The sequence below is a fragment of the Paenibacillus sp. J22P277 genome, assembly GCF_059383675.1.
In genome coordinates, this window is sequence record NZ_JBXENS010000008.1 from 1 (window position 1) to 56,773 (window position 56,773).

Genomic DNA, 56,773 nt, shown 5'->3' on the forward strand with positions numbered 1-56,773 from the left:
TAGAGCAACTGACTTGTAATCAGTAGGTCGTGGGTTCGACTCCTATCGCCGGCACCATCATGGAGGATTAGTGAAGTGGCTAAACACGGCAGACTGTAAATCTGCTCTCTCTGAGTTCGGTGGTTCGAATCCATCATCCTCCACCACTTTTTACCTAGGGGCATAGTTTAAGGGTAGAACAGCGGTCTCCAAAACCGTTAGTGTGGGTTCAATTCCTGCTGCCCCTGCCAATTGAATTTAGTTGTATGGCGATCGTGGCGAAGTGGTTAACGCACCGGTTTGTGGATCCGGCATTCGTGGGTTCAATTCCCATCGGTCGCCCCATCTTTACTAAAATTCAAAAAACAAATGTTGGGGATTAGCCAAGCGGTAAGGCAACGGACTTTGACTCCGTCATTCCCTAGGTTCGAATCCTAGATCCCCAGCCATTTATGCGGAAGTGGCTCAGCGGTAGAGCATCGCCTTGCCAAGGCGAGGGTCGCGGGTTCGATTCCCGTCTTCCGCTCCATTTTTTATCTGGCGCCATAGCCAAGTGGTAAGGCAGAGCTCTGCAAAAGCTTTACCCCCAGTTCGAGTCTGGGTGGCGCCTCCACATTTTTTATTTTCTGTGCCGTTAGCTCAGTTGTATAGTGGATTTGACAACGAATCTAAAGTTCGGGAGTTCGAATCTTCAAAGGGGCGGGGCAAAGATTTGCCGGCGTGGCGGAATGGCAGACGCGCGCGACTCAAAATCGTGAGGGAAACCGTGGAGGTTCGAGTCCTCTCGCCGGCACCACCTTTTAGACATCAAGCACATGAATTTGAACGCTGATTGGACTTCGTCCTGTCAGCGTTTTTTGCGTTCTATGACTGTTGATACTTCCAGCACGTGAAAAGAATTGGTTAAGAGGACTGAACGGCTGAATAGTGAACTACTTGGATGAAGTTAAACCGCTCGCCTGGATGGAAATCAGTATTCATGATGGAAATAAGTATTCATATTAATGCTGCTACGTTAGAATATTTAATGCGTCATCATCAGAGTTGTAAGTCAATTGATTAATTCATCCTGGGATGGGGCGGTTATGATGCGGGATATTATTGTTGCCCCTCGCCTGAATAGGTTTTGTCGGAGTGTTTTACAGCGGCAAATAGAATGGGACGTGACGATTGATCGGGCCGAGATAAAGCGAATAACCGAGTGTTCGGTCTTAGGGTCTGCAGTCACCCCGCCTGAGGTCTAGGTTCAAATACCGTCGCGGGTCCGTTTTGAAGTTGATGAAAACAACCTACAATAAGGACATAAGCAAGAAACGAAACATCAGCTTGGCAATGAACGTAATGAGGAAGTAAGAGCGAACGAAAAGAAAGGCGGTGACCTAATAATGGGGAAAAATGCACTTGGCGCAATCTTGGTTGTTATCGGCGGTTTGATGGTGATGAAATTCATCGGCATTCATCTGGGCTGGATTATCGGAATTCTGATGCCGTTCATCTTAATCGGATTTGGCGTGGTAGGGATTCGTAACAACAGCAAAGTAATTGGTTCGATCCTGATCGTCGTAGGCGGATTGATGCTGCTTCCAAAACTCTTCGGCCTGATCTCGCTGCTTCTGGCGATTGCTTTGATCGTATGGGGCGTGTCGATGTTCAAAAATCGCGAAAAACGTATCTAACCGAGAAGAACGCCGGCTTCGACGTAACAAACCGAGCGTCCGTTGTTCTTAATGAAGTACTGTCCATGAACGTTGGGAACGAAGGAGGATCAAGCAATGAGCATTATGCGAAGAGTGAGGGACATGACGGTTGCGACGCTGAACGAGCGACTTGAGAAGGCCGAAGATCCCGTGAAGCTGATCGATCAGTTCTTATGGTCGACGCGTGAAGAGATCATTCAAGCCGAGAAGCTGTACCAGCAGGTCAACGGCCACGGCAACCATCTGAAGACGCAATGGCTGCAGGCGGAGCAGCTGAAGGAAAAGCGCGAACAACAAGCGATCATCGCATTGAAAGCCGGCGAGGATCATGTTGCCCGAATCGCTCTGATGGAAAAGGCATCGAGCGAAGAGCGCGCCGCACAGTACCGCGAGCTGTACGAACAGGCTGCGCAAAGCATTCAAGAGCTGGAGGAACAGCTTCGCGAGCTTCGCAGCGAATATCAGAGCGTTTACGATAAACGGGAATATTTCGCGGCACGGATGGAGTCGCTTCGACTGCAACAGCGGCTGAACGAACGTTATGCGCAAGGCGGCGTTTTCAACAACGCACCGGGCCAACAGTCATCCGGTATCTTCCGGAAACTGGACGATCGCTTGAGCGACATGGAGTTGGAAGCACGCAGTCTTCGCGATTTGCGCAAAGCAGGTCAGGAATGGGTAAGCGGAGCAGGGCAATCGCTGCAAAACGTTATCGAGCGCGAGATGGAGCAATTGAAACGTAAACTGCAGCAGGAAGGATGGAAATCGCAATGAAGAAGCTGTATCGATCGCGACGCGACAAAAAATTGTTCGGCCTCTGCGGCGGACTTGCTGAAATGCTGAATGTAGATGCGACGCTGGTTCGGATCCTGCTGATCGTCGTCACGGTCTTTACGAGCGGCGCATTGATTCTGGTTTACCTCTTGGCGGGTTTGGTCGTTCCGCAAAATCCGTATGATATCGGCGGCGGGTACGGTCCTGGTCCCGGGGGATACAACGGCGGATGGAATACAAACAATCCTAACGGCCCATATAGCGGCAGCAACTTCGGCAGCGGCCACGGTCAGAACTTCGGTCAAGGAAACGGCAACTCGTACGGCAGTTCGTATGGGGCTCCGTCGCAGCCGGGACCGAGCTGGCAAAAACCGCCGGCCCAGACGCAGGCACAGCCGGCTTCGAATATCGATGCGATGATGGAAGATCTGGAAAAACGCGCACTGAAGAAAGAGATCGAAGAGCTTCGCGCAAAATTGGCTAAACATGAGAAGGGAGATGTTTAAGAATGAGTATTTTCAAACGAATGAAGGATATGACGAAAGCGTCCATCCATGAAATGCTGGATAAGATGGAAGATCCCGTTGTGATGCTGAATCAATACCTGCGCGATATGGAGGCAGAAATCCATACGGCGGAATTGACGGTAGCGAAACAGATGGCGAACGAGCGCCGCATGCTGCAGCGTTTGGAGGAAGCGACGAGAAGCGGCGCAGACCGCGAGTTGAAAGCCGAGTCCGCGCTGCGTGCCGGACAGGAAGAGCTGGCGCGCAAGCTGCTGGAAGAGAAGATTTTCTTCGACCAAAAGACTGCGGAGTTCTCCGAACTGCACGTGAACGCGAAAACGCAAGCCGAAGAGCTGATGAATCAGCTGCACGGCATGAAGGACGAATATTACCAGCTGCGCAATAAGCGCAACGAGCTGGCTGCCCGTGCTCAAATGGCGAAGGCGAAAAAGCAAATGGCGCAAGTGACCGCGGTGCACACCATCGAAAGCGGCAACGCGTCGCGCGGCTTCGGTCGGATGGAAGAGAAGATCATGCAGTTGGAGGCGGAAGCCGACGTCATGCGCGTGCCATTCGGTGCTTATAACAGACCGGCAACGGCAGGCAACGTCGATCCTTCGAAGCAATTGAAAGTGGAAGAGCAGCTGCAGGCGCTCAAGAGCAGACTGAATCCTCCATCCATCGAATCCGCCGAATAACGCGGGCTTGAACCAATGAACAATATGCCTTGGTCGATGCGCTATTTTTGGCATCGGCCTGCGGCATGTTTTTGCACGTTCAGGTACATAGGGAGGAGGAGCAGCCTTGACCGAACAACCGTCTTCGCCAAAAAGCGAAACGCCGGAGGCGCAGACAGAACGGCCGATGGCGCTCGTGGATCGAGGCGGCCCGCCGGCCGCTTATCGCAATGGAGGGCAGCCCCCGCCGCTGATCCAGGCGGCAGAGAAGCGAAAAAACGCGGCGGAGACCGTGCTTTGGCTGTTTGTCATCCTGGGGTTAAGCGTGCTGGTGCTGCAGGGAACGGGGTACGTGAAGCTGTTCGCCCTGCAGAGCAAAGCGGCCCTGATCGGATTATCGGTCATTGCGACGGCGCTGGTGCTCGCCGCGGTATATAGTTATTTGCAAGGCGTAAAGCTTCGCGCGGCGTTAAAGCGGCTATCCGATCAACAACGGCGAAAACGTCAGCGCGTGACGCTGCCCGTGGAAGGCAGCTCGGACGCTTCCGAAGAAAAAATGTCGGAAGAAGACGAGGCTTGGACGGAGCAGGTCCGTTTTACGGCGGTGATCGAAGAACGCCAACGCTTGGCGCGCGAACTTCACGACGCGGTCAGCCAGCAGCTCTTCGCGATATCGATGACGGCAACGGCAGTGAGCCGGACGATGGAAAAGGATTGGGAGCGGGCGAAACGGCAGGTGCAACTCATCGAGGAGATGGCTTCCGTGGCGCAGTCGGAAATGCGCGCGCTTCTGCTGCATTTGCGGCCGGTGCATTTGGATGGAAAACATCTCAGCCAAGCGCTCCACGGGCTTGTGGACGAGCTGAAGCAGAAGGTACCGATCGCGATTACGCTCGAAGCCGACGTAGCCGTCAGCCTGGGAGCGGAAGCGGAAGATCACTTGTTCCGGATTGCCCAAGAAGCGATGTCCAATTCGCTGCGGCATTCCAAGGCGGATCAGTTGAACATCTATTTGCAGCAAGCCGGGGCTTACGTGCGGTTAACGCTGCAGGATAACGGCATCGGATTTCATGCGGAAGAGAAGAAGCAGACGTCCTACGGCTTGCTGACGATGGAAGAGCGGGTCAATGAATTGGGCGGCTCCATGAAGCTGATTACATCGCCGGGCAATGGGGTCGTCATCGATATCTGGGTGCCTGCGGCAGCACAGGATGGGGGAGGAATTTCACCGAATGGAAGCGATCGAACGAATGGACAGCATCGAGCAACCTATTAAGGTTCTGCTCGTCGACGATCATGAGATGGTAAGGATCGGGCTGGCGGCGGTTCTGAATACGGAGGAAGGCATTGAAGTCGTCGGGGAGGCGAGCAACGGCCAAGAAGGCATCCGTTTGGCGCAGGCCTATCGGCCGGACGTCGTGTTGATGGATCTCGTAATGGAAGGCATGGACGGCGTAGAGACGACGCGGAGGCTGCTGGAGCTGTACCCGGATTGCAAAGTCATCGTGCTTACGAGTTACCTGGACGACGGGAAGATGTATCCGGTTATCGAAGCCGGCGCGTTCAGCTATCTGCTCAAAACGTCGCGCGCGACTGAAATCGCCGAAGCGATCCGCGCCGCAGCCCGCGGCCAGTCCGTGCTTGAATCGCAAGTGGCGGTCAAAATGATGAACCGGTTCCGTCAACCGAAGAGCGAGACGGCGAAGCCGCTGCACGAGCAGCTGACCGAACGGGAAATGGATGTCCTCAAATGCGTGGGCAAAGGGTTGTCGAACCAAGAGATCGCGGAGGAACTGTTCATCGGCATCAAAACGGTCAAGTTCCATGTGACCAATATTTTCGCGAAGCTGGGCGTGGAGGATCGCACGCAGGCGGCGATTTATGCGCATAAAAACGGTTTGGCGGAGTGAGTACGGACGGATGTATCAATGCTAATCCGGTTCCTTCAGTCTTCGTTGAAGGTTGAGTCAGCATCGGCGCATCCTTGGAAAAGGGCCCGAAAGAAGGACACTCCGGGGGAGTGATCTTTTTTCGGGCTCTTTTTAACGGCGAAGAAGGGCGCATACGGCTGCTGCTATTGGTTCGTCGTCATTGATGCCGTAAGTCGGGAGGGTAGTCGCGGTCTCCAGCGCGGTTGCTTCCGGCCAAAGGACGGCCATGAACGGATTGGCGAGCGTCAGCAGTTCTGCATCCTCCGGTTTGCGGAGCAGGATCAGCTTGGGGTAATCCGCCTGCTTGAAGCCTTCGACCATAACGATATCCGCGTGGCGCATGTGCGCGAGCAGGACGGAGAGCGGTTCGGGTCCGCGGCTGATGACGGCGCTGCGGGACGCGGAGCTGATTGCCGTGATGTCGGCGCCGGCTTCTTGATGCCGCCAGGTATCCGTGCCGGGCTTATCCATGTCGAATTCATGGGCGTCGTGCTTAATGGTGCCTATGATACAATTCGATTGCTTCAAGCGATGGATCAGCTTGGCGATAAGGGTCGTTTTGCCGCTGTTTTTGTAGCCGACGATTTGAAGCACGAGCGGCATAGGGTCTGAAGCCTGATGAGAAAGACGAGAAAGCATGGCGCGCTCCTTTCACGAGATGACATGCATGGCGGTTCATCGACTTGGCTCAAGTATATCATACGGCGTATCCACGCCTTGTCCGTATTCTGTTACAATGGAAGGAAAATGCCGAAAAGGCAGAGGCTAGCGGAGGTCGCATGAACGAGAGGCAGCAGGGAGAGGCGCGGTTTCGCAGGCGCGCCGTTAAAGTAGACGAGGCGCTGCGTCTCGTGCTGGAAGCGGCCGTCCCGGGGCGGACGGAAACCGTGCCGCTGTGGGAGGCCGGCGGCCGCAGGCTGGCCGAGGCAGTCAGCGCGACGACGGACTGGCCTCCCTTTGCGCGGGCCGGACTGGACGGCTTCGCCGTCCGCAGCGCGGATACGGCGCTGGCGTCGCCGGGCGAGCCGGCGACGCTGCGCGTCGTGGACACGGTCGCCGCCGGCGCGCTCGCCTCGGCGGACGTGACTCCGGGCACTGCCGTCCGGATCATGACGGGCGGGGCCGTGCCCCCCGGGGCGGACGCCGTCGTCATGCTGGAGCAGACGGCGGACGCCCGGGTCTTCGGGCAGTCGGCGGTGCAGGTGAAGAGCGCCGCCGAGCCCGGGCAAAACATCGCGCCGCGGGGCGAGGAATTCGGCCGCGGCAGCGTCTTTGGGCGGCCAGGCGAGCTGCTGCGGCCTGGCCATGTGGCTTTGCTCGGCACATTCGGCTATGCCGATGTGCCGGTGTATGCGCGGCCGCGCGTAGCGGTGCTCGCGACCGGCGCGGAGCTGCTGCCGGTGGCTGCGCCGCTTGCCCCGGGCCGCATTCGCGACAGCAACAGCGCGATGGTGGCCGCGCTGGTCGCGCAATGCGGCGGCACCCCGATGCTATGCGGCCGCGTGTCCGACGAACCGGTCGCGGTCGCGCAGGCGATTGCAAACGCGCTTGCGCAGTGCGATATCGTCATTACGACCGGCGGCGTGTCGGTCGGCGACTATGACGTGATGGCGACACTATTGCAAAGCATAGGGAATGAGCGATCAACCGTGGAGCGGCATGAAGCTGCTCCATGGGCAGATGCAGAGCAGTCGAAAGGCGCGGAACGGCTCGTAATTGCCAAAGAGCAAGCAAGTGCAGTTGAAATGAAAATGCGGGACGCCTTAGATGGCATGGTCTCCGCGAGTTCGGAGGCATTGCCGCAGGAAGACTCAGCTGTCATGGATTCCGTGCATTCGGAGGACCCCTCGCACCCGCTGGACAACAGATTGCCGGGCAACAGCAGGCTGCTGTTCAATAAAGCGGCCATGCGTCCGGGAGCGCCGACATCGGCCGCGGTCGTTTCCGGCAAACTGCTGATCGCGCTCTCGGGCAACCCCGGGGCCTGCTTCGTCGGCTTCGAGCTTTTTGCCCGGGCTGCAATCCTCCGGCTGTCGGGGGCTTCGCAGGAAGAAGCGCGCCCTAAGCAGGTAACGGCAAAGCTGGTCGGCGGCTTCGATAAGGGAAGTCCGCACGAGCGCTTTGTCCGCGCGCGTCTTTATACCGAGAACGGGACGCTTTATGCCGATCCGCTCGCCTTCGGAAAATCGAGCATGATGGCATCCTTGCCGGAGGCGGACGGACTGATTCGCATTAAAGCAGGTTCAGCCGGTGCCGCGGAAGGCAGCATCGTGGACGTTATATTGCTGTAGTATATTGGTTACAGCACGGAATCCACATGAATCCCATTGAAGCCCAGCTGCAGGTACGGTTCGGAAGAAGCGCTGTAGCGCGTGAACGCTTGGAATGCGCCAGCTTTGACGTTGATTAATTCGTTCGTCGGCGAGCTTGTCAGCAGGTTCAGCTCGTCAATGAGCGCGGAGACGAATCCATGTCGGCCCGCTAGCACCTGCTTCAAGCTATGGAGCTTCCCTTCCATTGCAGCCGCATGCAGCAGCTCCGGATCCAGCTTCCATGCGCCATGGCCAAGCGCAAGCCCGACAGCCTTCGCGCCGGGATGGGCTAAGGTATCGTTCAGCCGCTGCCTCAGTGCCGGATCCAAGCTGCCGGCAGCGCTGATGCAAATGGCGTGAAGCGCGTTCATTTTCGCCGCTACGAGGTCTAACCTGTCCGCCAACGCGGATAAATCAGGATCCACGCGCACGGTAATATCGGCTGCTAAAGGAAGCCGGTCGAGCGCAAGCGTGACTTGACCGTCCCGAACCTGAATTTCGTTCGATGGGGATACGGCATAGGGGCCCTCGTCAATCGCGTATACGCTATTCGAAGCAGGTTGTTCGATCTGTCCGATCCCGCTTGCTCTCACGATGCTGCCGCCGCCGATATCCGTTATGGCAAACGCGTTATCCGTGCCGCTGCCGCCGGCGATGAGCTCCAGTCGCACGATCTCGCTCCGGTCGGCGTAACGAAGCGCTGCGGTCATCCCGAGATTCGCTTCGTTGATTGCATCGCGCAAGCGTCCGAGCGCGGCGCCGTTCGTGTCGCCGTGCCGAATAGCTGCCTGCAAGGCAACGGATTCGACGGATCGCGAGACGATCCTGAAAAGGTGAGTGCCCGGCGGGATAACGGAAGGCGCGTTCGGAGTCAAACCGAAGCCGAGATTGCGCTGCGGCTGCGCGACCGCGGTGACGCGAACCCGTATATCGCCGATGTCGGCACCGTCCGCGGCCCGGCCCGCCGTATCCCCGAACGCCGTGACGATCCGTTGTTCGAACAGGAAGGCGTCCCTTCGCGCCAACGAAGAGAGAGAATCTTTAAGCGAGTTCGCTTGCATCAACCAGGCGGCGGCATGGTCGGCTGCCGTTTTCAGCGCGTCCTTGGCGGCTTGCGGTAACGAAGCTTGCAGGTCCAGCAGCCCGTTCGGCCGGTTACGGTTTGCCGCCTTGGACTTACTTTTCTCCCGCTTGCGATGAACGTCCTCGTACATGTACGGATACATAGCGTATCTTTCAAGCGGGACGATGGGCTCGTCTGATTGACGAACAGTCCCGAATACGGCCGGTATCGCATAAGGCAAGACCATGATGATCGCCTCCGTCAACGGTTTGTGTTATCCTTAACATACCAGATTTTCCTGCAACTGCACTATCCCTTTCTCACGTTTCTCCGCTTGAAGCGCATAAGTCCGCAACAATTGACCAGCGGTCAGCACGGGTTCCAACTTGATCCGGACTGCTTCATCCCGATCCGCTGGACGAGCCCCGCCGATGAATAAGCCCGAGTCCGCAGCTGCGCGCAAGTCTCGGGCACGTGATTCCCCTTAGATCAACAGAAACAGCAAAGCGATGGAGGCTAAATCGAACGCAAGCGCTTCGCCGAATCCGAAACCGCCGTATCCATACCCGTACCCATAGTCGCCGTAGCCGTAGGGATCATAAGGGTAATACGCCTGGGTCTGCACGGATTCCTTCGCTTTGGTCCCGTTAGCCGTTTTTCCCTTCTTCTGCTTGACGCCATTCTGCTTCGCGCTCTTCTGATTCGTTACTTTTCCTTGCTGCATGCCCGAGGTCGCCTGTCCGCCTTGGCCGGCATGAGCGCCGATTGAATTCGGACGTTCGTTCAGCATGATGCGTCCTTCGTGGCAGCGGCTCAAGACGCCGACATGGCGCTGTCCGTCATGCGTGACAACACACACAGGCATGCCGCAGAAGCGTTTGATATGGTCCTCGTGCAGCGGATAAATTTGTTCCATCAGTCGTTGACACCTCCCCTGGTTTATCTGTGTCAGTGTATTCACCCAGAGGCGCATGCGTATGGATATTTACCCAATTCGTCCGGCAAATGAACGCGGGCAAAAGGAGTGGATGACCTATGGCGGATCAGTCCCCGGCGCTTATTCCGATCCGGAAAACGAAACGCGGCCGCGCTCCGCAAGCCGGCGTCCTTGCCGCGCTTCTTATCCTTGTCGCCGCTGTCGTATGGGCGCTGAAAGGAAAGGATGACCCTGCCGCAGACCGGTCATGGCCGCTGCGCGCGGACTTCGAAACGGTATGGAGCTGGAGCGATGCCGAATACGCCGGCGGCGCATCGGGCGCCGAATGGTCCTTCCGCTGGGACGGGAACGCAAGCCCGAAGGCCGCGAAGTCCTTTGCTGCCGGCTTAGGGTTCGAACTGGGCGATCGGTTGGCGGACGGCACGGAACCCGTTGACGTCGTCGCATCCGATCCGGCTTACAAAATGACGCTCTGGATTCATTCGCGCCCCCCTGCGGACGGAGACCAAGCGGAGAGCCCGGCTTCCTACGACATCGTGCTGCTGCTGGACGCGGCCAAGAACGAAGAACGGCAGACGTTGGCGGACGCGATCGGCAAGGTCGAACGGCATGTCGCGGAAGCGGACATGAAGCTGCGCGGCGGATTCACCGTCAAGGGGACGGCGGAGCGCGAAGGGGCGCGGGCGCGCGTCGCGAAGGCTGCGTCCGCGGGGGAAGCGGAAGCCTACGACGACGGTCATACGAGCAGTCTGACCTATTACAGCGCCGCGCTCGGGAGCAAGGTTCAGAGCGCTTCGAAGGCGGTAAACCTGCAAATCGCGGAGACTTCGTCCGCGGCCGGCAAGGGGCCGGAATTAATTATTGGCGTTCCGCTCATAACCGGGGATTATACGATGCAAGATAAGTGAGAGATTCGTGCGGGACACGCCGCATTTTATCCTTGCACGAATAGCTTCTAACCTTCCGGTATGCTACACTACATTCAAAAGCAGCATGCCAATCGTTGCCTAAAAATACATAAGAAAGAATGAGGAAAATGACCGAAGTGAGCAAACATGATACGATTGCCGCAGAGGGTGCGGTATATTATTTATTCGGAGCAACCGGCGACCTGGCTCGCCGGAAGCTGTTTCCGGCCTTGTTCAGCCTGTACAAGGAAGGCAAGCTGGCCGAGGATTTCGCCGTTGTCGGGTTAGCCCGCAGACCGCGCACGAACGAGCAGTTCCGCGTCGACCTCCAGGAATCGATCGACGAGTTCTGCCGGTACAAAGCGGACGATGCCGAGCAGTGGGCGCGTTTCGCTTCGCATTTCGTGTACATGTCCCTGGACATCAACAACGTGGACGGATTCCGCGAGCTCGGCCGGTTGACGCAGGAGTTGGACGCCAAGTTCGATATTCCCGGCAACCGTCTGTTCTATCTGGCGCTGGCGCCGGAGTTGTTCGGACCGGTGTCGTTCAACCTGCGCGACGGCGGCATGCTGGAATCCAGGGGCTGGAACCGGCTCGTCATCGAGAAGCCGTTCGGCTACGACCTGGAATCCGCGCGCAAGCTGAACGCGCAGCTCAGCCAAGTGTTCAAGGAAGAGGAGATCTACCGGATCGATCACTACCTCGGCAAGGAAATGGTGCAAAACATTCAGGTGCTGCGCTTCTCCAACGCCTTCTTCGAGCCGCTCTGGAACAACAAGCATATCGCCAACGTCCAAATCACGCTGTCCGAGACGGTCGGCGTGGAAGAGCGCGGCGGCTATTACGACAAGTCCGGGGCGCTGCGCGACATGGTTCAGAACCACATGATGCAGATGCTGGCGATGATCGCCATGGAGCCGCCGAGCCGTCTGCATCCGGAAGACCTCCGCGACGAGAAGGTCAAGGCGCTTCGTTCGCTCCGTCCGTTCGCAACCGCGGAGGAAGTCGGCGCGAACGTCATTCGCGGCCAATACAGCGATGGCGAGACCAACGGAAAGCCGCTTAGCGGCTATCGCCAAGAAGATTCCGTGAATCCGCAATCGCCGACGGAGACGTACTTCGCCGCGCGCGTGTACCTGGACAATTTCCGCTGGGCCGGCGTGCCGTTCTACATCCGTACGGGTAAGCGGCTCCCGGTCAAAACGACCGAGATCGTCATCGAGTTCAAGAACGTGCCCGACAACATCCTGTTCGCGCACCGTCACGATCTGGCGCCGAACCTGCTGGTCATTCGGGTCAACCCGATGGAAGGCATTTACATCAAAATCAATGCCAAAAAGCCGGGCGTCGACAACGTCGTGCAGCCGGTATCGATGGAATTTTGCCAAAGCTGCATGATCGGCATTAATACGCCCGAAGCCTACGAGCGATTGATCTACGATGCCGCGCGCGGCGAGTCTACCTACTTCACCCGCTGGGACGAAGTGGCGCAGGCTTGGTCGTTCGTGGACCGGATCGCCGAAGCATGGCGCGAAGACGACTCCAGCCTGCAGTTTTATCCAGCCGGTTCTTGGGGTCCGGCGCGAACCGAAGCGCTGCTTGCCGAGAACGGGTTCCACTGGTGGCCGGTGAACGGTCAAGCGGAAGACAACGTCATCTGGATCTCCGGCGGACCGAAATGAAACGGGCGACGCCGCTCGTAGCGTTCACGGCCGCGCATCGGGGAGATCATGCCCATGTTTAAGCTGCATGATATATCGATGACGATCGAGCCGTCGATGCAAGTGTACAAAAACAAAGCGCCGAAAATGCCGAACATCTCGAACGTGAGCAATCACGATAGCGGCGAGGCCGTTTACGAATCCCGTCTGGACATGGACGTGCATGGCGGTACGCATGTGGATGCGCCCCTGCATATGTTGAAGGATGGGGAAACGATCGAGACGATCGGTTTGGAACAGCTCGTCGGCATGGCCCGCGTGGTGGATCTGACGCATTGCGCGGAATCCGTTACCCGGGCGGACTTGGAGCAGCTGAGCCTGCAGCGCAACGATTGGGTGCTGCTCAAGACGAGAAACTCCTTCTCGGAGGCCTTCGATCCGGGCTTCGTCTTCCTTCGCGAAGACGGCGCCAGGTATCTGATCGAGCTCGGCATCCGAGGCGTCGGCACGGATGCCCTGGGCATCGAGCGCGGGCAAGACGGACATCCGACGCATCGCTTGCTGTTCCGCAACAATGTTGTCATCGTAGAAGGGCTGCGACTGAAGGACGTCGCGGCAGGCAGTTATTTTATGGTCATCGCGCCGCTTAAACTTACCGGAATCGACGCGGCACCAGCCCGCGCGTTTCTGATCGGCGGCATGTAAAAGGGACGAAGGGAACTATCATGAGTAAAACTATTGCGGATGAAATCAAACAAGAAGTCGAGAAACGGCGCACGTTCGCCATTATTTCTCACCCGGATGCGGGGAAAACGACATTGACGGAGAAGCTGCTCCTCTTCGGGGGCGCGATCCGCGAAGCGGGATCGGTCAAGGCGCGCAAAGCAAGCCGTCACGCGACGAGCGACTGGATGGAAATCGAGAAGCAGCGGGGGATTTCCGTTACTTCGTCCGTCATGCAGTTCGATTACAGCGGTCACCGCGTCAATATTCTGGATACGCCCGGTCACCAAGACTTCAGCGAAGACACGTACCGGACGCTGACAGCCGCCGACAGCGCGGTCATGCTGATCGACGTCGCCAAAGGCGTCGAGGCGCAGACGATCAAGCTGTTCCAAGTATGTAGCAAGCGCGGCATTCCGATCTTTACGTTCATCAACAAGCTGGACCGCGAAGGCCAAAATCCGTTCGAGCTCATGGAAGAGCTGGAGCGGGTGCTCGGCATCCGGGCCGTTCCGATGAATTGGCCGATCGGCATGGGCCGGGAGCTGTGCGGCGTCTACGACCGGATGAAGAACCAGGTGGAGTTGTTCCGGGGCAACGACCATTCCACGATCGAAGTGCAGAAGGTCGCGGATTACAACGATCCGCATATTCGCGAGATGGCCGGCGATTATTTGACCGATCAGCTGATCGCGGATCTGGAGCTGCTTGACGTCGCCGGCGACCAATTCGATTACGAGAAGGTTCGCGCGGGCGAGCTGACGCCGCTGTTCTTCGGCAGCGCGGTCAACAACTTCGGCGTGCAGACGTTCCTCGAGAACTTCCTGCAGCTGGCACCGTCGCCAACGCCGCGCCAAAGCACGACCGGACCCGTGGAACCGACGAACGAGAAATTCTCGGGCTACGTCTTCAAAATCCAAGCGAACATGAATCCGGCCCACCGTGACCGGATCGCCTTCCTGCGGATTTGTTCCGGCCGTTTCGAACGCGGTATGAGCGTTCGCCACGTGCGCAACGGCAAAGACATCAAGCTGTCCCAGCCGCAGCAGTTTCTCGCGCAGGATCGGGATATCGTGGAGAATGCCTACCCGGGCGATATTATCGGGTTGTTCGATCCCGGCATCTTCCGGATCGGCGATTCGTTGTCGCAGGGCAGCGAGATCGTCTTCGACGAACTGCCGACGTTTTCGCCGGAGCTGTTCGCGAAGGTGACCGTCAAGAATGCGTTGAAGCATAAGCAATACCAGAAGGGAATCGACCAATTGACGGAAGAGGGCACGATTCAGGTGTTCCACTCCACCGGGAACTTCGACGAGACGATTCTGGGCGTCGTCGGCCAGCTGCAATTCGAGGTATTCGAGCATCGGATGCGTTCGGAGTACGGCGTGGAGATCATGCTGCACCGGATGCAGTTCCAATTCGCGCGCTGGATCGTCGACGACAAGATCGACCCGTCCAAATACCGGATCAATTCGACGCTCGTCAAAGACAAGAAAGACAATTACGTCGCGCTGTTCGAGAACGAGTACGCGATGCGCACGGCGATGGATAAGAATCCCACCTCCAAGTTTTTGGAGATGGCGCCCTAATAACGAGAAGCCTTGCATTATAGCGAACAAGAAATCATCAAGAAGACCTCGATTCCGATATATGTCGGATTCGGGGTCTTTTTCGCAACAAGATAAGCTTTAATCGTATCTGGTCGTCACGGTTCATATCGGCGATAGCGGATGATCGCGGCGATGAATTTCCTACGGATTGCCGTTGACAATAGATGGATGCCATGAGAGAATGTACGCGTGTACATTTTGAGTTTTGGCCAGACGGGAGAGAGGACTTATCCGGAAAAAAGTCGCTGAGCTTGCCGGCGTATCGGAGGCGACGGTGTCGCGGGTGCTTAGCGGCGTCGGATCGGTGAAAGAGGAAACGGCGAGACGGGTCTTGGAGGCCGCCCGGCAGTTGAATTACGTGCCAAGCGCGCTTGCTCAGCGGTTCGCGCTGCGGAGAAGCGGGAATTTGGGCGTGATCCTGCCGATGCTGCCGAAGGTGAACCTGTTCTCGACGTATTATTTCTCCGAAGTGTTGAGCGGCATCGGCATGACCGCCAAGCAGCGCGGTTACGATCTGCTGCTGCTTTTCCGCGAACCCGACGAGCCGAGAGACTATGCCAATCTGTTCCGCACGCAGAAGGTGGATGGCTGCATCATCATCGGCGCGCAGGATGTGCCTTCCGAACGCGAGGCGCTGGCCGAATTAAAGGACGGTAACCATCCGTTCTGCCTGGTCAATCAGCGTTACGACGGCGAAGCCTACAACTCGGTGGACGCCGATCAGCGGACGGGCTGCCGAGACGCGGTGCGGCATCTGCTGGGGCAAGGCTGCAGGAAGATCGGTTTCCTTAACGGTCCTGCCGTGTATTCCAACAGCAAGGATCGCCTGCGGGGCTATCGGGAGGCCTTGGAAGAAGCGGGATTGGCGTTCATGCCGGAACGGGTGCTGCTCGGCAACTACAGCCGCACGAGCGGCTACCAGCAAGCGAAAGCGGTTGCAGCGCTCGTGCAGGCAGGGCATATCGATGCCGTCATCGCCGCGAACGACCGGATGGCGATCGGCCTGCTGCAAGGCTTGAAGGAATCGGGCGTCAAAGTCGGGGAAGACGTGGCGCTCATCGGCTGCGACGATTCCGATATCGTGCGCATGACGGATCCGCCGCTGACTTCGATCCGCGTCCCCTTCTTCGATATCGGCAGCGAAGCCGCATCCAGGCTGCTCGATGCCGTTGCGGATCAAGACGGCTCGGCCGCGTTCGATGTCAAATTGCCCGTTAAGCTCATTCCGCGCGCCTCTTCTTCGCCTGCCGGAACGACCAATGCCTGAAACTTGTTTTTCGTATTGTTATGCTCGACCTAATCTCATGAGAGGCGGAACGAAACGATGAGCAACATTCGAGTAGGGATGATCGGTTATAAATTCATGGGAAAAGCGCACAGCAACGCGTATCGCGCGCTGCCGATGTTCTTCCCGAACGTGACGCGTCCGCAGATGGCGGCGATTTGCGGCCGGGACGCCGCCGGCCTCGAGCAGGCGCGCGCGCAATTCGGCTGGGAGAACGCCGAAACGGATTGGCGCAAGCTCGTCACGCGGGACGATATCGACGTCGTCGATATCAACGCTCCGAGCGATGCGCACAAGGAAATCGCGATCGCTGCGGCGGAAGCGGGCAAGCATATCTTCTGCGAGAAGCCGTTGGCGCTGAATCTGGCGGATTCCGTCGAGATGCTGAACGCGGCGGAGAAAGCCGGCGTCAAGCATATGGTCGGCTTCAACTACCGCTTCGCGCCGGCCGTGCAGCTGGCGAAGAAGCTGATCGCGGAAGGCCGTATCGGCAAGATTTATCACTTCCGGGGCTTCTTTCTGCAGGATTGGATCGTCGATCCGCAGTTTCCGCTTGTCTGGCGGCTGCAGAAGGAGATCGCCGGTTCCGGCTCTCATGGGGACCTCGGGGCGCACGTGATCGACATGGCCCGTTTCCTCGTGGGCGAGTTTAACGAAGTCATCGGCATGAGCGAAACGTTCGTCAAGGAACGTCCGCTGCCGACGGAGATGACCGGGCTCAGCGCCAAAGGCGACAAGGATGCGCCGAAGGGTCAGGTCACGGTAGACGACGCGACGGTCTTCCTGGCCCGATTTGCGAACGGCGCGCTTGGCAGCATCGAGGCGACGCGCTTCGCGCCGGGACACCGCTGCACGAACTCGTTCGAGATCAACGGCAGCAAAGGCAGCATCAAATTCGATTTTGAACGCGTGAACGAGCTTGAGGTGTATTTCACGGACGATGCCCCTGACGTGCAGGGCTTCCGCCGCGTGCTTGCGACGGATGCGGCGCACGCCTACAGCGAGAACTGGTGGCCGGCCGGTCACACGATCGGGTACGAGCACACGTTCACGCACGAGATGGTGGAATTCATGAATGCGATTACCGAGAACCGTCAGCCGGTGCCGAATTTCGTAGACGGCGTGGAGTGCCAAGCGGTATTGGAAGCGGTGGATAAGTCCATCGCGGAGCGGCGCTGGGTCGCCATATCGGAGCTGCGTTAATCGATAACGTCAACTCCATACTTCAGAACAGAGGATGATAGCGAAAATGAAAAAAGCACTTATCGTATGGGGCGGCTGGGACGGACATCAGCCGAAGGAAGTCGGCGAAATCTTCGCCGGCATGCTGCGCGAGGAAGGATTCGACGTCACGGTATCGGATACGCTCGATTCGTTCGCCGATGCCGAATTGATGGGCAGTCTCGACCTGATCGTGCCGGTCTGGACGATGGGACAGATCGAGCGGGAACAGCTTCGCCTTCTGCTGGATACCGTGAACGCCGGCTGCGGCATCGCGGGCTGCCATGGCGGCATGGGCGATTCGTTCCGCAACGAGACGGATTTTCAGTTCATGGTCGGCGGCCAATGGGTCGCGCATCCGGGCAACGACGGCGTCCGGTACGACGTCAACATGGTCGATGCGGATGAGCCGCTCACGAGCGGCATCGGCGATTTCGAAGTCGTCTCCGAGCAGTATTACATGCATGTCGATCCGGCAGTCAAGGTACATGCGACGACGAGCTTCGGCGACGTGAAGATGCCGGTCGTCTGGACGAAATCCTGGGGACAAGGCCGCGTGTATTACAACTCGCTGGGCCATCAGGCGGACATTGTCGCCATGCCGCAAACGCTCGAGCTGATGCGCCGCGGTTTTCTGTGGGCCGCGCGCTAAACCGATTGCAATCATAAGAATGATTCCAGGGAGGTAAATGATCCATGAAGCCAGTCAAAGTCGGCATTATCGGCTGCGGCAATATCAGCCGGATTTATTTTAAGAACTTGAAGCACTATCCCGAGGTCGAGCTCGTCGCCGCGGCCGATATCGATATCGAACGCGCGAAAGAGCGCGCGGCGGAGTATGACGTCGCGAATGCATACACGGTCGAGCAGCTGCTCGCCGACCCCGAGATCGAAATCGTCGTCAACCTGACGATTCCGAAAGCGCATGCATCCGTATGCCTGCAGGCGCTGGAAGCCGGCAAGCACGTGTACGTCGAGAAGCCGATCGTGGTGACGCGCGAGGAAGGCAAGCAAGTACTGGAACTGGCGGCCGCGAAGGGCCTTCGCGTCGCGAGCGCGCCGGAAACGTTCCTGGGCGGCGGCATCCAAACCTGCCGCAAGCTGATCGACGAAGGCGCGATCGGCACGCCGGTATCGGCGACGGGTTTCATGATCTGCGGCGGCCATGAGAATTGGCATCCGGATCCTGAATTTTATTACGAAGTCGGCGGCGGCCCGATGTTCGATATGGGCCCGTACTACCTGACGGCATTCGTGACCTTGTTCGGTCCGATCAGCCGGGTAACCGGCTCCGCGCGGATCTCGTACCCGGAGCGGACGATCACGAGCGAGAAGAAACGCGGCAAGAAGATTGCCGTCGAGACGCCGACGAACATCACGGGCGTGCTTGATTTCGAGAACGGGTTGATCGGCACGCTGATCACGAGCTTCGACGCGGCGGCAGGCACGGCGCTGCCGAATATCGAAGTGCACGGCAGCGCCGGCACGCTGCTCGTGCCGGATCCGAACGGTTTCGGCGGCGTCGTGAAACTGCGCCGCGCCGGCGGCGATTGGGAAGAGATCGGGCTGACGCACGGCTTCACGGACAACAACCGCGGCATCGGCGTGGCGGACATGGCCCGCGCGATCCGCGAAGGCGGCCAGCACCGCGCGAACGGCGAGATGGCGTATCACGTGCTGGAAGCGATGCACGGCATTCACGACGCCTCCCGCGACGGCAAGCATTACGTCATGGAGAGCAGCTGCGCGCGTCCGGAGCCGATGCCGGCGTTGGCGTCGCAGTCGAAATAACGCCCGATATCGCGTATACTGCAATTAGGGAGACAGCCTGCCCGGGAGGCGGGCTGTTTTGCAATGCACGAAGCAGCAGGAAGAAACCCGTACCGCTGGAGAGCGGCGGCAACCGTTTCTTCCCATTCGGCCAAAAAGGGAGCAGACGTGGATGAAGCCTGTTAAAGTCGGTGTTGTCGGCTGCGGCAATATCAGTCAAATTTATTTTACGAATTTGAAGAAGTATCCCGAAATCGAGCTTGTTGCCGCTGCGGACATCGATCTGGACCGCGCCAAGCTGCGCGCCGAGGAATTCGGTTTGCCCAAAGCGTACACCGTCGATCAGCTGATGTCCGATCCGGAGATCGAGATCGTCGTGAATCTGACGTTTCCGAAAGCGCATGCAACCGTATGCCTGCAGGCGCTGGAAGCCGGCAAGCACGTGTACGTCGAGAAGCCGCTTGCCGTTACCCGCGAGGAAGGCAAGCGCGTGCTGGAGCTGGCGACGGCCAAGGGGCTGCGCGTCGCGAGCGCGCCGGAGACGTTCCTCGGCGGCGGCATCCAGACCTGCCGGAAGCTGATCGACGACGGCGCGATCGGACAGCCGATCTCGATATCCGGCTTCATGATGGGCGGCGGTCCGGAGGGCTGGCATCCGGATCCGGAGTTTTTCTATGAGGTCGGCGGCGGGCCGATGTTCGATATGGGGCCATATTATTTGACGGCGTACGTCACGCTGCTTGGCCCGATTCGCAGAGTAACCGGATCCGCGGTCATTTCTTACCCGGAACGGACGATCACGAGCGAGAAAAAGAACGGCAAGGTCATGAAAGTGGAGACGCCGACGCATATCGCCGGCGTTATCGATTTCGCGAGCGGCGCCGTCGGTACGCTCATCACGAGCTTCGATACGAAAGCCGGGACGTCGCTGCCGAACATCGAAGTGCATGGCAGCGGAGGTTCCCTGCTCGTGCCGGATCCGAACATGTTCGGCGGCACCGTGAAGCTGCGCCGCGCCGGCGGCGAGTGGGAAGAGGTTGCGCTTACCCACGGCAACACCGACAACAACCGCGGCATCGGCGTGGCCGATATGGCGCGCGCGATCCGCGACGGCGGCCGGCACCGCGCCAACGGCGCGATGGCTTACCATGTGCTGGAAGCGATGCACGGCTTCCATGACGCGTCCGCCGAAGGCAAGCATTACGTGATGGAAAGCACCTGCGAACGTCCGGAGCCGATGCCGGCGCTGGAAAACCTGCCGACCGCGTAAGCAGCATGCGATAGGTTCCATGAGATCGACGCCGCGATGCGGACGCCAAGAGATGGACATATGAGGACAGTCTGCCCGGAGGGGCAGGCTGTTTTCTTGTTCGCAGGAAATAATTGACCGGTATCCGCCGTATGCTCCACGTTGACTATTGGGACGCTATGAACGAGAGGAGCACGGTTTAATATTGTCCGGTATGTACGCTAAGGAGCGCCATGCACAGGGCACGGCGCTTCCTTGGTGTCACGCCTTCGGATGCGCGATGCGCGTCGGCATCGGCGAAGTCGCGTTATTTAAGTGTATCGCGATCCTGGGCCGCGTACGTCAGCTTGGACTCGGGTTCGCGCTCTCCATGCCGCGAAGATGATTGAAGAGCAGCTCCACCATCCGGTTTTGCTCCGGGCCTTTGCTGTTTTGCCAAATCATCTCAAACAGCACGCCAAGGCCGGGAAGCGCCTTTTCGTCGCTGCCGATGGAGCTTTCGATAACGTCGGTCAATTCCTCGCCGGATTTATTTTGAACCCGGCGTACGATAGCCTGCCGCAAATCAAGATTGTTCAAACCCATCCCTCCATCACCTGATTTCCCGTTTAATATCTCCCCGGCAAGGTGAATTCATGCCGCTTCGGCGCGTGCCGCGACTCGGTTATCGCCGGAAGTTATGCTATAATAAGCTAACTTGAAGTCGTTGCGGGAGGGTTGGTTTTGGCGAAGAAGCAGTATGCCGTCATCGGGATGGGAAGGTTCGGATCCAGCGTCGCCCACGAGCTGTCCGATTTGGGTTTCGAGGTACTGGCGATCGACGTCAGCGAGCAGAAGATCCAGGAAGCGTCCAATTGGGTCACGCATGCGGTCGCGGTGGATTCGACGGACGAGGAAGCGCTTCGTTCGCTCGGTCTGCGGAATTTCGACGTCGTGGTCGTTGCCATCGGCGAGGACATCCAGGCCAGCATCCTGACGACGCTGATTCTGAAGGAGCTCGGCGTGCCGGAGTTGATCGTGAAAGCCCAGAACGAGCTGCACGGCAAAGTGCTGAACAAGATCGGCGCGGACAAGGTGGTCTTCCCCGAACGGGATATGGGGCTGCGGGTCGCGCATCATCTCATCTCGCCGAATATTCTCGAATACATCGAGCTGTCGAACGACTACAGCATCGTGGAGATGAAAGCGCCGGACTTTACGGTCGGCCGCAATCTCGTGCAGCTCGACATTCGGGCCCGGTTCAAATGCAACGTTCTGGCCATCAAGAAAGGGACGGAGATGAACATCGCGCCTTCGGCGGAAAATGTCATCGAGGAAGACGACGTGCTCGTGATTGTCGGCAAGACCGAGGATTTATCCGAATTAGAACTTGTTTATGCGGAAGGCTGAGTAGATAACGTGCGGAATCAAAATCATCGAATGGCAAGCATTACTTCCCTGCAAAACGAAAAAGTGAAGACGATGGCGGCCCTGCTCGAGAAGAAGCACCGGGATCGCAGCGGACGTTTCATTATCGAAGGCGTGCATCTGGTACAGGAGGCGCTTCAAGCCGGCGCGGACGTCGAAACGATCGTCGTCGATACCGAGCGCGGCGTGCCCGCCGAGCTTCGAACGCTGCTCGGACAAACCGATTGCGAGCTGATCGAAGCGACGCCCGCGATCATGGCCAAATGCACGGGGACGGATACCCCGCCGCCCGTATTCGGCGTCGTCGCGAAGCCGCTCGCCGATGCATCGGCCTTGTACAGGGCGAACTCGCTGGTCGTCGTGCTGGACGCCGTCCGCGACCCCGGCAATGTCGGCACGATCATTCGCAGCGCGGATGCCGTCGGCGCGGACGCGGTCGTCCTCGGCCGCGGCTGCGTCGACCTGTACAACCCCAAGACGGTGCGTTCTACGATGGGGTCTCTGTTTCATTTGCCCGTCATTGAAGGGGATCTGGCGGAACTGCTGCCCGAGGCGAAGAAGCAGGGCATCCATGTGGTCGGGACAAGCCTGCAGGCGTCCGCCACTTGCTACGGCTACGACTGGCGCGGACCGACGTGGCTGCTGCTCGGCAGCGAGTCGAATGGCTTATCGGACGCGGCGCTCGCGCAGGTCGACACGCGAATCATCATTCCGATGCACGGGCGTTCGGAATCGCTGAACGTGGCGATGGCATCGACGGTATTGTTGTACGAGGCGATGCGGCAGCGGCGGTATGCTTGAGTTTAGCGTAGTGTGGTTGAGCGAGTTGTAATTCAATTTGGCACCGGTTGGAGCTTGTTACGGCATAGATATGTAACGTATTTTGGCAGAGCGATTGAGTCCTGATGATCAAGAAACCCTTGATTTATCAGGACTTTTTCATTTCCGTTCATTAGAAAAATACAGTATTTATACTAATAATCCCGCTCCATTGGACCGAGGGCCGCCGAATGGAATGAGATACCAATTTTATCTGCCGAACAAACCAGATCGGATCGCATGCAGCAAAGCGAAATAGAAAGCGGTTGAGAAGGATTAACTATCCTGCTCAACCGCTTTTTTATTTAAACAGCGATACGATGCTTAGCCGAGCGAGACATCGTTTGAAGTACGTCTCCTCCGGGGTTATCGAGCGTACCGCCAGCAACACCGGTCTGCCATCGGCCTTCCTCATGGCCAACGCTTGAGAGCAAAGCCATCCCGAATTAAAGGTTAGCCTGGTTCACCAAGCGACCTGGTTTAAGCAGCAGGATACGACAAGCCAGGAAGCATCACTTTACTTTTCTAAAGCATATTAAAAAAAATAGCCTTCTTATGAAAATAAAGAATACCTGTTATAGTTGACCCCACAGCGAATGAAGCTCAATGAATATCCTAATTAACCACAAAAATCGACTTGCGAGGTGAACTTTAATAAATGGATATCGAAGCAAAAAAAACGGAATTGTTGTCCACGTTTTATTTCAGGCATGCAACCAAAGAATTCGATCCGACGAAAAAAATATCCGATGAGGATTTTCAATTCATTCTCGAGGCCGGCCGCCTTTCTCCGAGCTCTGGAGGCAATGAGCCTTGGAAATTCATCGTCGTGCAAAGTCCTGAATTCAGACAGAACCTTGCACCTCTTGTATCCGGTGCAATTCGGTCGCTGCCTACGTCGAGCCACTTCGTTATCATTTTGGCTAGAAAAGGGCTCACGCATGATTCTTCGTACGTCATAGAACAGCAAACCCAAGTGAAGGGTATGCCTATAGAAATCTATCAAAGCATGAAGCAAGCTTACGCGCAATTTTACGATGCCCTTCATCTGGATTCCGAACGGGCGCTGCTGGACTGGTCTGCGAAGTCGACGTACTTGGCGATGGCCAATATGATGACGGCCGCGGCGCATATCGGCATCGATTCCTGTCCGATCGAAGGCTTCGAATTGGATGCCGTCAATGAGCTGCTCGACAAAAAAGGGTTGCTTGGAGACGGCGAATACGGTTTGAGCGTGATGACGGCATTCGGCTACCGTTCCAAAGAGCCGGGGCGCGCCAAAACGAGGCGGCATATGGAAGACCTCGTTCAATTCGTGTAATACCGTTATGTAAAGAGAGAAGGAATACACATGGCTCAAATTAGAATTCGGAATACGAATGAACGTATTGATGTTAAAGATCAAGTGCGCTTCTTCCTAGGTAAGCAGGGCGTCTTGTACGAGCACTGGGATACTGCCAAATTGCCGGACGAACTTAAGGGAAAATTCGTGTTGAGCGATGAGGAGAAGCTGCGAATTCTTGCCATCTATGACGCAGAAATCAAAGACTTGGCCAATCGGCGCGGCTATAAGATATGGGACGTCATCACTCTGTCCGAAGCAACGTCCGGTTTGGACGAGCTGCTTCAAAAGTTCGAAGCGGTGCATACGCATTCCGAAGATGAAATCCGCGCCATTACCGCCGGAAAAGGGGTCTTCATTATTAAGGGCACGGAAGATATCGGCTACTTCGACGTTGAGCTTGAAGCCGGTGACGTCATTTCCGTTCCGGAATCGAAGCCCCATTTCTTCACGCTGATGGATACGCGTGAAATCGTAGCGGTCCGCCTCTTCATCGAGAACGAAGGTTGGATTGCTTCGCCATACAACGACGCAGAGTTCGAGAGAAATTAAGCTTAATTGGAGTGGTAGTGATGAGTACGTTCGTACTGGTGCACGGATCGTGGCATGGAGCTTGGTGTTGGGAAAAAATAGTACCCATGCTCGAAGAAGCGGCGCACCGGGTAATCGCATTTGACTTACCCGGGCACGGCCAAGATCTTACGCCGATTTCCGATATTAACTTGCGAAGCTATACGGATCGTCTGGGCACTATTCTAGAGAAGGAATCCGAGAAGGTCATTTTAGTGGGGCACAGCATGGCAGGGATGGTCATCAGCCAGACAGCCGAATATTTCCCCGAAAAAATCGAAAAGCTTGTTTATTTGTGCGCGTTTCTTCCGGAGAATGATCAGTCCATGTTTCAAGTCTTCGCAACCGTTGATCTAGGAGATGACGCTCCTACGGCAGTCTTCATAGACGAGGATCAAACATATATGGGTCTTAGAGATGAAGCGGTCCGGAGTCACCTCTATGCCGAATGTTCTGAAATGGACTTTAGGACGGCAAAAGAAAAGCTTTGTCTAGACCCGCTGGTACCGTTGGTTACGCCTGTTCGGCTGTCGGACGAAAAATTCGGTTCTGTCCCCCGCGTATATATCGAAGGGCTGAAGGATAAAGCAATTCCAATCCAGTTACAACGCGCGATGCGCACTCGAACGCCTTGTGAACGAGTCATTACCATGGACACGGACCACTCGCCATTCTATTCGCACACCGAAGAATTGGCGGTTAATCTGCTGAAGTTAACCTAACCATTACCCCACGAGAATAAAGGAGAATGACAAAAATGAATAAAACAGTCGTGAATTACGCTAAGGATCTCGAATGGTTCGACACAATGCCAGGAGAGAAGATGACCGTACGCCTTCACAGCAATCAGGTTGGAGGAACAATGACGATCATAGAAGCGCGTGTACCGTCTCTGATGGGCCCGCCGAAGCATATCCATAACGAACGCGAGGAAACGTTTGAAATTCTTGAAGGCACTTTCCGTTTCCAAGTCGGCGACGAAGAATTCGATGCCACCGCTGGAACAAGCGTCTGGGTTCCTCGCGGCGTGTCTCACGCGTGGGCTAACGTAGGTCCAGACACGGGGCGGATGCTGTTCATCTTCACGCCGGGCGGGATCGACGATTTCTTCCCTGAAATCGGTCGTCATTCGCTCGAGGAAATCGTTCAAATTGCGGCAGATAACGATACCGTGATCATCGGGCCTCCGATGATGTTGAAATAATCAAGCGCGAACTTCATCAAATAACAATCTAAAAGGAGCGGGACAGAGCGGGATTATTTCCGCTTTGTCCCGCTCTTTTAGTCATAGGCTTAAAGGCAGCCATCGGTCTGCTTGATGCAGCAATAGCTTTGAAGTAATTGCGTGTACATAGCGATATTATGCGGAATGAATGGGAGAACGAATGAATGCGGATGCCGATGGCCCCATCGTGTTCGAAGGTGGCTGCTCTCCAATACTTGCTGATTTTTATAATCGACACTTTGTTTCCTGTATGAATAGCCCTCTGAAATTTGAATTATTTGTGCAGTGATGTTTCGCACAATTTGATCCTACAACTTAGAGTTCACTATTGTTCAGGAGGTAATTTACCATCCTTTAACCACGTCTTCATTGCATGATCAAATGGAATATTGTCTTTTTTTAATCTGGGGTACCACTCCATTTGAGCATTAAGCAGGTCGATGTGAGACTTCAATGTATTCACTTGTTCCTCTATTTTTTCTTTTTGCTTCTCAAGAATTTCCAACCTTTTTTCACCTGTCCGGTCTCCTTGTAAAGTGAGATCGGCATAGTCTTTAAGTTGAGCAATTGGCATACCGGTACTACGAAGACAGTTAAGGAGATTGATCCACTGGATATCCTCATATTCAAACATACGTATACCGCTTTCGTTTCTTTTGATGATCGGCAGAATACCTTCTTTTTCATAATATCTTAAGGTATGGATGGACAACCCCGTCTTTTCTGCAACTTGGCCGATCGTAAATTCTTCGTTCATTCTGATTATGATCCACCTTCCGCTAATCATTTCATTGAATCCTATTGTTCTTTATGATTTAGAATATACGCGATTGGAAACGATAAACCAAATATTAAGGGTCCCTCACAGGGACATCGAAACAGAAATCAAAAATTAACCACTTGATCTAGAGTGAACTCTAGATTGTAGGATTTGAATTGTACGAAACAACGTACACCGTATGGTAATCTTGCGGTTTTATGAAAGGGGATAGAAACAATCGGTAAATTACCGGACCGGAACGATAACTTGGTTATAAAAGTTAATGGGAGAGTGAAATCAAATGAAATACAAGTTGCTTGGTAAAAGCGGATTAAGAGTATCGGACATCGCTTTGGGTACGATGACATTCGGGGATCGCTGGGGTTGGGGAGCGGATAAAACGGAAAGTCGCAAGATTTTTGACGCTTATGTTGAGGCGGGAGGAAATCTGATTGATACCGCCAACATGTACACGGGAGGAGACAGCGAAGAATTCCTCGGGGGATTCGTTGCATCGGAGCGGGAGAAATTTGTCATAGCCACGAAATATTCGCTGACCATGAATCCGAATGACCCGAACGGCGGAGGGAATCACCGCAAGAGCCTGGTTCAATCCCTAGACGCAAGCTTGAAACGATTGAAAACCGATTATATTGATATGTATTGGTTGCATGCATGGGATTTTATGACGCCGGTCGAAGAGGTGATGCGGGCTTTGGACGACCAGGTTCGAGCCGGGAAAATTCTGTACATCGGCATCTCAGACACTCCGGCGTGGATTGTCGCAAAAGCCAATACAATGGCAGAGCTGCGGGGCTGGACTCCATTCACCGGATTACAGGTGCCATACAGTCTGGTCCAGAGGGAAGCGGAACGCGACTTAATCCCTATGGCAAAAGCGTTGGACATTGGGGTAACCGCCTGGTCTCCGCTGGGTGGTGGCGTGTTGTCCGGCAAATACAAAGGAGGCAGGCCAGAGGACTCTAAGCGGGTTGACTTTACTGGGGAAAGTGTTTCGGATAGAAATCGCTCTATATTGGAAACGGTTGAAAGCATTGCTCAAGAGATCGGCAAAACTCCCGCACAAGTAGCCCTTAACTGGATCAGGCAACAGGAAGGAACGACAATCCCGATTATTGGAGCAAGAACGGAAACGCAGATCAAAGACAATTTAAACTGCCTAACCTTCGAGCTGACACGTGAACAGATGGATTCGTTAACCAACGCCAGCAGTATCCCTCTGGGATTCCCGCATGATTTTCTGGGGGCGGATCAGTTCAAACAATCCCTTCATGGTCAATTCGCCGGCAGAATCGCCAACCGCAACTGATAACGACCAGAGAAGAGCTTTCGATTAGTAGATTAGGATTCTGGGTTCAACACCAAAAAACTCAAGTGCTATGGGCGTTGAATTAACGGAACGATAGTTATATTCATACAGCGGTAGTCTAGGATTCATGGAAAATCCCCTTTTCGAACGCTATTTGAGCGTCCGAAAGGGGGATTTTTCTATGCATTTATAGTGCCCGCTTACCTTCCGGTTACAGGGTCTGTATTCGGATCCCAGTTCTTAAGCGGATCCATGCGGAACCGCGTTAGATCCGTGCTGCTGATTTTCCAGGCGCCATTCACTTTTTTATACGTTTCGCGGTATTGGCCGTACCCATGATGACCTGGATAAGCGTCCTTCGCTTCAGGGAAGGTCAACAAATCGTCCATGGCCCAAACCCCTGTGGCGTTATTCTTGTCGATGATCTCGATCTCGGGCATATAGCCGTGGTGAACCGTCGGCGCTTTGCCCACAAGGTCCCCGATCATCTTCCCGTAAGCTGCTGCACCGTCGTTGGAATAATCCACGCCTTGCGAAATAATCGTGGCATCCGATGTAAACAGATCTCCAAACGCAGTCCAATTTTTCTCGTCGACATAACGGAAATAACGGGCTTTTAATTGCTTGATTTGTTCGATGTTTTCCAAACGCCGATATTTCTCTTCCAATTCTTCGATTCTTACTGCTAATTGTTGAGCCGTGTATACTGACATACGTTCACATCCTTTGTTTATTTATTCGTTTATATAATGAAGTTCCACTTAAGCTCCGGCTCTTCAGGCCTTACTTGGTTACGGGCTGTCCAGTGACAGGGTCTGTACTCGGATCCCAGTTCTTAAGCGGATCCATGCGGAAGCGCGTTAGCTCCGTGCTGCTGATCTTCCAAACGCCATTCACTTTTTTATACGTCTCGTGATACTGGCCATACCCGTGATGTCCCGGATAAGCGCCCTTCGCGTCAGGGAAGGTCAACAAGTCCTCCATCGCCCAAATCCCTTTGGCGTTCTCTTTGTCGATCATCTCGATCTCGGGCATATACCCGTGGTGGACCGTCGGCGCTTTACCCACAAGATCCCCGATCATCTTCCCGTATGCTGCTCCCCCGCCTTTGGAATAGTCCACGCCTTCGGAAATGATTTTGGCATCCGACGTAAACAACTCGCCAAACTCGGTCCATTTCTTCTCATCGACAAAACGGAAATAGCGGGCTTTTAATTGTTTGATTTGCTCCATATCCTCCAAGCGTTGATAGTTGGCTTCAAGCTCCGTGATATTCGCTACTTGCTGCGCCTGAACATTTTGCTCTGCTTGAGCACCTTGCTTGGTCGCATTATTTTGCTCCGAGCATCCTGAGAGTATAGTCGTTAGAATGACTACACCTAAAATAACGCTCATAAAAAAATGCTTGTTCTTCAACATATGATCATGTCCTTTATATGGTTTTTTGTTTATTCACGATGTTTCTGACATGCCGCATAAAACGAGTGACGTCGGAAGTTACTCCTTAGGTCGATCGCTCCCCAAGTGTATCTTTCCTCCCGACAGGTATGATTTATTCGTATATCGTGCGTTCCCTACATGGGTGAAAACCTCTTCTCGATTGGGATGGTAATTGTGCTTCAATTGCCTCGGGGTCAACTATAACAGGTAATCGGATCCTTCATAAGAACGCACTTTTTTTAAATATGCTTTAGAAAACTAAAGTCAAGCGCCCGTCTAAAGAATGATGAAAAGGAAGTTAGTCAAAGAGGAGAGGATTCAGTCGGGTCTCGTTGGAACGTCAGTGGACGGTCAACTAAAACCGGGAAGCATGACTTTACTTTTCTAAAGCATACTTAAAATAATAGCCTTCTTACGAAAGGTAAGAAGGCCTGTTATAGTTGATCCCGAAGCAAGTGAAGCTCACTTACAATCCTAAAGAGAAGAGGGTTTGCATATGTAGGCAAACAACATCCCTAGTGCAAATTGTTTATCGAAACTTCGAGCTTGATCCGCTAATGGGAGACGAGCTGCTTCATTACCCTTCAATCGTTTGAGGTTCAACGAGTTGAGTTTTAACAGGAGAATCCCATTCGGTTTTCCATCGATTTATTTCAGTGAAAACGCTCGAGAAGGACTCTCCCTTTTCCGTAATTGAATATTCGACCGTCACTGGAACGGTGGGAAAGACTTGGCGTTTGATCATTTGATGTTCTTCTAAGTTCCGTAACGTATCCGTTAAACCTTTCGTATTCACGTTACCTAAATTTCTTCGCAATTGATTAAAACGCTGGGGCTCCTTCAGAAGCTCCGTGATGACGAGAAAAGTCCATTTTCCTGAAAGAAATTGCAATACTTCAGAAATCGATTCAATGCAAGGCATATCAAACTTCGAGCACTTCAATATCATCAACTCACTTTCTTTTATGGCATTAGACTAAAAAATAAACTTACTAAGATTAATTATATTAATTAACGTTCTTAATGTCACTGGTAGTACTAACCTAATGCGTTCCTTTCTATTCCGCAATCAATGGCGCATTTTTAGGGTGTCAGAGATCGTAGTTCGTGAAATTAACTTTTATTTATTAATGGAGGAAACGAAAAATGACAAAAGCTTACAAATCGATTTTCGAACCGCTTTTGCTGCAAAGCGGCAAAGAATTGAAGAACAGAATCGTCATGTCGCCGATGGGTCATTTGGGTTCGCTGCCCGGCGGGTTTACGTCTCAGGCAGAATTGGCTTACTACGATATGAGGGTTAAGGATGTCGGGATGGTTATTACATCGGCTACGACGATCCAAGAAGGCAATCACTATCCGGGCTTGCCGGCCGTGGAGACCGACGGGCATATTCCGGGGCTGCGAAAACTCAGCGCTGTCTTGAAATCCCACGGAGCCGCTGCCGTGATGCAATTATTACACGAGGGAGCAAACGGCGCAGAGGAAGCTCCTAGCGTCGTAGCGGCGGATAATAGCCAATTCCCGCTGCCGCGCGAGTTATCCGCTGCCGAGATTGAGGCTATTATCAAAAAATTCGGCGATGCTGCAAGACGAGCCATCGATGCGGGTTTCGACGGAGTCGAAATTCACGGCGCGAACGGATTCCTGGTTCAGCAGTTTACTTCCCCTCATTACAATCGTCGTACGGACGAATGGGGAGGTACGCCCGAGAAGCGATTGGCCTTCCCGCTCGCCGTTATTCGCGAAATCAAAAAAGCGGCGGCAGAAAGCGGAAAGCCGTTTATCATCGGATACCGAATCTCTCCGGAGGAAGCAGAAGCGAACGGATTGACGATGGCGGACACCATCCGTAACGTCGATGTCCTTGCGGATCAAGGACTGGACTACATCCATGTTTCTCTCCATCATTTCTGGTCGAAGCCGCGCAGGGGCACGGACGATACCCGGTCCCGGATGGAAATTCTTAAAGATGTCGTCGGCGATCGTACGGTCCTGATCGGCGTAGGCGAAATCAAAACGCCCGATGATGCTGCCAAGGCATTGTCCACCGGCGTAGAGCTTCTCGCGATCGGTAGAGGATTGCTTTTGGATCCGCGATGGGTTCAAAAGGTACGCGAAGGCAATGAAGAGCTCATCAAGAAGGAATTAAACCGCGGCGACCGACAGGATTTGCAGCTTCCCGATGCCTTATGGGAAATGATTGAACATTTCATTCCATTTGCGGAATAACCATAGCGTTCAACTTACCGAGAAGAAATTATGATGGATGTATCTTGCGCTAAATCGTCTCAAGGCATTCCCCTAACCAATGTTAAGCAGGACGAGAGGACGCATCGTTCCTTGATTCATTATAGATAACTATAGGAGTGGAGAAACAGTGAGTGATCGTATATCGAAAGCGAATATGTTGTTGCTGATTATTGTTTGTTTTGCCCAGTTTATCGAGGTTATGAACGGTTCGACCGTAACCGTCGCACTGCCTTCCATTCAAACGGCGCTGCACATGCAGGCGAACGATTTGCAATGGGTTGTCACTTCTTACGTGCTGACGTTCGCGTGTTTTCTGATGATCGGAGGACGGGCAAGCGATTTGCTTGGCAGAAAACGCGTTTTAATCATGGGCTTGGCTATTTTCGCGGTATCTTCGCTGGCTGGCGCCTTGGCGACCGATCAGCTCTGGCTGATTGGGAGCAGGGCGATCCAAGGAATCGGCGCTGCCCTTTCCATTCCCGCGGCGATGTCGCTCATCAGCAACAATTTCCCGGCCGGGCCGCAGCGCAACAAAGCATTCGGGATTTTCGGCGCCTTAGGGTCAGCGGGAGCGGCGGGCGGATCGATCGTCGGCGGATTGCTGACGGATTCGGCGGGCTGGAGATCGTTGTTCTATCTGAACGTGCCGCTCGGCATCCTGCTCATCATCGGATTAATGTTCGTGAAAATAAGTCCTTCCGTAAAGGGCGACAAACAATCCATCGACTGGTCCGGATTGATGTCCGTACTGGCTGGTATTTTCGTTCTGGTGTATGGGATCTCCATGCCGGATGTCGACGGCAGTTGGTCAGCTGCGAAGATTATCTTGTTGATTGCAGGAGTATTACTGATTGGCGTGTTCATCATGGTTGAAAAATATGCCAAGAACCCGTTAATGCCGCTTCGTCTGTTCAAGTTTCGCTCGCTTGTCACGTCCAATATTATCGGATTTCTGATGTATTCGTATCTGACCGGCTTCATGTATTTCTCGACGCTGTATTTCCACGAGCTTGGTTATTCGTCTTTGGCTACCGGCATGGCTTTCTTGCCGCTTGGTTTGGCATCGATCGTTGTCACGCAAATCACGCCTTTCTTCATGCGTAAGTTCGGGGCAAAAAGACTCCTGATCGTCACGCAGTCGATCAACGCGATCGGCATGTTCTGGTTAAGCAATATGCATATGGATAAAAGCTACGTCTCGTTTATTCTCCCGGCCTTTATCGTGCTCGGGCTCTCGGTCGGCGCGTCCTTTACGGCCGTTATCGCCGGCTCCGTGCAGGATGTAAAACCCGAAGAGCACGGCATTGCCGGCGGCATCGTGAACACGTTCTTGCAGCTCGGGGGGAGCTTGGGCTTATCCATTTTGGCGACCATCGCGACGACGGTTACCGCTTCGGCTGTACATGAATCTGCAAACCAGGCCATGTTATCGGGCTTCCATACGGCATTAATCGTAAGCGGATGTTTTGCGATCGCTGCGTTGCTTCTTGCTTTCGTGAACGGCGGCAAGAGTGAGGTTGCCGATGCCGTTCCTCAAGAGATGCATGTTTAAAACGCTGAAGGGAGAAGGGAATGCACTATGGCACGGATTCGCATTCGCAATACGAATGAGCGCATTGAAGCCGAAGAGCAAGTAACAGCTTTCCTCGACAGTCAGTCCGTCTTGTACAAGCACTGGGATACAGACGAGTTGCCTGACGAGCTCAAAGAAAAGTTCGTGCTAAGCGATGAGGAGAGGCGGAAAATTCTCTCCGTCGTCATTACCTTATCCGAAGCCATGCACAATCTAACCGGACTGCTTCAAAAGTCCGCAGCAATGAATAAGCGTTTTGAAGACGAAATTCGGGCAATGACAGCCGGAAAAGGGATTCTTCTTATTAAAGGCTCGGAAGATGTCGGATACTTCGATGTTGAGCTTGATGCAGGCGACGTTCTTTTCGTTCCGGAATCGAGACCGCATTTCTTCAGGCTGATGGAAACCGTAAAGTCGTTGCAGTCCGCTTCTTAATCTTCTTGTTCTCGGTTCTTACAAATCAAAGCTTAACAACAACGCAAATCGACTTGAAATCGAAATTGTCTTTTGCATCGGTATTGTTTGCCCGAATAGAGGAGAACACGCAAATGGAAAAAACGAACATTCATCATATGATTATTTTTAGCCTTAAACATGAAGCCGGTTCTGAGGCTGCCGAGGCCTTCATGCGCGATGCAGAGCAGCAGCTGACTATGATCCCAGGCGTAAAGCAGTTCCGTGCTTTCCCGCTAAAAGCAAATAACCATATGGATTACGGAATTTCTATGGTATTCGACAGCCAGGTGGACTACGCGGCGTATGCCTCGCATCCGTTGCATGACGATTTTGAGGAAAATCGTTGGAAACGGGAGGCGACGCGTGCCATGGTGATCGACTACGAGTATTGACTCGACTCGCGCATGGCATAATTAAAATTCTAACCCCCTTTCCGGGGGGTTATTTTATTTTAGCGGAAAGAGTGGCGTCCCGTATTATTTCACTACAATCCATTCAAGTGACGATTTAGTAACATAGGAGTCACCCAATAGTCACTGTCGGATCGTATAATGCTCAATAATGACAAGAAGAAAGTGCAAGCAATCTATAAAAGAGTCTTGCGGGGAAAAAGAAGCATGTCCAAAAAACAATGGGTCATGCTCACTCTCCTTGTCGGCTGGTACTTAGTTGTATTGGGCATAACTACGATCAGCCGGGGCGCACGCTTCACAGGCGATATAAACACCGACTTACTTAGCGGCTATGTGAATGCATGGAATAAATGGTCCATTAGTGAACTGCAGTTGATTCTATTCAATATGCTCATGTTCGTTCCGCTGGGCGTACTGCTGCCGCTGCTCATGCGCAAAGCACAAGCATTTTGGGTCACTTGTCTTGTTACGCTGGTGACAACTGTCGGCATTGAGTGCATTCAGCTTATAACAGGTAAAGGGATTTTTGAATTGGATGATATTTTTCATAATTTGCTCGGAGGTCTAGCCGGGTACTTCTTCGTAATGGCGATCCTGGTCTGTATCAGGCAGAAACGCGTCGTGATCCAATTTGTTCTGCTTGGTGTCATGATTCCCGCGTTGTTCGGTGTGTTGATCGGCGGAGCAATGATTAAGTATCAAGCGCAGGAATTTGGAAACATGCCGATCCTCCCCGGAGCGAAGCAGGATATGGATGCATTGACGATTGAAAATAAACTGCTCTTGGCTGATGACACAGGCATGGCGTCGGTTTACCGGAATAGCTATGCCAATCAATTGCAACGAGGCAAAGATATTGCAGAGCAGCTATCCAAGAAATTTGCCGTGCATTTCTCCGGAGCAATCCGCCGAGGAGGCGACGACAATCGCGTATTTATGGGCATAACATCGAACGGCGGGCAAGCCGACTTGAATTATGGGATTAAGGATGGCGGATGGCATTTCAGTACTGGAGACGAAGGGGTAAATCTCTCGGGAGATCAGGTAACCAAACTAAGGGCAGACATGGAGCAATGGTTTTCACAGAACGGTTTGTTGCCTGATAATGCTGTATTCAGCGTGCAGGACAAGAATATTTTACGGTGGGACGCGATGGCGCCTGAGGATCTCGCTCATAAGGAAAATGATTTTGTTTCCGGCATGATCATGGAGCAGTTCGCTAAGGATGGTACCTTGAGCGATCTATTTAATCAAACGATTTGGAACAAATTTGACCGCAAGCTGGCGATCATCTCCGCTAAACAGGCTTTCGGGCAAGTTCAATCCGGTAATTTCTATATGTACGCGTCGTTTCACAAGGGTGATCGGCTTGTCGTGAATGGGTACGGACTGACCTATGTGTACGATACCAAAGGATTTTACCAGCCTGTGTATGAATTCAAAGGCTATATCAACGATACCGAACATGCATTTTATTGCCAAATACCGGCTAGAAAGTAATGTGAAATTCACTTGAAAAGAGAGAGGTAGCAGTCACGGTTCGATTGATCATAGTCAGGAAAAGACTAGAAGGCCGAGATATTATTCCTCAAGGCCTTCTTTCCATTTATCGAGATCCACATTATCCGCTGACGAAGCTGAATGCGTATTCGGTTTTGTATTCATACTGCTACAAAAGGAGAAAGGTGCGTATCATGAAAATTCTAGTGGTCGAGGATGATAAGACGATTACTACCGCGCTCGAATACTCCCTCCAGCAGGAGCATTTCCAAACCGTGCTTTGCTTTGACGTCGCTTCGGCCAAGGAAGCAATACGGCAACATGCCGGAGAGCTGGCACTCTGTTTGTTCGATGTGACGCTTCCTGACGGAAACGGCTATGAGCTATGCCGAATGGTCAAGGCTGAGCGGGATATTCCGGTGATCTTCCTAACCGCCTTGGACGATGAGGTGAACGTGGTCATGGGGCTTGATATGGGAGGGGACGACTATATCACGAAGCCGTTCCGGGTAAGGGAGCTCATCTCGAGGATCAAGACCGTGATGCGCCGATACCGGAAGCTTCCTCAAAGTAAAAGCGTTATTGAGCTTGGCGACATTCGAGTGAACATCTTGGAGGGCAAAGTCTATAAACAAGGCGGGGAAATTCAGTTAACGGCGCTGGAGTATCGGTTGCTGCTCATTTTCGTTAATCATACCGGACAGGTGCTTTCCAGGAATCAGCTGCTGGAACAGATCTGGGACATTGCGGGGGAATTCGTGAACGATAATACGTTAACCGTCTACATCAAGCGCCTGCGGGAGAAGCTCGAGGATGACCCTAAAGAGCCTGTGATCATAAGAACGATTCGGGGTTTAGGGTATAAGGCGGGTGATTGAGATACTGCGAAACCGTGAAATTCGCGTTTTGGTGCTGGTTATGTCGTTGACCAGTCTTAGTTTGGCTGCAGCAGCAGCTTTTTTGTCTACTATTGCTTCGGGGATCGTTCTCTTGGCCGCTGCGCTCCTGATTTTCTATTCCCTCCTGTTTACGAGATGGAGATATAAGCAGCTCGCAGGATTGGCGAGTTACCTGCAGCAAATCAGCAATGGCGATTACGGGTTGGACGTTCGAGATAATCAAGAAGGCGAGCTGAGCTTGCTCAAGAACGACATTTACAAAGTCACCGTCAGACTATCCGAACAGAACGCTTTGTTGTTGAAGGATAAAGATTACCTCAAAGACGCGATCTCGGATATTTCCCATCAGATCAAAACGCCATTGACTTCCATGACGGCTATGACCGATTTGTTGAATGATCCGACTATGCCGGAGGAGAGGCGGATCGCGTTCACCCGCAAAATCAGCGTTCAACTGGAGCGGATAGATTGGTTGGTGTCCGCTCTGCTCAAACTATCCAAAATCGATGCAGGCACCGCGGGATTCCGAACAGACCGTATCAGCGTGAGCGATTTGATCCAGAAAGCCATTCAGCCGGTCCTGGTGCCGATCGACATCAAGGAACAAGTCTTATCCATTACCGGCGAGGATAGCGTATCCTTCACGGGCGATCTGAACTGGACGTCGGAAGCGTTGATCAATATTTTGAAGAACTGCGTGGAACATACGCCGGAGGGCGGCGAACTGACGATTCATTATTCGGAGAACGCGCTGTACACGGAGATTATCATCGCAGATCAAGGCAAGGGGATCGTGAAGGAAGAACTTCCGCTTATCTTCAAGCGGTTCTATAAAGGGAAGGACGCGGGGGAAAGCAGCGCAGGAATCGGATTGTCGCTGGCTCACAGCATCATATCGAATCAAAATGGCGACATCTACGTAACAAGCGAGCCGGGTCGGGGAACCCGGTTCCGGATCCGGTTTTACAAGCGAATCATCTAGCGGGGGCTTAGGTGACCAAGGCGTCACTTTCGTAGTCACTCCACCGTCACTTTGGACAGCTATACTGAGTCTATTCATTCCTGATTGGAGGAGATTATATGCCCGTACTGAAAATCGAACAACTGTCCAAAGTGTATGGAAGAGGGGATACCGCCGTTAAGGCGCTTGACGATATCTCCTTGTCCGTTGAGAAAGGAGAGTTTATCGCCATCGTCGGCCCGTCCGGCTCGGGCAAATCCACGTTGATGCATATGCTGGGAGGCGTCGATTGCCCAACCGGCGGGAAGGTGCTCATTGATGAGATCGATATTTACGCATTAGACGAGACACAGCTGGCTATCTTCAGGCGCAGACAGATCGGATTGATCTACCAGTTCTACAACCTGCTTCCCGTATTGACCGTGGAGGAAAACATGCAGCTGCCGCTTCTGTTGGACGAGCAGAAAGTCGATAAGCGTAAATTCGGTGAATTGGTGAGCTTGTTGGGGCTTGGACAGCGACTGGGCCATCTGCCGAACCAGCTGTCCGGCGGTCAGCAGCAGCGCGTGTCCATCGGCAGGGCGCTTATGAATAATCCGGCCATTATTTTGGCCGATGAACCGACGGGCAACCTAGACAGCAAAAACAGCGGTGATATTGTCGATTTGCTGAAAATGCTGAATAGAACGTATAAACAGACACTGATCGTCATCACGCACGATGAACGGATCGCCCTTCAGGCAGATCGCATTATTGCCATCGAAGACGGGAAGATCGCGAGAGACGAGGTTCTCCGGCGATGAATATCGTTAGTCAATTAACATTAAGACACTTATGTCAGAATAAGCGGAGAACGATGGTTACCATCCTGGGCGTGATGATCTCCGTAGCGATGGTAACGGCAGTTGCGACCTTGTTTTTTTCCTTCCAGGAACTAATGAAGAAGCAAGCGATCGCTAACAACGGGTTGTGGCATGTGCGGTATCATGATGTAACCCGGAATCAACTAAAAGCGATCGAGAAGGACGAAAAGACGAAAGACGTCATCCTGACCGAAAGCCTGGGCTATGCGGCGTTGTCTGGCTCGCAAAATGCTTATAAGCCTTACTTGTATATCGAAGCTTATAATACGGTTGGTTTCAGCGACTTCCCTATCGAGCTCAAGCAAGGCCGCTTTCCCCAACATTCCAACGAGGTAGTCATTTCCGATGAAATTGTTACTAAAGCGGGCGTTGCGTTCAAGATGGGGGAAAGGCTTTCCCTTCAGGTCGGGGAAAGGGAGGATAGAAGCAAGGGCAACGCGCTGCACGAAGAATTGAAGCAAAACACCCGGTTACGGATGGAAGGCGGAAAATCGGTAGAGGCTCTCGTCCACATGAAGCCGGAAACCTTCACCATCGTGGGCATCATTGACCGTCCAGCCTTGGAGCCCGCCGAAGCTCCTGGATATACGATTCTTACTTATGTGGATGAGAACACGCTCAGGCCTGCGGATACAGTGGATGCGAGCGTCGTACTCACGAAGCTCGACCGTTCCTTATATGGGCATGCCAGAGCGTTGGCGAAACAAATTCACGTTAACCTTGTGGGTTTTAACGATCCTTTGCTTCAATATTCTGGCGTCACTGGCAATACGCAAACTAGCGTAACCTTGCTGGCATTAAGCGTGATCATCGTCGGGATTATCATGGCGGGTTCCATCGCTTTGATTTATAACGCCTTCGCGATTTCCGTCTCCGAGCGTTCCCGCTATTTGGGCCTGCTATCCAGCGTAGGGGCGACGAAGAGGCAGAAGCGGAATGCTGTTTTCTTTGAAGGAGCAATTATCGGGTTAATCAGTATTCCCTTGGGCTTCCTGTGCGGGTTGGCGGGCATGGCGATAACGTTTAGGGGCGTGAATGCAAGCATTCGGGGCGTGTTCGACATTGAGCAGGACCTCTCGATTGTGGTTAGGCCATTATCCGTCATGATTACGGTTGCGGTCTCCCTACTTACGATCGGGATATCGACGTATCTTCCCGCACGAAGAGCATCCAGCATATCCGCCATCGATGCCCTTCGGCAGACCAAGGATATCAAACTAAAGGACGAAGACGTCAGAACCTCCAGACTCGTACGAAACTTGCTTGGCATTGAAGCTGAACTAGGTCTGAAAAACCTGAAAAGAAACAATCGTCGCTACCGAACCGTGGTCCTATCGCTCATGATCAGCATTGTGCTCTTCTTAACGGTATCGTTCTTCACTGCTAATTTGGAGAAGTCATTCCGGCTGTCGCAAGTCGGCCTCAATTATGACATGCAAGTTGAGCCCTCCGTCGAGCGACCGGCATTGGATCAGAGACAAGTCCAGTCGTTCGTTTCGCTTCGCGACGTGACGGCATTCAGTCTCATTCACCGCTATACCTTCAACAGCTTGATTCCTTCCTCGCTCGTGCCGGAAGCCGTTCGAAATTGGTTCGATTACAACGGCTTTCCAGCCCGATCGGGAAACTATTCGTATGCGGTGGAAGTGAATGGCTTGCGCGACGAACAACTGCAAGCTTTTGCGAAAAGGACGGGGGCAGACATTCGATCCTTGCGGAATCCTGACAAGGTATCCGCTATCGTTATCGACACGTCCTCGTTCGAGGATCGCGTATCTAATAAATTCATTGCGTCGCGGGTTCTAGCTACTCGGAAAGGGGACTCCATTCCACTTGGATTCGATAAGCTTTCAAGCGTGCGCATTGCAGCCTTGACGGATCAAGTGCCGATGGGCGTATCCCAGCCGTGGAACACCGTCAAACTTAAACTGGTCATGTCGGAGGCGGTGTTGGAATCTCTTCATCTCAAGGGTCCCGACGACGTTCAATCCATGAGCCTGTTCCTAGACAGTAAGCATCCGCTGGATACCCAGCGCCAAATCGAAAAGATGGATAGCAATGTTTTCGTGCGGAGCGAATATCAGGCCAGACAGCGGGATCAACAGCTTATGTTGCTGTTTAACGTATTCGCATACGGGTTTGTCGCGTTAATCACGATTATTTCAATCGCGAATATTTTTAATACGATATCGACCAGCTTGATTCTGAGGACAAGAGAAATCGCAATGCTTAGATCGGTGGGCATGACGTCCAAGGGCATCAATAAGATGATTCATTCCGAAAGCATGTTTTATGGAATCAAATCGCTGGCTTACGGGTTGCCGCTCGGAATTGCGCTGATGTACCTCATTTATAGAGCGTTCATGAACCGATTCAATTATGGATTCAACCTTCCATGGATGAGCATGCTCTATATGATCGCCGCGGTGTTTGTCATCATCGGTACAGCGATGGTGTACGCAAGCTCCAAGGTCAAGAAGGTCAATATCATCGATGCCTTGAAGCAGGAGAGCCAGTGAAGTTTAGCTCGGACGGAGGATCGGGGCATTTACGGGAATAGGTCCCCGCCTCCTTATGCCTTCCGCGCCTTCAACATCATGTAGCTTCCCTCGAAGCTGAGCAGCTTGCCGTTCTCGCTACGGACCTTAAGCTGCTGCCGATCAGAATCTGGCCAGTTCAGCATATCCGATTGCAACGCTTGCCGGACCTGCTCGGAGACATTCATTCGAGCACACCAGGAAGCGAATTCGAACGGCTTTCCTGTCTGCAACAGCTGTTCCACCCGGAAGCCGGCCAGTTCGATGCGACGGATCCACTCTGTTTTCTTCCAAGCGCGGAAGTGGCTGGGATCCCGCCGTTGTTCGATATCGTTATAGAGGGTGTCGATCCGATCGGCTTCCGGAGCGATGTTGTCCATCAGAATGAAGCTTCCGCCGGGCTTTATTACGCGCCATGCTTCCTGCACGAACTTGTCGGGGTCGGGAAAGTGATGCGCGGCGATGCGGCAAGCGACCAAATCGAAGTGTTCCTGGACAAAAGGAAGGTTCTCCGCGTCCCCGACAACATACTTGATATTCGTGCATCCCTTCCCGGTAAGAAAAGCTTCTGCTTCCTCCAGCATCTCGGTTGTAATATCCAGCGTGGTCACTTCACCGACGACGGGGGCCAACGCCAAGGCGCAATGTCCGCCTCCGGTTGCGATATCGAGCGCCTGCGCGGCATGTTCTGCTCGGGACCACTCGACCAACAGGTTCAAATCTTGGCCGGATGCATGACGCGGGCTAGCGACATACTTAGAAGCGTTAGCTCCGAATTGGGCTTTCACCTGTTCCTTCTTATCCATACTATCACTCCTCGATTGTTTCATTGTATAAAACAATGTTTCAACAAGTGAACCATCCATGCAAACATAGCATGCTTCATTATATTTGTAAATAAGGCGAATTCGCATAGTGAATCAAAGAGCACCGCTTTATTCTTATAAAGCATATTTAAAAAAAGTGCCCTCTTATGAGGAACATGTATACCTGATATAGTGGACCCTGTTCAATAGAAGTGAGAAAAAGTATTCATAATAATAGAGAGAAGGTACGTCCATGAACAATTCCTATACCAATCCTTTAAATTCAGCAATTAACGAAGCACTCACACCCGGTACGCACGAGATCTTGATCGATGGAATACGGCAGACCTACCACGTTGCAGGCAGTGGACCCGTTTGTCTTGTTCATCCCGGAGGACCGGGTTTCCATTGGAACTATTTGCGTATGCCTCTGCTGGAGAAGTCTATGACGACTATTTATATAGAGCCGATCGGAACAGGTCAATCAGGAATGCTGCCGGATGGAGATTACAGTATATCCAAATACGCTTATTTCTCCCGAAAAGTGCTCGAGCATGCAGGGGCACTGGATGGCTATTTTCTAGGGCATTCGCATGGCGCTTTTGTTGGGCTTCAATATGCGCTCGATTATCCGAATGAGCTCGCAGGGTTGATCGTTTATGACGGAGCGCCATGCAATGGCAAAGATTTAGGGATTGAGGCGACCAAGCAAATGGATCTCTTTGCACAGCGTTGGTCAGACCAGCCGGAAGCCCAGGAAGCAAAGCAGGCTTGGGCGGACATGGGGACTGGCGCAATCTCTGTCCATGACAGAGATTCCTTTCTTGGCGTCATGCAGAGACTGCTGCCCGCTTACTTCGGTGACTTTTGGAATATGCCTCAGGATTTCAATGACTGGAAAGCTTCTATAGACGCGACCATTGACCCGAATCGAATACCGTCGAATTGGGATGTGCGTGATGTCATGCATACGATCCAGACCCCAATGCTCATCTTGGTCGGAGAGCATGACTTTATCTGCGGGACAAGATGGGCCAACGAGATGTCGGCAGCAATTCCGGAGTCGCAGCTTGTAGTCATCGGTGAATGCGGTCATATGGGACATGTGGAGAAACCGGAACCGTTTTCCGGCGCCATAAGTGATTTTGTCAGTAGATAGTTGTCGAGTGACAGCTCGGCACGGCGATTCCGAATCGCTATTGAAATCACAGTAGGAAAGGAATCCAATAGGAGGAAGCTCATATTGGATGATGGAGAGATCTAACCATGGTTAAGCGAAATGAGATGTTACTAAAAGCGGCAGTATTAAAGCAATTTGAAGTTTACGGATACCAAGTCGCTTACTATTTACTGGAAAATGAAGCTTTGGCCCAGCAAGCAGCTACGCAAGCTTTAATAGAATTATTCAAAGATCTTGCATTTTTTCAGCAAACCCAACTTCTTCGGAAACAAAAAGTAAAACAAGCCATTATCAAGCATTCCTTGCTAACCAAAGCATTGGCATCTTAAATTGAACCGGATACGCTAGTCATCATTGAACGGCGCATATTATTGGAGGATTAATCAAATGAAGCAACAAGTAAGATCGAACAAGAAACAGGTATTGAAGGCATCAGCGATGGCGTTGTCGACTGCGCTGATCGCCTCTGGCCTGTCGGCCTGCAGCACAGCATCAGGTAACGACGATGCCAAGCAGCATGTGCTGCGAGTCGGTTTTGTCACATCGAGCGCGGGCACCGATCAATCCATGCGCCAACAGTACACCGACACCTATGAGCTGATGCATCCCAATATAACCATCGAAACCGTTTCCGCCATTAACTATGACGATATGCGTTTTGAAACGCCGGATCCGAATCAGAATCAACCGGACATTTACGCGAAAGTCAAAGAAATGATGAAGGGCACCAATCCGCCGGACGTCGTCATCGTGGACGCCGGCAATTTTCAACGTCTCGCACAGGACAACTTGATTCTGAAGCTCGACAGCCTTATCCGGGAGAAAGGATTCGATATCGACGATATCGTACCGTCGGTCATTGACGGCATTAAGGAGGCTGGCGGCGGAAGCATCTATGGGCTGTCGCCGAATTTCTCCTCTTCCGCGCTATTCTATAACAAAAAGATGTTTATCGATGCGGGCGTCGAGCCGCCTACCGATAACATGACCTGGACGGATATCTTCAACTTAGCGAAGCTCGTCGCGAAGGGAGAAGGCAAGGATCGGAAGTTCGGGCTGGCCTTTAATCACTATAACAGTGATCCATACTGGGATCTCCAGACCTACGCCGCGCCGCTTCAACTAAAGATGTTCGATAAAAAGGCTGAGAAAATGTCCGTCGATACGGCGCTGTGGAAGAAGGTTTGGAACGACTTTGCCGATCTCTATCAGTCGAAAATCATTCCGAGTCCAGCGGATTTGAACCTCGGAGGCGGAGATCATATCAAAAACAGCGTCATCATCACCGATCCGTTCCAGAGCGACATATTCATGAACGGTCGCGTGGCCATGACGATCGCCGGCTACGACTACGTGTCGCAGCTCACTCAAGCGAGGGACGCCGCAGCCAAGAACCCAAAAATCTCGACCGTGGACTGGGATGTCGTCACCATGCCGCAGTTCACCGAAGTTCCAGGCACCGGCGGGAACATTATGCTGAACAATCTCATGGCGATCAATGCGAATGCGCAGAACGGCGAAGACGCATGGGATTTCATTGCCTTCAACAACAGCAAGGAATGGGCGAAGCTCAAGTCCCGCAGCAGCTACGAGATGGTCTCCCGCAAGTCGTTCCTGAAGCCGAAAGACGGCAATACCTATAACATCGCAGCTTTCTATTCGCTTAAGCCGGTGCCCCCCCAAGATCCGGCCATCGACAGACTTTATGAGGAGAAGCCGAACTTGTATCAGATTCGTCAGCTGGCGGAGCCGTTGATCCTGGATGTGCTAGTGAAGAAGAGATCCGTCGAAGAAGCGCTCGAATCGTGGCAAACGCAAGGCGATGTCCTCCTGCAGCAAATCAAAACAAACCCAAACGGTCCGCTTGACGGCACGGGTGCGAGTGTTGGAGGTGGTAAGGCAAACGAATAATGCCGATTGAATAAAGAATTGCTGGCTGGAGCGTGCGATGAATAGTGAAGTGGAGCTCTCTTTTCTTGCTCCAATAATCGGGATTGTCGTTCCTTCCTGCTGGCTGACTGGTCCGGATTGATGTCCGTACTTGCTGGTATTTTCGTTCTGGTGTATGGGATCTCCATGCCGGATGTCGACGGCAGTTGGTCAGCTGCGAAGATTACTTTGTTGATTGCAGGAGTATTACTGATTGGCGTGTTCATCATGGTTGAAAAATATGCCAAGAATCCGTTAATGCCGCTTCGTCTGTTCAAGTTTCGCTCGCTTGTCACGTCCAATATTATCGGATTTCTGATGTATTCGTATCTGACCGGCTTCATGTATTTCTCGACGCTGTATTTCCACGAGCTTGGTTATTCGTCTTTGGCTACCGGCATGGCTTTTTTGCCGCTTGGTTTGGCATCGATCATTGTCACGCAAATCACGCCTTTCTTCATGCGTAAGTTCGGGGCAAAAAGACTCCTGATCGTCACGCAGTCGATCAACGCGATCGGCATGTTCTGGTTAAGCAATATGCATATGGATAAAAGCTACGTCTCGTTTATTCTCCCGGCCTTTATCGTGCTCGGGCTCTCGGTCGGCGCGTCCTTTACGGCCGTTATCGCCGGCTCCGTGCAGGATGTAAAACCCGAAGAGCACGGCATTGCCGGCGGCATCGTGAACACGTTCTTGCAGCTCGGGGGGAGCTTGGGCTTATCCATTTTGGCGACCATCGCGACGACGGTTACCGCTTCGGCTGTACATGAATCTGCAAACCAGGCCATGTTATCGGGCTTCCATACGGCATTAATCGTAAGCGGATGTTTTGCGATCGCTGCGTTGCTTCTTGCTTTCGTGAACGGGGGCAAGAATGAGATTGCCGATGCCGTTCCTCAAGAGATGCATGTTTAAAAACGCAGAAGGGAGAAGGAATGCACGTGGCACAAATTCGCATTCGCAATACGAATGAGCGCATCGAAGCCGAAGAGCAAGTGATTGCTTTCCTAGACAAGCAGGCCGTCTTGTACGAGCACTGGGATACGGCCAAGCTGCCTGATGAACTCAAAGAAAAATTAGCGCCGAGCGATAAGGAAAAGCACCAAATTCTAGCCGTCATCATCACCGTATCTAAAGCAGCGCCAAATCTGAACGAACTGCTTCAAACATTCCCGGCGGTGCATACGCATGCCGGAGACGCCATTCGTGCAATTAATGCCGGAATAGGGATTTTTATTATTAAAGGTTCGGAAGATATCGGATACTTCGATGTTGAACTTGATGCTGGCGATGTTATTGTCGTTCCGGAATCGAAACCGCATTTCTTCGCGCTGATGGAAACCGTAAAATCGTTGCGGTCTGCTTCTTAATCGATTTCGTGAAACGACGGTAGGAAATACCCGCAATTTATATAATTCTGCGGGTATTTCTTATTTCATTTTTGTTTTCGTGGTACCGGTGGTGTTATTCGCAAGACTCTGGATTGTTCAAGATCTTAACTAACTTAATTTTTTGATAATCACCGATGCGTTTACGCTAGTTTGCGTGCCGCCGGCCAACGTCTGAAGTCCAATCGCAGCGGCTGAACTATGATTCCGCAGCGTAAGAATGTCGCCTGCATCGAGAAGGATTAAGGCCTGCCCATGGTTTTGCTGAGTGCCGGCACCTGACCCGTATACGGTTCCCGGTGCCTGGACGCCGTTTACGAATAGGGCGAATTGGTTGGGTTCTACGCAAGTTAAGGTAAAAGTAATCTCGTACTTGCCCGAATTGCTGACCGCAAGCTGGGCGGTTCCGGGGGTATGCGTAATTCCAGGCGAAAGAGGTCCGTTCGTATCAAAAATAACGTCTGCCTCGATGGGAACAGTTTGAGCGCTCAGATTATATACGATTCCGGAAATGATGGGGGGAGAAATAGGGAGAATAATGGCCAATTCGTTTCGCTTCCTTTCGCGGCGGATGTCCGGAGGATATGTACAATGCCGACAAATCAAATCAATCCAAGTTGTCGGCATCGCGTCAAGAAAGAGAATTAGTTTACGACGAATTCGATTACAATCGGAGTCGCGGGGTCAAGCGTGTCGCCATCAGGAATGGTAATCGCCGTAGTCGTCGCTGTTGAAGTATCTGCCGTCTGGATCTGCGCATTGATATACAGGTTGTAATACGCAGGCGCAGTAGGGAAGGCCGTTGCAGCGACGCCCTGGTCATTGGTTGTGGCGGTGGCGAGAATATTATAGGCAGCGCCGACACCTGTTCCGTCTCCGGCCGTAGCCGTAAATCTCCGGGCAGCCATAAAGGGTTTTGTAATTGCCATTTATATCACCTCGCTTCCTATCAATTAGTAAATGCTCTCGCTCTAATAAAAGGAAGTGCGAATGATAGGTTACTTTGCACATTTTAAGAGGTTAGGCGACCAAAGAATTGAATGGTTTCGAGAATAATCGGCGTACCCGAGAAGATCGTTTGATTATTGACATGAATGGTCAAGGCGCTTTCATTTAAGTTGTATAGGCTGCTTTCTTGCAAGATCCCATTGATGTAAAGATTGCTATAGCTATTTGGTCCGTTGGTTGTAAACGCCGTTATCAAGCTTCCCGCATCGTTCGTGAATTCTTGCGCCGGAATCGTTACAAGAGACTGAATATCCGAGGTCGCTAGATAAAAATACCTTTGGGCTATTGGCAAAACGACGATAGTAGGAACAAAGACCGGTCCAGGAGGACCCGGGGGTCCTGGTATGCCCTGCGCTCCGGCAGGTCCCGGTATGCCTTGAGGAGCCGATACGTTAATTCGCGGCCGCAAATAAACACGTTTGCATTTTTTCTTGTTCAAGATCGCCTTGTTACATTTTTTTCTTCTCTTCGGAGCACAAACGATAACGGTTTTCTTTATACAATTTTGTCTTCTGCAGGTGCTCGTGTTGTTCAACTGCAGTTCAATGGGATTGCGTATGTTCTGTGTTTTGACGATGGGTTTCTTTTTCGATGCCTGTTTTCTTAAACCCGAATACCTGAGATTCGTGATATGAGCACGATTAAGCCACAAGCTAAGCACCTTCCGATCGAATAGTCAATTTAGTTTTTTGAGTAGCACCGAAGCATTTACGTTGGTTTGCGTACCGCCGGCCAAAGTCTGAAGCGTTACCGCTGCCGCCGAAGTATGGTTTCGTAACGTAAGCACATCGCCAGCCGACATGGCGATTATAGCCTGCCCGTTATTCTGCTGCGTGCCGGCACCCGAGCCGTACAGGGTTCCCGGAAACAGATTGCCATTTATGAAGAGTGCGAATTGACCGGGTTCCACGCCCGAGACAGAGAAAGCAACTTCGTAAATGCCGGGACTGGTAACTGCAATTTCAGTGGTACCGGGTGCATGAAGGATACCAGGAGTGAGAATTCCGTTCGTATCAAAAATGACGTCTTCTTCTATGGCGACAACTCGCCCGGTTAAATTGTAAATATAACCGAACTCGGATACGAACGCGGGACCCGTAGCACCCGTAGCACCTGTAGCGCCCGTAGCCCCAGCAGGACCTGCCGGCCCGGTGGCACCGATAGCGCCGACTGCACCCGCAGCTCCCACCGCTCCCGCAGTTCCAACCGTACCTGCGGCACCGACACTGCCTGCCGCCCCGACTGCTCCGACGCTTCCGGCTGTACCGACAGAACCGGCGCTGCCTACTGTTCCTGCAGCGCCTACACTACCGGCAGAACCAACGGCTCCGGCTGTACCGATGGCGCTTTGAGGAATGTTTACCTGTACGATTTGTTTTTTGACGATAATTTTTCCGCAACAGCAGCTTTTCTTTGATCGGCGCCTTTTCTTGGTCGGGCATACGGCGTCCGTTTTCTTTTCGCAGCCTTTTTTTGGTTTTACCGAAGGACAACCCAATGACAGCACCTCCATTAGAATTGCTGTATAGTATGACTTTTATCTAGTAAGGGCATGGATAGATGTCTTTTAGGTAGTAGACTGCCATCTATTTCTGTTAAAGATAGGCTATTGCATAGGGGAGTACGCCTGGAAGTAACTAAAAATGCTTTCCGATCCACTCACCATAACTTTTTAATCTGCATATATTGTAAGTGGACAATCCATCACTATTTTCTAAGACCCTCTTTTGAGGGTCCTTTTTTTGTGCGGTTCGTAATTGCTGGACGGATATATAGGGAGAAACAACCTATTTTTTATTAAGTAGACCGATGTCTATGAACTGCCCATTCATCCAATAGATGAACGCCATACAATGGTAGGTGTCTATAAGGAGGTGTATGGATGAGTCGTCCTATCCATCGACGTAAACGAGGGATGAAAAATAAGATCGTTCAAAAACCCCTCTCTAATAGGAAAAAGCGAACATCGAAGAAAGGTTTCTTTTGTAGAAAAATCGTCGCCAGAAAGCAAATCATTCATGTCACGATTCCTCAAGGAGCACTAGGCGCAGTAGGCGCGGTCGGTGCAGCGGGAAGTGTCGGTTCGGCAGGTACAGTCGGCGCTGCGGGTGCGGTCGGTCCGGCCGGCACGGTTGGCGAAGCGGGAAGCGTCGGTACCGCGGGCACGGTCGGTCCGGCAGGAGCGGTAGGTGCCGCGGGCAGCGTGGGCTTTGCGGGGATGGTAGGCGCAGCAGGAGCAGTAGGTTCCGCGGGAGCAGTAGGAGCCGCAGGGGAAGTAGGAGCCGCAGGGGTAGTAGGAGCCGCAGGGGCGGTAGGAGCCGCAGGCTTGGTTGGGCCTACAGGTCCCGTAGGACCAGCCGGCATGGTCGGTCCTGCAGGACCAGCAGGACCTGTAGGCGCAACAGGAGCAGTAGGAGCAACAGGAGCAACGGGAGCAACGGGAGACATAGGTCCGCAAGGTCCGCAAGGACCGGCCGGTACGCTATCGGTCAATCGTATTTATGTGGCTAACTTCAATAGTAACGACGTATCCGTAATAGACGGGATAACGAACGCGCTCATTGCTACTATTCCGGTTGGAGTCAATCCCGCGGGAATAGACGTTAATTCGTTAACCAATCGAATCTATGTTGCAAATGTAAACAGCAGTGAAGTTTCCGTCATTGATGGCTTGACCAATACTGTAATCGCCACCGTGCCTGCAGGGGATGGATCCGGGGATGTGACCGCCAACCCGGCTACGAACGCGATTTATACTGCGAATTTCAATAGTAATGACGTCACGGAGATTGAAGGTTTGACCAATACCGTCGTGACCACCTTTACCCCTGTTGGAGGAAGTCCTTTTCCTACGGGGATAGCTGTCAATCCGTTGACCAATCGGATCTATATCGCCAATTTTAATTCCGATATCGTAACTGTGGTCGATGGCGCGACGAATACGGTAATCGTCAACATTCCGGTTGGGGTAAATCCATTTCGCGTGGGAGTCGACCCGGCTACGAATCTAATTTATGTTTCGAATTTCACCAGTAACTTTGTTTCCGTCATTAATGGTGTTACCAATGTCGTAGTCACAAACATTCCTGTTGGGATTACGCCGGGCGAAGTAGGGATTAATACTTCGACGAATGCGATCTACGTCCCCAATCGAGATACGGATAACGTGTCGGTAATAAGCGGACTAACGAACACCGTTATCGCGACGATTCCGGTTGGAAATAATCCGAATGGGGTAGGCGTCAATCCAATCACGAATCGGATCTATGTCACCAATCAAGATGATAATAACATGTCGGTAATCGATGGAGAAACCCAAACGGTGATTACCACGATCCCGACAGGGGCGCGTCCATTCGCGGTAGGTATATATCCTTAGGAACTAACGATGGGGCGGTGATTCGTATGAAGGAAGTTCGATCGGCGAATGAATTATGGGAACGGTTGTCTAAACCGACAAAAGAAGATTTTCTATGTCATGTCTTGATCCCTGGAATAGGAACATTCGTGATTGTATTGCAAGAGGCAAATGATCATTACGATTTAGAAATGTTAGATGAAGAAAAGGAACAGCCCACCATGTCAGCATCCGAACTTTTAAGAAATCCATATCTCTTAGATTGAAGATCTGCTGTCTTTTGGCTGCTCAACAATGCGATACATCCGGTCTAACGCTTTATTTTCTTATGACGATTGCTCGCCCCCCGTTGCCGGGGGGATATTTATTTTTCAGAGGAAAGTGAATTGGAGGGAACCCAAGCCGATAAGGATAGTGCGTTGATTGGCGGAGCAATGATAGCATATCAAGCGCAGGAGTTTTTTACGAAGGCATGCAAAGACGCTTGAGGATATCGCTCATAAGAATAATGATTTTAGTTTAGTTCCGGAATAATCATGGAGCGGTTTGAAGGCCAAGAGACTAATCTCGAGGCCTTATTTCCATCTATCGGGATTTTACGTGATCCGGTTGACGAAGCTGAATGCGTATCCGGTTTTGTAATCATACTGCTACAAAAGGAGAAGGGTGCGTAGCAGGAAAGCCAGTGAGGCTTAGCTGGGATGGAGGATGGAGCATGTACGGGCACGTTAGATAATATGAACAAAACCAGGCAGCTGGGAATAGGTCCCGGCTGCCTGTGCTTTATGCCTTCCGCGCCTTCAACATCATGTAGCTTCCCTCCAAGCCGAGCAGCTTGCCGTTCTCGCTGCGGACCTTAAGCTGCTGCCGATCCGCTTCCGGCCAGTTCAGCATATCCGACTCCAACTCTTGCTGGACCTGCTCGGAGACATTCATTCGGGCACACCAAGCAGCGAATTCGAACGGTTTGCCCGTCTGCGACAGCTGTTCCACCCGGAAGCCGGTCAGTTCTATGCGACGGATCCACTCCGTTTTCTTCCAAGCGCGGAAGTGGCTGGGGTCCCGCCGTTGTTCGATATCGTTATAGAGGGTGTCGATCCGATCCGCTTCCGGAGCGATGTTGTCCATCAGAATGAAGCTTCCGCCGCGCTTCAATACGCGCCATGCTTCCTGTACGAACCGGTCGGGGTCCGGAAAGTGATGGGCAGCGATACGGCAGGCGACCAAATCGAAGTGTTCTTGGGCAAAAGGAAGGTTCTCCGCGTCCCCGACAACGTACTTGATATTCGTGCATCCCTTCCCGGTCGATTAATAGGTTCAAATCTTGGCCGGATGCATGACGCGGGCTATCGACATACTTAGAAGCGTTAGCTCCGAATTGGGCTTTCACCTGTTCCTTCTTATCCATACCATCACTCCTCGATTGTTTCATTGTATAAAACAATGTTTCAACAAGTGATCCTTCCATGCAAACATAGCATGCTTAATTATTTTTGTGAATAAGGCGGGTCCGCTTAGTGGATCAAAGAGCGTAACTTTATTCTTATAAAGCCTATTTAAAAAAATTGCTCTCTTATGAAGAGCATTTATACCTGATATAGTGGACCCCTAGGCATTCGACGCTGGCAATTCAATTGTCTCCTTTGCCCGTGTGAGAACAAGCTATTTCTTTCGCCAATCGAGGGCTTCAAGTATTCATAATAATAGAGAGAAGGTACGTCCATGAACAATTCCTATGCCAATCCTTTAAATTCAGCAATCAACGAAGCACTAACATCCGGTACGCACGAGATCATGATTGGAACATGCCTCAGGATTTCGAGGACTGGAAAGCTTCTGTAGACGCGACCATTGATACAAACCGGAAACCGACGAATTGGGATGTGCGTGATGTCATGAATGCGATCCAGACCCCAACGCTCATCTTGGTCGGAGAGCATGACTTCATCTGCGGGACAAGATGGGCCAACGAGATGTCGGCAGCAATTCCGGAGTCGCAGCTTGTAGTCATTAGTCAATGCGGGCATATGGGACATGTGGAGAAACCGGAACGATTTTCGAGCGCCATAAGTGAATTTGTCATTGGATAGTTGTCGGGTGACTGCGCGGAACGATAGGCAGCAGCGCCCAAACACGATACGTCTTAAGCCGAAAATCAGGCTGAACAGCCCTTTGCTGTCGGCACGACGATCCGGAATCGAACGCATCCCTTGGACTTGCGCTTGACTGAAAGGTTGACAGTTGTAACCCGTAGCTCTGTTGCTATGGGTTTTTTTTTATGTAAATTACACGAAGGTGAAGTTCAAATACATAGCAAATATGTCGAAGGTAGGAGGCTACTCAATGCATAGATTCACAATACGCCCGATTTTCATAAGCTGAACAATTATCCAATAAGTATTATCCAGTAAAGCTTTTTTTATGTCACAGGAATCTATGAAAAAGAGTTGAAATCAGCAAGCTTTAATTGGGGGTGAAAGAATCATTCGACCAGAGAGAATTGCAAAATTTGAAACATACTCTGACCTAAAGTAGTATTCAGTAACATGCGATTATCAAAAAATATGCATACGAAGGGGTGAATTGAACGTTGAAAAAAATGAGATTCATTTTACTATGCTTTGTTTTGACGGCATTATTAGCAGCGTGTGAAAATAATGAATCCAATACACCGAGCGTTGAAAACAATATGGATGCAACGGGAACGGAGAATGCCGCCGAGAATAAGGATCATACGCCCGCCCAAGGTCCGGCCTCGGCGTCGACCTTGGTACCGGTGTCGGTACAAGTTCCGACCAGCTATCGAAGCGCGTACTCAGGCGGCGAGCGGAAGCTCCAGGTTCCGCCCGGCTTTACGATCCAGGTCTTCGCAGCCGGGCTGCAGGGGCCGCGGCATATGGCGTACGGGCCAGACGGAGCGGTTTATGTAGCGGAGACGGGCGCACGCCAGGTAAGCCGCTTGGCCGATACGGACGGTGACGGCGCGGCCGACGCTTCCGAGATTTACGCCACGAACTTGGAGAGAGCTCACAGTTTAGAATGGCACGAGGGGGCGCTCTATGCGAGTGCCACGGACGGAATCTACCGCTTCGCCGGCAAAGGCGCCAGCGGGGAGAAGCTGGTGGACCTGCCTACCGACGGCGGGCATTACACCCGCACCGTTCACTTCGGACCGGACGGACTTATGTACGTTACGACTGGATCGAGCTGCAATGTCTGCAAAGAGAAGGACCTTCGTCGTGCGTCGATGTGGGTTTACAACGCCGACGGCTCCGGCGGGCGTCTATTTGCCAGCGGGCTTCGCAATACGGTGGACTTCGCCTTCCATCCGCAGACAGGCGGGATTTTCGGCGTAGACAACGGGCGGGATATGCTCGGTGACGATCTCCCGCCGGAGGAGCTGAATCTGCTCCAGGACGGTGAGGACTACGGCTGGCCGGTCTGCCACGGCGGGGAAATCAGCGACCCGGAATTCGGGGAATCCGGCTCTTGCACCGCTACCGTCGCCCCGGCGCTGAAGATGCAGGCCCACTCCGCTCCGCTCGGGGTGCAGTTCTATAGCGGCACCCAATTCCCGGACTCGTACCAAGGTCGGCTCTTCATTACGTTCCACGGTTCTTGGAACCGATCGGAAGGGACCGGGTACAAGGTGGTTTCCGTCCCCTTCCAAAACGGAGAGCCCTCGGGTCCGCCCGAGGATTTCCTCACCGGCTGGTTGACCGATTCCGGTGTCTGGGGACGTCCGGTAGGGTTGCTCCAGACCGTTGATGGCGCCCTCCTCATCTCCGACGATCAGGGCGGCGTCATTTACCGGGTTAGCTATCGCTAATGCCGGGCATGAGAAATGAGCACGTAACTGGATTTTTTGTTCAACGATCTCCTACAACTCGGTACGGTTTAATTTTACGCGATGGTTAACCCTTGATGTCAGGTTTTTTTCATTTTCCGGCCTATTTTGACGAATTATGCCGACGGGCAGGCAGGTGAATGACTGGAAGAAGTAGAACTCCAAATAATGAGAAACGAAATCCTACTATGTTCCATAATGAAAGGAGAAGAGAGATGGCTGAGGTTCTTCTATTTCATCACGCGCTGGGACGGACAGAAGGTATTATCGCTTTTGCCGACGAGCTTAGAAAGGGAGGGCATACGGTACATGTGCCGGACCTTTTCGAAGGTCGCTCGTTCGCCGCGATCGAGGACGGGATGGCATATGTCAATGAAGTCGGGTTCGAAACGATCGTGGAGCGCGGCGAACGCGCGGCCGGCGGGCTTCCGCGCGAGATCGTCTATGCAGGGTTTTCTCTCGGCGTAGTGGCTGCCCAGAAGCTCGCCCAGACTCGTGAGGGTGCCAGAGGCGCGCTGTTCTTTTACTCCTGCGTTCCGGCCTCGATGTTCGGCTCTCCCTGGCCGGCGGATCTGCCCGTGCAAATTCATGGCATGGATGCGGATCCTTATTTCGTTGACGAGGGCGACATCGACGCGGCGCGCGAACTCGTGGCGTCAGCCAATCAGGCGAAGCTCTTTTTGTATCCGGGCGATCAACATTATTTTGCCGACAGCAGCTTGCCGTCATATGACGCCGGCGCGACAGCGCTGCTGCTGCAGCGCGTGCTCGAATTTCTCCTGCAGCTGGATAACTGAACCTTTGCGGCTTCGGATGGAGAAGGGAACCATTTATGCAACCGGTGAGTCCATCGGATGACGTGGTTTTCCCGCGAATGACCGCTAACGGGCAGGCGTTGTTTTTCCGCTCGAAAGGCTTTGCGTTTGAAGTTTTTGCGATGCATCGACAACCCGTATCCCGCCGGATTCCCCCTGGCGGGATTTTGTCGTGCGCTGAACCCGCTGCGGGAAAACAACAGCATACTTAACAATTCACGTATTTACTTTCTTCCGACAACAACCGACATTACTACTGTATATACAGAAAATGACGCCGGAGGAACCTCATGCCCACCACGAAATCCAAGCTCACGATCAAAAATCTGTCTCTTCGAACGAAATGGTCCATCGTCCTGTTAGTCCTTTGCATCGTCCCCTTGATTGCGTCCAGCCTGTTTTACGTCCTTCATTTCAGCGGCGTAAGCAAGTCCGACAACCTGCAGAAAGCACAGACGGTAGAACAGCTAAGCGTCTCCCGAATCGACGAATGGCTGCAATTGAAGATTTCCGCGGTGCAGGAATTGATCAAGCTGCATCCCGAATTCACGGCCATGGACTCGAAAGTCATCCTCCCGTATTTGAGAATGCTGGATCAGAGCGACAATCAAATCGATAACTATATTTTGGTCGATACCAAGGGTCAGGGCATCGATATTTCCAACACGCCGCTTGATTTGGCCGACCGGCCGTATTTCAAGACGATGATGGAAACGAAGAAAACGGTCATCTCCGACATGCTGGTCAGCAAAAAAACGAATAAGCTGGTGCTGCCGATCGTGACGCCGCTCCTAGACGCTTCCGGCAACGTGGTGGGGGCAATTTCCCAATCCGCTTCCCCCGATAATTTTGCCAAGCTGACGGATGCGATCGCGATGGAGGAAACCGGATATGGGTATATCATCTCGGGTTCCGGCGATTATTACACGTACCCGGACAAGAGCCGGATCGGGAAAAAGGTAGCGGCGTTCACGACGGATAAGGGCGCCCGGCAGGCTTTCGAAACCATACTGGCGAATGCCGAAGGCTCCATCGCCTACAAAGGGGAGAACGGCAAAGAAGTCATCACCTATTACCAGACGATTCCGAATACGGCCTGGAAGCTGCTGATTACCGTGCCGACCGCCGAGATTAACGCCAACGTGAATCAGGCGATCTACATCGGAGTCGGTATCCTGCTGGGCATGATCCTGATCGTGGGGGGACTCGCCATTCTGCTCACGAGAATCGTCGTCAAACCGATCGTATCGATATCCTCCGTCGTCAAAGAAGTCGCCGACGGCAATTTGAATACAAGGCTTGCCGTCCATTCGGGGGACGAGATCGGCAGAATCAGCCTGAACATCAACCACATGATCGATTCGTTGTCCGGCATCGTACGGCAGATCCATACGACGATCGATCGGGTGTCGCTTTCCTCGGAAGACCTATTGGCGTCGGCGAAGCAGTCCTCGGCGTCCTCCACGCAGGTGTCCGCGGCGATTCAGGAAATGGCTGGCGGCACGGAGGTGCAGCTGCAGGCGGTCGAGCAATCCGCCAGAGCGATGGAAGAGATGGCGGCGGGCGTGCAAAAGATCGCCGAATCCTCGGGGATCGTCTCGGATCAAACCGGAGAAGTCGCGAAGGAAGTGGAGAACGGCAACGGCGAGATTCGCTCCGCCATTCGGCAGATGAACGCGATCGGCGCCTCGGCCGGCGATACGGCCGTCGTATTGGAGCAGTTGTACGCGCAATCCAACGAGATCGGAACGATCATCGATTTCATCTCGGACATCTCCAATCAGACCG

55 protein-coding genes, 7 tRNA genes and 2 pseudogenes (1 of these 64 cut by a window edge) are annotated in these 56,773 nt (G+C 52.9%); 50 read left to right on the top strand and 14 right to left on the bottom strand.

Translation table 11 applies throughout. From position 1 onward, the window contains the following. Positions 1-61: 61 nt before the first annotated feature. The 13 genes from AC50YL_RS26805 (at position 62) to AC50YL_RS26865 (ending at position 5,543) form a co-directional block, all read left to right on the top strand. Positions 62-146 (top strand) — tRNA-Tyr (locus tag AC50YL_RS26805). Between the two features lie 10 nt (positions 147-156). Continuing rightward, positions 157-230, top strand: a tRNA-Trp gene (locus AC50YL_RS26810). Between the two features lie 18 nt (positions 231-248). Beyond that, positions 249-324: transfer RNA gene (locus tag AC50YL_RS26815), tRNA-His, on the top strand. A gap of 28 nt (positions 325-352) precedes the next feature. Further along, positions 353-428 (top strand) — tRNA-Gln (locus AC50YL_RS26820). 5 nt (positions 429-433) lie between these two features. Continuing rightward, positions 434-508, top strand: a tRNA-Gly gene (locus AC50YL_RS26825). A 10-nt stretch (positions 509-518) separates the two neighbouring features. Beyond that, positions 519-592: transfer RNA gene (locus AC50YL_RS26830), tRNA-Cys, on the top strand. A gap of 101 nt (positions 593-693) precedes the next feature. Next, positions 694-775 (top strand) — tRNA-Leu (locus AC50YL_RS26835). Positions 776-1,364: 589 nt separating this feature from the next. Next, the gene (locus AC50YL_RS26840) at positions 1,365-1,655 is read left to right on the top strand and encodes a LiaF transmembrane domain-containing protein (RefSeq protein ID WP_494836040.1); all 291 of its coding nucleotides are present in this window, start codon (positions 1,365-1,367) and stop codon (positions 1,653-1,655) included. A gap of 96 nt (positions 1,656-1,751) precedes the next feature. Further along, entirely contained in the window at positions 1,752-2,450 is a 699-nt protein-coding gene (locus tag AC50YL_RS26845; protein WP_494836042.1) for a PspA/IM30 family protein, read from the top strand. Beyond that, positions 2,447-2,956, top strand: coding sequence for a PspC domain-containing protein (locus tag AC50YL_RS26850; protein WP_494836043.1), 510 nt, complete (start codon positions 2,447-2,449; stop codon positions 2,954-2,956). Before AC50YL_RS26845 ends, AC50YL_RS26850 begins: the two co-directional genes overlap by 4 nt. 2 nt (positions 2,957-2,958) lie before the next feature. Continuing rightward, positions 2,959-3,654 (top strand): PspA/IM30 family protein, encoded by a 696-nt coding sequence (locus AC50YL_RS26855; protein WP_494836045.1) that lies wholly within the window; start codon positions 2,959-2,961, stop codon positions 3,652-3,654. Between the two features lie 106 nt (positions 3,655-3,760). Continuing rightward, positions 3,761-4,909 (top strand): sensor histidine kinase, encoded by a 1,149-nt coding sequence (locus AC50YL_RS26860; RefSeq protein WP_494836046.1) that lies wholly within the window; start codon positions 3,761-3,763, stop codon positions 4,907-4,909. Further along, positions 4,866-5,543 carry a response regulator gene (locus tag AC50YL_RS26865; RefSeq protein WP_494836047.1) on the top strand — a complete coding sequence of 226 codons (678 nt, stop codon included), beginning with the start codon at positions 4,866-4,868 and terminating at the stop codon, positions 5,541-5,543. The genes AC50YL_RS26860 and AC50YL_RS26865 overlap by 44 nt, the downstream gene beginning before the upstream one ends. A 132-nt stretch (positions 5,544-5,675) precedes the next feature. On the opposite strand, the gene mobB is transcribed toward AC50YL_RS26865, so the two are convergent. Then, entirely contained in the window at positions 5,676-6,167 is a 492-nt protein-coding gene (gene mobB, locus AC50YL_RS26870) for a molybdopterin-guanine dinucleotide biosynthesis protein B (protein WP_494836048.1), read from the bottom strand. Positions 6,168-6,343: 176 nt separating this feature from the next. On the opposite strand from mobB, the gene AC50YL_RS26875 reads away from it, so the two are divergent. After that, positions 6,344-7,855, top strand: a complete 1,512-nt coding sequence (locus AC50YL_RS26875; protein ID WP_494836049.1) for a molybdopterin molybdotransferase MoeA — start codon at positions 6,344-6,346, stop codon at positions 7,853-7,855. An 8-nt stretch (positions 7,856-7,863) separates the two neighbouring features. Here AC50YL_RS26875 and AC50YL_RS26880 read toward each other — a convergent pair whose 3' ends face one another. Continuing rightward, positions 7,864-9,186: a hypothetical protein gene (locus tag AC50YL_RS26880; RefSeq protein ID WP_494836050.1), complete on the bottom strand. Its 1,323-nt coding sequence runs from the start codon at positions 9,184-9,186 to the stop codon at positions 7,864-7,866. 237 nt (positions 9,187-9,423) lie between these two features. After that, the gene (locus tag AC50YL_RS26885; protein ID WP_494836051.1) at positions 9,424-9,855 is read right to left on the bottom strand and encodes a hypothetical protein; all 432 of its coding nucleotides are present in this window, start codon (positions 9,853-9,855) and stop codon (positions 9,424-9,426) included. Positions 9,856-9,974: 119 nt separating this feature from the next. Here AC50YL_RS26885 and AC50YL_RS26890 point away from each other — a divergent pair, with 119 nt between their 5' ends. The 9 genes from AC50YL_RS26890 to AC50YL_RS26930 all read left to right on the top strand — a co-directional run bounded on the left by AC50YL_RS26890 (position 9,975) and on the right by AC50YL_RS26930 (position 20,327). Continuing rightward, a complete protein-coding gene (locus AC50YL_RS26890) occupies positions 9,975-10,784 on the top strand; it encodes a YwmB family TATA-box binding protein (RefSeq protein ID WP_494836052.1) in 810 nt (269 codons plus the stop codon). A gap of 128 nt (positions 10,785-10,912) precedes the next feature. Then, entirely contained in the window at positions 10,913-12,469 is a 1,557-nt protein-coding gene (zwf, locus tag AC50YL_RS26895) for a glucose-6-phosphate dehydrogenase (protein ID WP_494836053.1), read from the top strand. Positions 12,470-12,523: 54 nt separating this feature from the next. Beyond that, a complete protein-coding gene (locus AC50YL_RS26900) occupies positions 12,524-13,153 on the top strand; it encodes a cyclase family protein (RefSeq protein WP_494836054.1) in 630 nt (209 codons plus the stop codon). 20 nt (positions 13,154-13,173) lie between these two features. Further along, positions 13,174-14,760, top strand: coding sequence for a peptide chain release factor 3 (locus tag AC50YL_RS26905; protein ID WP_494836055.1), 1,587 nt, complete (start codon positions 13,174-13,176; stop codon positions 14,758-14,760). A gap of 226 nt (positions 14,761-14,986) precedes the next feature. Next, complete coding sequence (locus tag AC50YL_RS26910) at positions 14,987-16,048, top strand: LacI family DNA-binding transcriptional regulator (RefSeq protein ID WP_494836057.1); 1,062 nt, start codon at positions 14,987-14,989, stop codon at positions 16,046-16,048. A 57-nt stretch (positions 16,049-16,105) separates the two neighbouring features. Beyond that, on the top strand, positions 16,106-17,269 hold the full coding sequence (locus AC50YL_RS26915; protein WP_494836058.1) for a Gfo/Idh/MocA family protein: 1,164 nt from the start codon (positions 16,106-16,108) through the stop codon (positions 17,267-17,269). A gap of 46 nt (positions 17,270-17,315) precedes the next feature. Further along, positions 17,316-17,939: a ThuA domain-containing protein gene (locus tag AC50YL_RS26920; RefSeq protein WP_161746729.1), complete on the top strand. Its 624-nt coding sequence runs from the start codon at positions 17,316-17,318 to the stop codon at positions 17,937-17,939. Between the two features lie 44 nt (positions 17,940-17,983). Further along, complete coding sequence (locus AC50YL_RS26925; protein ID WP_494836059.1) at positions 17,984-19,078, top strand: Gfo/Idh/MocA family protein; 1,095 nt, start codon at positions 17,984-17,986, stop codon at positions 19,076-19,078. A gap of 151 nt (positions 19,079-19,229) precedes the next feature. Further along, entirely contained in the window at positions 19,230-20,327 is a 1,098-nt protein-coding gene (locus AC50YL_RS26930) for a Gfo/Idh/MocA family protein (protein WP_494836061.1), read from the top strand. A gap of 321 nt (positions 20,328-20,648) precedes the next feature. Here AC50YL_RS26930 and sspI read toward each other — a convergent pair whose 3' ends face one another. Then, a complete protein-coding gene (sspI, locus tag AC50YL_RS26935) occupies positions 20,649-20,891 on the bottom strand; it encodes a small acid-soluble spore protein SspI (protein WP_494836063.1) in 243 nt (80 codons plus the stop codon). Positions 20,892-21,029: 138 nt separating this feature from the next. On the opposite strand from sspI, the gene AC50YL_RS26940 reads away from it, so the two are divergent. From AC50YL_RS26940 to AC50YL_RS26965, 6 genes are all read left to right on the top strand, one after another. Continuing rightward, the gene (locus AC50YL_RS26940) at positions 21,030-21,695 is read left to right on the top strand and encodes a potassium channel family protein (protein WP_494836065.1); all 666 of its coding nucleotides are present in this window, start codon (positions 21,030-21,032) and stop codon (positions 21,693-21,695) included. Positions 21,696-21,725: 30 nt separating this feature from the next. Beyond that, positions 21,726-22,514 carry a TrmH family RNA methyltransferase gene (locus AC50YL_RS26945; RefSeq protein WP_494836067.1) on the top strand — a complete coding sequence of 263 codons (789 nt, stop codon included), beginning with the start codon at positions 21,726-21,728 and terminating at the stop codon, positions 22,512-22,514. 676 nt (positions 22,515-23,190) lie between these two features. Next, a complete protein-coding gene (locus tag AC50YL_RS26950) occupies positions 23,191-23,853 on the top strand; it encodes an NAD(P)H-dependent oxidoreductase (RefSeq protein WP_494836069.1) in 663 nt (220 codons plus the stop codon). Between the two features lie 30 nt (positions 23,854-23,883). Further along, complete coding sequence (locus AC50YL_RS26955; protein WP_494836071.1) at positions 23,884-24,426, top strand: acireductone dioxygenase; 543 nt, start codon at positions 23,884-23,886, stop codon at positions 24,424-24,426. Between the two features lie 20 nt (positions 24,427-24,446). After that, positions 24,447-25,166 (top strand): alpha/beta fold hydrolase, encoded by a 720-nt coding sequence (locus tag AC50YL_RS26960; RefSeq protein WP_494836072.1) that lies wholly within the window; start codon positions 24,447-24,449, stop codon positions 25,164-25,166. A gap of 35 nt (positions 25,167-25,201) precedes the next feature. After that, on the top strand, positions 25,202-25,648 hold the full coding sequence (locus AC50YL_RS26965) for a cupin domain-containing protein (RefSeq protein ID WP_494836074.1): 447 nt from the start codon (positions 25,202-25,204) through the stop codon (positions 25,646-25,648). A gap of 346 nt (positions 25,649-25,994) precedes the next feature. Here AC50YL_RS26965 and AC50YL_RS26970 read toward each other — a convergent pair whose 3' ends face one another. Next, a complete protein-coding gene (locus AC50YL_RS26970) occupies positions 25,995-26,426 on the bottom strand; it encodes a MerR family transcriptional regulator (RefSeq protein WP_494836075.1) in 432 nt (143 codons plus the stop codon). Between the two features lie 304 nt (positions 26,427-26,730). On the opposite strand from AC50YL_RS26970, the gene AC50YL_RS26975 reads away from it, so the two are divergent. Further along, positions 26,731-27,759: an aldo/keto reductase gene (locus AC50YL_RS26975; RefSeq protein WP_494836076.1), complete on the top strand. Its 1,029-nt coding sequence runs from the start codon at positions 26,731-26,733 to the stop codon at positions 27,757-27,759. A 200-nt stretch (positions 27,760-27,959) separates the two neighbouring features. On the opposite strand, the gene AC50YL_RS26980 is transcribed toward AC50YL_RS26975, so the two are convergent. The 3 genes from AC50YL_RS26980 to AC50YL_RS26990 form a co-directional block, all read right to left on the bottom strand. Next, positions 27,960-28,472: a nuclear transport factor 2 family protein gene (locus tag AC50YL_RS26980; protein ID WP_494836078.1), complete on the bottom strand. Its 513-nt coding sequence runs from the start codon at positions 28,470-28,472 to the stop codon at positions 27,960-27,962. 70 nt (positions 28,473-28,542) lie between these two features. Continuing rightward, the gene (locus AC50YL_RS26985; RefSeq protein WP_494836079.1) at positions 28,543-29,178 is read right to left on the bottom strand and encodes a nuclear transport factor 2 family protein; all 636 of its coding nucleotides are present in this window, start codon (positions 29,176-29,178) and stop codon (positions 28,543-28,545) included. A gap of 598 nt (positions 29,179-29,776) precedes the next feature. Beyond that, a complete protein-coding gene (locus AC50YL_RS26990) occupies positions 29,777-30,148 on the bottom strand; it encodes a winged helix-turn-helix transcriptional regulator (protein ID WP_494836080.1) in 372 nt (123 codons plus the stop codon). A 197-nt stretch (positions 30,149-30,345) separates the two neighbouring features. On the opposite strand from AC50YL_RS26990, the gene AC50YL_RS26995 reads away from it, so the two are divergent. The 9 genes and pseudogenes from AC50YL_RS26995 (at position 30,346) to AC50YL_RS27035 (ending at position 40,636) form a co-directional block, all read left to right on the top strand. Next, positions 30,346-31,431, top strand: a complete 1,086-nt coding sequence (locus tag AC50YL_RS26995) for an NADH-dependent flavin oxidoreductase (RefSeq protein ID WP_494836081.1) — start codon at positions 30,346-30,348, stop codon at positions 31,429-31,431. Between the two features lie 148 nt (positions 31,432-31,579). Then, the gene (locus AC50YL_RS27000; protein ID WP_494836083.1) at positions 31,580-33,004 is read left to right on the top strand and encodes an MFS transporter; all 1,425 of its coding nucleotides are present in this window, start codon (positions 31,580-31,582) and stop codon (positions 33,002-33,004) included. 27 nt (positions 33,005-33,031) lie between these two features. Then, positions 33,032-33,462 (top strand): annotated as a pseudogene (locus AC50YL_RS27005) (cupin domain-containing protein); the annotation flags it as partial. 111 nt (positions 33,463-33,573) lie between these two features. Further along, entirely contained in the window at positions 33,574-33,873 is a 300-nt protein-coding gene (locus AC50YL_RS27010) for a Dabb family protein (RefSeq protein ID WP_494836709.1), read from the top strand. A 225-nt stretch (positions 33,874-34,098) separates the two neighbouring features. Beyond that, a complete protein-coding gene (locus AC50YL_RS27015; RefSeq protein ID WP_494836084.1) occupies positions 34,099-35,394 on the top strand; it encodes a VanZ family protein in 1,296 nt (431 codons plus the stop codon). Between the two features lie 194 nt (positions 35,395-35,588). Continuing rightward, the gene (locus tag AC50YL_RS27020; RefSeq protein ID WP_494836085.1) at positions 35,589-36,272 is read left to right on the top strand and encodes a response regulator transcription factor; all 684 of its coding nucleotides are present in this window, start codon (positions 35,589-35,591) and stop codon (positions 36,270-36,272) included. Between the two features lies 1 nt (position 36,273). Then, positions 36,274-37,275, top strand: coding sequence for a sensor histidine kinase (locus AC50YL_RS27025; RefSeq protein ID WP_494836711.1), 1,002 nt, complete (start codon positions 36,274-36,276; stop codon positions 37,273-37,275). A gap of 98 nt (positions 37,276-37,373) precedes the next feature. Beyond that, positions 37,374-38,057 (top strand): ABC transporter ATP-binding protein, encoded by a 684-nt coding sequence (locus AC50YL_RS27030; RefSeq protein ID WP_494836086.1) that lies wholly within the window; start codon positions 37,374-37,376, stop codon positions 38,055-38,057. A gap of 53 nt (positions 38,058-38,110) precedes the next feature. Further along, entirely contained in the window at positions 38,111-40,636 is a 2,526-nt protein-coding gene (locus tag AC50YL_RS27035) for an ABC transporter permease (RefSeq protein WP_494836088.1), read from the top strand. A 53-nt stretch (positions 40,637-40,689) separates the two neighbouring features. Here AC50YL_RS27035 and AC50YL_RS27040 read toward each other — a convergent pair whose 3' ends face one another. After that, a complete protein-coding gene (locus AC50YL_RS27040; protein ID WP_494836090.1) occupies positions 40,690-41,460 on the bottom strand; it encodes a class I SAM-dependent methyltransferase in 771 nt (256 codons plus the stop codon). A 253-nt stretch (positions 41,461-41,713) separates the two neighbouring features. On the opposite strand from AC50YL_RS27040, the gene AC50YL_RS27045 reads away from it, so the two are divergent. From AC50YL_RS27045 to AC50YL_RS27065, 5 genes and pseudogenes are all read left to right on the top strand, one after another. Next, positions 41,714-42,619 carry an alpha/beta fold hydrolase gene (locus AC50YL_RS27045; RefSeq protein ID WP_494836091.1) on the top strand — a complete coding sequence of 302 codons (906 nt, stop codon included), beginning with the start codon at positions 41,714-41,716 and terminating at the stop codon, positions 42,617-42,619. Positions 42,620-42,726: 107 nt separating this feature from the next. Next, entirely contained in the window at positions 42,727-42,969 is a 243-nt protein-coding gene (locus AC50YL_RS27050; RefSeq protein WP_494836092.1) for a hypothetical protein, read from the top strand. A 58-nt stretch (positions 42,970-43,027) separates the two neighbouring features. After that, entirely contained in the window at positions 43,028-44,551 is a 1,524-nt protein-coding gene (locus AC50YL_RS27055) for an ABC transporter substrate-binding protein (protein WP_494836093.1), read from the top strand. A gap of 120 nt (positions 44,552-44,671) precedes the next feature. Then, positions 44,672-45,484 carry an MFS transporter gene (locus tag AC50YL_RS27060; protein WP_494836712.1) on the top strand — a complete coding sequence of 271 codons (813 nt, stop codon included), beginning with the start codon at positions 44,672-44,674 and terminating at the stop codon, positions 45,482-45,484. Between the two features lie 26 nt (positions 45,485-45,510). Further along, positions 45,511-45,962, top strand: a pseudogene (locus AC50YL_RS27065) (cupin domain-containing protein). Positions 45,963-46,068: 106 nt separating this feature from the next. Here AC50YL_RS27065 and AC50YL_RS27070 read toward each other — a convergent pair. The 4 genes from AC50YL_RS27070 to AC50YL_RS27085 form a co-directional block, all read right to left on the bottom strand. Further along, positions 46,069-46,503 carry a BclA C-terminal domain-containing protein gene (locus AC50YL_RS27070; protein ID WP_494836094.1) on the bottom strand — a complete coding sequence of 145 codons (435 nt, stop codon included), beginning with the start codon at positions 46,501-46,503 and terminating at the stop codon, positions 46,069-46,071. A gap of 98 nt (positions 46,504-46,601) precedes the next feature. Beyond that, positions 46,602-46,886 (bottom strand): DUF4183 domain-containing protein, encoded by a 285-nt coding sequence (locus AC50YL_RS27075; RefSeq protein WP_494836095.1) that lies wholly within the window; start codon positions 46,884-46,886, stop codon positions 46,602-46,604. 83 nt (positions 46,887-46,969) lie between these two features. Continuing rightward, positions 46,970-47,404, bottom strand: coding sequence for a DUF4183 domain-containing protein (locus AC50YL_RS27080; RefSeq protein ID WP_494836096.1), 435 nt, complete (start codon positions 47,402-47,404; stop codon positions 46,970-46,972). A gap of 237 nt (positions 47,405-47,641) precedes the next feature. Then, positions 47,642-48,463: a BclA C-terminal domain-containing protein gene (locus AC50YL_RS27085; protein WP_494836098.1), complete on the bottom strand. Its 822-nt coding sequence runs from the start codon at positions 48,461-48,463 to the stop codon at positions 47,642-47,644. A gap of 384 nt (positions 48,464-48,847) precedes the next feature. On the opposite strand from AC50YL_RS27085, the gene AC50YL_RS27090 reads away from it, so the two are divergent. Both AC50YL_RS27090 and AC50YL_RS27095 read left to right on the top strand, forming a co-directional pair. Then, positions 48,848-50,344 carry a beta-propeller fold lactonase family protein gene (locus AC50YL_RS27090; protein ID WP_494836099.1) on the top strand — a complete coding sequence of 499 codons (1,497 nt, stop codon included), beginning with the start codon at positions 48,848-48,850 and terminating at the stop codon, positions 50,342-50,344. A gap of 26 nt (positions 50,345-50,370) precedes the next feature. Further along, a complete protein-coding gene (locus AC50YL_RS27095; RefSeq protein WP_494836100.1) occupies positions 50,371-50,589 on the top strand; it encodes a hypothetical protein in 219 nt (72 codons plus the stop codon). A 517-nt stretch (positions 50,590-51,106) separates the two neighbouring features. On the opposite strand, the gene AC50YL_RS27100 is transcribed toward AC50YL_RS27095, so the two are convergent. After that, positions 51,107-51,607: a class I SAM-dependent methyltransferase gene (locus AC50YL_RS27100; RefSeq protein WP_494836713.1), complete on the bottom strand. Its 501-nt coding sequence runs from the start codon at positions 51,605-51,607 to the stop codon at positions 51,107-51,109. Positions 51,608-52,026: 419 nt separating this feature from the next. On the opposite strand from AC50YL_RS27100, the gene AC50YL_RS27105 reads away from it, so the two are divergent. The 4 genes from AC50YL_RS27105 to AC50YL_RS27120 all read left to right on the top strand — a co-directional run. Continuing rightward, on the top strand, positions 52,027-52,413 hold the full coding sequence (locus AC50YL_RS27105) for an alpha/beta fold hydrolase (RefSeq protein ID WP_494836715.1): 387 nt from the start codon (positions 52,027-52,029) through the stop codon (positions 52,411-52,413). Positions 52,414-53,012: 599 nt separating this feature from the next. After that, positions 53,013-54,152 carry a PQQ-dependent sugar dehydrogenase gene (locus AC50YL_RS27110; RefSeq protein ID WP_494836101.1) on the top strand — a complete coding sequence of 380 codons (1,140 nt, stop codon included), beginning with the start codon at positions 53,013-53,015 and terminating at the stop codon, positions 54,150-54,152. 233 nt (positions 54,153-54,385) lie between these two features. Beyond that, positions 54,386-54,967: a dienelactone hydrolase family protein gene (locus AC50YL_RS27115; RefSeq protein ID WP_494836102.1), complete on the top strand. Its 582-nt coding sequence runs from the start codon at positions 54,386-54,388 to the stop codon at positions 54,965-54,967. Between the two features lie 308 nt (positions 54,968-55,275). Next, on the top strand, positions 55,276-56,773 hold the 5' portion of the coding sequence (locus AC50YL_RS27120) for a methyl-accepting chemotaxis protein (RefSeq protein ID WP_494836103.1). 512 nt of this gene lie beyond the right edge of the window; 1,498 of the gene's 2,010 nt are visible here — the first part of the coding sequence; it begins with the start codon at positions 55,276-55,278; its stop codon lies beyond the right edge, outside the window.

What these genes read in the sequence shown, in the direction of transcription:
- AC50YL_RS26840 (WP_494836040.1), top strand. Translation starts at nt 1,365, where the DNA reads ATGGGGAAAAATGCACTTGGCGCAATCTTGGTTGTTATCGGCGGTTTG.
- AC50YL_RS26845 (WP_494836042.1), top strand. Translation starts at nt 1,752, where the DNA reads ATGAGCATTATGCGAAGAGTGAGGGACATGACGGTTGCGACGCTGAAC.
- AC50YL_RS26850 (WP_494836043.1), top strand. Translation starts at nt 2,447, where the DNA reads ATGAAGAAGCTGTATCGATCGCGACGCGACAAAAAATTGTTCGGCCTC.
- AC50YL_RS26855 (WP_494836045.1), top strand. Translation starts at nt 2,959, where the DNA reads ATGAGTATTTTCAAACGAATGAAGGATATGACGAAAGCGTCCATCCAT.
- AC50YL_RS26865 (WP_494836047.1), top strand. Translation starts at nt 4,866, where the DNA reads ATGGAAGCGATCGAACGAATGGACAGCATCGAGCAACCTATTAAGGTT.
- mobB (WP_494836048.1), bottom strand. Translation starts at nt 6,167, where the DNA reads ATGCCGCTCGTGCTTCAAATCGTCGGCTACAAAAACAGCGGCAAAACG.
- AC50YL_RS26875 (WP_494836049.1), top strand. Translation starts at nt 6,344, where the DNA reads ATGAACGAGAGGCAGCAGGGAGAGGCGCGGTTTCGCAGGCGCGCCGTT.
- AC50YL_RS26880 (WP_494836050.1), bottom strand. Translation starts at nt 9,186, where the DNA reads ATGGTCTTGCCTTATGCGATACCGGCCGTATTCGGGACTGTTCGTCAA.
- AC50YL_RS26885 (WP_494836051.1), bottom strand. Translation starts at nt 9,855, where the DNA reads ATGGAACAAATTTATCCGCTGCACGAGGACCATATCAAACGCTTCTGC.
- AC50YL_RS26890 (WP_494836052.1), top strand. Translation starts at nt 9,975, where the DNA reads ATGGCGGATCAGTCCCCGGCGCTTATTCCGATCCGGAAAACGAAACGC.
- zwf (WP_494836053.1), top strand. Translation starts at nt 10,913, where the DNA reads ATGACCGAAGTGAGCAAACATGATACGATTGCCGCAGAGGGTGCGGTA.
- AC50YL_RS26900 (WP_494836054.1), top strand. Translation starts at nt 12,524, where the DNA reads ATGTTTAAGCTGCATGATATATCGATGACGATCGAGCCGTCGATGCAA.
- AC50YL_RS26905 (WP_494836055.1), top strand. Translation starts at nt 13,174, where the DNA reads ATGAGTAAAACTATTGCGGATGAAATCAAACAAGAAGTCGAGAAACGG.
- AC50YL_RS26915 (WP_494836058.1), top strand. Translation starts at nt 16,106, where the DNA reads ATGAGCAACATTCGAGTAGGGATGATCGGTTATAAATTCATGGGAAAA.
- AC50YL_RS26920 (WP_161746729.1), top strand. Translation starts at nt 17,316, where the DNA reads ATGAAAAAAGCACTTATCGTATGGGGCGGCTGGGACGGACATCAGCCG.
- AC50YL_RS26925 (WP_494836059.1), top strand. Translation starts at nt 17,984, where the DNA reads ATGAAGCCAGTCAAAGTCGGCATTATCGGCTGCGGCAATATCAGCCGG.
- AC50YL_RS26930 (WP_494836061.1), top strand. Translation starts at nt 19,230, where the DNA reads ATGAAGCCTGTTAAAGTCGGTGTTGTCGGCTGCGGCAATATCAGTCAA.
- sspI (WP_494836063.1), bottom strand. Translation starts at nt 20,891, where the DNA reads ATGGGTTTGAACAATCTTGATTTGCGGCAGGCTATCGTACGCCGGGTT.
- AC50YL_RS26945 (WP_494836067.1), top strand. Translation starts at nt 21,726, where the DNA reads ATGGCAAGCATTACTTCCCTGCAAAACGAAAAAGTGAAGACGATGGCG.
- AC50YL_RS26950 (WP_494836069.1), top strand. Translation starts at nt 23,191, where the DNA reads ATGGATATCGAAGCAAAAAAAACGGAATTGTTGTCCACGTTTTATTTC.
- AC50YL_RS26955 (WP_494836071.1), top strand. Translation starts at nt 23,884, where the DNA reads ATGGCTCAAATTAGAATTCGGAATACGAATGAACGTATTGATGTTAAA.
- AC50YL_RS26960 (WP_494836072.1), top strand. Translation starts at nt 24,447, where the DNA reads ATGAGTACGTTCGTACTGGTGCACGGATCGTGGCATGGAGCTTGGTGT.
- AC50YL_RS26965 (WP_494836074.1), top strand. Translation starts at nt 25,202, where the DNA reads ATGAATAAAACAGTCGTGAATTACGCTAAGGATCTCGAATGGTTCGAC.
- AC50YL_RS26970 (WP_494836075.1), bottom strand. Translation starts at nt 26,426, where the DNA reads ATGAACGAAGAATTTACGATCGGCCAAGTTGCAGAAAAGACGGGGTTG.
- AC50YL_RS26975 (WP_494836076.1), top strand. Translation starts at nt 26,731, where the DNA reads ATGAAATACAAGTTGCTTGGTAAAAGCGGATTAAGAGTATCGGACATC.
- AC50YL_RS26980 (WP_494836078.1), bottom strand. Translation starts at nt 28,472, where the DNA reads ATGTCAGTATACACGGCTCAACAATTAGCAGTAAGAATCGAAGAATTG.
- AC50YL_RS26985 (WP_494836079.1), bottom strand. Translation starts at nt 29,178, where the DNA reads ATGTTGAAGAACAAGCATTTTTTTATGAGCGTTATTTTAGGTGTAGTC.
- AC50YL_RS26990 (WP_494836080.1), bottom strand. Translation starts at nt 30,148, where the DNA reads ATGATATTGAAGTGCTCGAAGTTTGATATGCCTTGCATTGAATCGATT.
- AC50YL_RS26995 (WP_494836081.1), top strand. Translation starts at nt 30,346, where the DNA reads ATGACAAAAGCTTACAAATCGATTTTCGAACCGCTTTTGCTGCAAAGC.
- AC50YL_RS27010 (WP_494836709.1), top strand. Translation starts at nt 33,574, where the DNA reads ATGGAAAAAACGAACATTCATCATATGATTATTTTTAGCCTTAAACAT.
- AC50YL_RS27015 (WP_494836084.1), top strand. Translation starts at nt 34,099, where the DNA reads ATGTCCAAAAAACAATGGGTCATGCTCACTCTCCTTGTCGGCTGGTAC.
- AC50YL_RS27020 (WP_494836085.1), top strand. Translation starts at nt 35,589, where the DNA reads ATGAAAATTCTAGTGGTCGAGGATGATAAGACGATTACTACCGCGCTC.
- AC50YL_RS27030 (WP_494836086.1), top strand. Translation starts at nt 37,374, where the DNA reads ATGCCCGTACTGAAAATCGAACAACTGTCCAAAGTGTATGGAAGAGGG.
- AC50YL_RS27035 (WP_494836088.1), top strand. Translation starts at nt 38,111, where the DNA reads ATGGTTACCATCCTGGGCGTGATGATCTCCGTAGCGATGGTAACGGCA.
- AC50YL_RS27040 (WP_494836090.1), bottom strand. Translation starts at nt 41,460, where the DNA reads ATGGATAAGAAGGAACAGGTGAAAGCCCAATTCGGAGCTAACGCTTCT.
- AC50YL_RS27045 (WP_494836091.1), top strand. Translation starts at nt 41,714, where the DNA reads ATGAACAATTCCTATACCAATCCTTTAAATTCAGCAATTAACGAAGCA.
- AC50YL_RS27050 (WP_494836092.1), top strand. Translation starts at nt 42,727, where the DNA reads ATGGTTAAGCGAAATGAGATGTTACTAAAAGCGGCAGTATTAAAGCAA.
- AC50YL_RS27055 (WP_494836093.1), top strand. Translation starts at nt 43,028, where the DNA reads ATGAAGCAACAAGTAAGATCGAACAAGAAACAGGTATTGAAGGCATCA.
- AC50YL_RS27060 (WP_494836712.1), top strand. Translation starts at nt 44,672, where the DNA reads ATGTCCGTACTTGCTGGTATTTTCGTTCTGGTGTATGGGATCTCCATG.
- AC50YL_RS27075 (WP_494836095.1), bottom strand. Translation starts at nt 46,886, where the DNA reads ATGGCAATTACAAAACCCTTTATGGCTGCCCGGAGATTTACGGCTACG.
- AC50YL_RS27090 (WP_494836099.1), top strand. Translation starts at nt 48,848, where the DNA reads ATGAGTCGTCCTATCCATCGACGTAAACGAGGGATGAAAAATAAGATC.
- AC50YL_RS27095 (WP_494836100.1), top strand. Translation starts at nt 50,371, where the DNA reads ATGAAGGAAGTTCGATCGGCGAATGAATTATGGGAACGGTTGTCTAAA.
- AC50YL_RS27110 (WP_494836101.1), top strand. Translation starts at nt 53,013, where the DNA reads ATGGATGCAACGGGAACGGAGAATGCCGCCGAGAATAAGGATCATACG.
- AC50YL_RS27115 (WP_494836102.1), top strand. Translation starts at nt 54,386, where the DNA reads ATGGCTGAGGTTCTTCTATTTCATCACGCGCTGGGACGGACAGAAGGT.